The sequence below is a fragment of the Phycisphaerae bacterium genome, from assembly GCA_017999985.1.
GTDB lineage: Bacteria > Planctomycetota > Phycisphaerae > UBA1845 > Fen-1342 > JAGNKU01.
The window spans coordinates 57,672-109,949 of the sequence record JAGNKU010000016.1 but is presented as its reverse complement, the minus strand read 5'-3'; the positions used below and the strand labels follow the sequence as shown (position 1 = coordinate 109,949).

Annotated in this window: 49 protein-coding genes and 1 tRNA gene; 26 read left to right on the top strand and 24 right to left on the bottom strand. The window is 68.1% G+C overall.

The annotated features are described in order from the left end of the window. The 3 genes from KA383_17855 to KA383_17845 all read left to right on the top strand — a co-directional run. Nucleotides 1-758, top strand: a 758-nt coding sequence (locus tag KA383_17855; protein ID MBP7747984.1) for a hypothetical protein, incomplete at its 5' end; no start/stop codon positions are given. Between the two features lie 75 nt (nucleotides 759-833). Beyond that, entirely contained in the window at nucleotides 834-974 is a 141-nt protein-coding gene (locus tag KA383_17850) for a hypothetical protein (protein ID MBP7747983.1), read from the top strand. A 150-nt stretch (nucleotides 975-1,124) separates the two neighbouring features. Continuing rightward, complete coding sequence (locus KA383_17845) at nucleotides 1,125-1,769, top strand: hypothetical protein (protein ID MBP7747982.1); 645 nt, start codon at nucleotides 1,125-1,127, stop codon at nucleotides 1,767-1,769. 94 nt (nucleotides 1,770-1,863) lie between these two features. Here KA383_17845 and KA383_17840 read toward each other — a convergent pair whose 3' ends face one another. Further along, nucleotides 1,864-2,649, bottom strand: coding sequence for a phosphoribosylformylglycinamidine synthase subunit PurQ (locus KA383_17840; GenBank protein MBP7747981.1), 786 nt, complete (start codon nucleotides 2,647-2,649; stop codon nucleotides 1,864-1,866). 184 nt (nucleotides 2,650-2,833) lie between these two features. Here KA383_17840 and KA383_17835 point away from each other — a divergent pair. Next, a tRNA-Lys gene (locus tag KA383_17835) sits at nucleotides 2,834-2,906 on the top strand. 94 nt (nucleotides 2,907-3,000) lie between these two features. On the opposite strand, the gene KA383_17830 is transcribed toward KA383_17835, so the two are convergent. Both KA383_17830 and KA383_17825 read right to left on the bottom strand, forming a co-directional pair. After that, the gene (locus KA383_17830; protein MBP7747980.1) at nucleotides 3,001-6,324 is read right to left on the bottom strand and encodes a hypothetical protein; all 3,324 of its coding nucleotides are present in this window, start codon (nucleotides 6,322-6,324) and stop codon (nucleotides 3,001-3,003) included. 210 nt (nucleotides 6,325-6,534) lie between these two features. Then, entirely contained in the window at nucleotides 6,535-8,241 is a 1,707-nt protein-coding gene (locus KA383_17825; protein ID MBP7747979.1) for a hypothetical protein, read from the bottom strand. A gap of 184 nt (nucleotides 8,242-8,425) precedes the next feature. Here KA383_17825 and KA383_17820 point away from each other — a divergent pair, with 184 nt between their 5' ends. The 8 genes from KA383_17820 (at nucleotide 8,426) to KA383_17785 (ending at nucleotide 15,970) form a co-directional block, all read left to right on the top strand. After that, nucleotides 8,426-8,881: an Rrf2 family transcriptional regulator gene (locus tag KA383_17820; GenBank protein MBP7747978.1), complete on the top strand. Its 456-nt coding sequence runs from the start codon at nucleotides 8,426-8,428 to the stop codon at nucleotides 8,879-8,881. Then, complete coding sequence (locus KA383_17815) at nucleotides 8,878-10,086, top strand: IscS subfamily cysteine desulfurase (protein MBP7747977.1); 1,209 nt, start codon at nucleotides 8,878-8,880, stop codon at nucleotides 10,084-10,086. Before KA383_17820 ends, KA383_17815 begins: the two co-directional genes overlap by 4 nt. Before the next feature lie 59 nt (nucleotides 10,087-10,145). Beyond that, nucleotides 10,146-10,553: a Fe-S cluster assembly scaffold IscU gene (gene iscU / locus KA383_17810; GenBank protein ID MBP7747976.1), complete on the top strand. Its 408-nt coding sequence runs from the start codon at nucleotides 10,146-10,148 to the stop codon at nucleotides 10,551-10,553. Between the two features lie 106 nt (nucleotides 10,554-10,659). Continuing rightward, nucleotides 10,660-11,100, top strand: a complete 441-nt coding sequence (locus KA383_17805; protein ID MBP7747975.1) for an iron-sulfur cluster assembly accessory protein — start codon at nucleotides 10,660-10,662, stop codon at nucleotides 11,098-11,100. A 56-nt stretch (nucleotides 11,101-11,156) separates the two neighbouring features. Continuing rightward, complete coding sequence (gene hscB / locus KA383_17800; GenBank protein MBP7747974.1) at nucleotides 11,157-11,768, top strand: Fe-S protein assembly co-chaperone HscB; 612 nt, start codon at nucleotides 11,157-11,159, stop codon at nucleotides 11,766-11,768. Nucleotides 11,769-11,773: 5 nt separating this feature from the next. Continuing rightward, entirely contained in the window at nucleotides 11,774-13,708 is a 1,935-nt protein-coding gene (locus KA383_17795; GenBank protein ID MBP7747973.1) for an Hsp70 family protein, read from the top strand. 158 nt (nucleotides 13,709-13,866) lie between these two features. Then, nucleotides 13,867-14,286 (top strand): 2Fe-2S iron-sulfur cluster binding domain-containing protein, encoded by a 420-nt coding sequence (locus tag KA383_17790; protein MBP7747972.1) that lies wholly within the window; start codon nucleotides 13,867-13,869, stop codon nucleotides 14,284-14,286. Between the two features lie 145 nt (nucleotides 14,287-14,431). Continuing rightward, nucleotides 14,432-15,970, top strand: coding sequence for a hypothetical protein (locus KA383_17785; GenBank protein ID MBP7747971.1), 1,539 nt, complete (start codon nucleotides 14,432-14,434; stop codon nucleotides 15,968-15,970). Here the strand turns inward: KA383_17785 and KA383_17780 are convergent. The 3 genes from KA383_17780 to KA383_17770 all read right to left on the bottom strand — a co-directional run bounded on the left by KA383_17780 (nucleotide 15,887) and on the right by KA383_17770 (nucleotide 19,116). Further along, nucleotides 15,887-16,753, bottom strand: coding sequence for a hypothetical protein (locus KA383_17780; protein MBP7747970.1), 867 nt, complete (start codon nucleotides 16,751-16,753; stop codon nucleotides 15,887-15,889). The two genes, KA383_17785 and KA383_17780, sit on opposite strands and share 84 nt — an antisense overlap. A 722-nt stretch (nucleotides 16,754-17,475) precedes the next feature. Continuing rightward, entirely contained in the window at nucleotides 17,476-18,249 is a 774-nt protein-coding gene (locus KA383_17775) for a hypothetical protein (GenBank protein ID MBP7747969.1), read from the bottom strand. Nucleotides 18,250-18,285: 36 nt separating this feature from the next. Then, complete coding sequence (locus KA383_17770; GenBank protein MBP7747968.1) at nucleotides 18,286-19,116, bottom strand: hypothetical protein; 831 nt, start codon at nucleotides 19,114-19,116, stop codon at nucleotides 18,286-18,288. Between the two features lie 94 nt (nucleotides 19,117-19,210). On the opposite strand from KA383_17770, the gene KA383_17765 reads away from it, so the two are divergent. Both KA383_17765 and KA383_17760 read left to right on the top strand, forming a co-directional pair. Continuing rightward, nucleotides 19,211-20,014 carry a class I SAM-dependent methyltransferase gene (locus KA383_17765; protein ID MBP7747967.1) on the top strand — a complete coding sequence of 268 codons (804 nt, stop codon included), beginning with the start codon at nucleotides 19,211-19,213 and terminating at the stop codon, nucleotides 20,012-20,014. Continuing rightward, nucleotides 20,005-21,000, top strand: a complete 996-nt coding sequence (locus KA383_17760; protein MBP7747966.1) for an NUDIX hydrolase — start codon at nucleotides 20,005-20,007, stop codon at nucleotides 20,998-21,000. The genes KA383_17765 and KA383_17760 overlap by 10 nt, the downstream gene beginning before the upstream one ends. Before the next feature lie 63 nt (nucleotides 21,001-21,063). Here KA383_17760 and KA383_17755 read toward each other — a convergent pair whose 3' ends face one another. Genes KA383_17755 through KA383_17740 form a run of 4 tightly spaced genes read right to left on the bottom strand, consistent with a single transcriptional unit; the run spans nucleotide 21,064 to nucleotide 24,747 of the window. Beyond that, complete coding sequence (locus tag KA383_17755) at nucleotides 21,064-22,041, bottom strand: carbohydrate binding domain-containing protein (protein ID MBP7747965.1); 978 nt, start codon at nucleotides 22,039-22,041, stop codon at nucleotides 21,064-21,066. After that, nucleotides 22,038-22,580 carry a prepilin-type N-terminal cleavage/methylation domain-containing protein gene (locus KA383_17750; protein ID MBP7747964.1) on the bottom strand — a complete coding sequence of 181 codons (543 nt, stop codon included), beginning with the start codon at nucleotides 22,578-22,580 and terminating at the stop codon, nucleotides 22,038-22,040. The genes KA383_17755 and KA383_17750 overlap by 4 nt, the downstream gene beginning before the upstream one ends. Further along, on the bottom strand, nucleotides 22,580-24,271 hold the full coding sequence (locus KA383_17745) for a prepilin-type N-terminal cleavage/methylation domain-containing protein (GenBank protein ID MBP7747963.1): 1,692 nt from the start codon (nucleotides 24,269-24,271) through the stop codon (nucleotides 22,580-22,582). Before KA383_17745 ends, KA383_17750 begins: the two co-directional genes overlap by 1 nt. Beyond that, entirely contained in the window at nucleotides 24,268-24,747 is a 480-nt protein-coding gene (locus tag KA383_17740) for a GspH/FimT family protein (GenBank protein MBP7747962.1), read from the bottom strand. Before KA383_17740 ends, KA383_17745 begins: the two co-directional genes overlap by 4 nt. A 384-nt stretch (nucleotides 24,748-25,131) precedes the next feature. Between KA383_17740 and KA383_17735 the strand changes: the two genes are divergently transcribed. The 3 genes from KA383_17735 to KA383_17725 all read left to right on the top strand — a co-directional run bounded on the left by KA383_17735 (nucleotide 25,132) and on the right by KA383_17725 (nucleotide 29,654). Beyond that, on the top strand, nucleotides 25,132-27,006 hold the full coding sequence (locus KA383_17735) for a secretin and TonB N-terminal domain-containing protein (GenBank protein ID MBP7747961.1): 1,875 nt from the start codon (nucleotides 25,132-25,134) through the stop codon (nucleotides 27,004-27,006). After that, entirely contained in the window at nucleotides 27,003-28,082 is a 1,080-nt protein-coding gene (locus tag KA383_17730; GenBank protein MBP7747960.1) for a tetratricopeptide repeat protein, read from the top strand. The genes KA383_17735 and KA383_17730 overlap by 4 nt, the downstream gene beginning before the upstream one ends. A 351-nt stretch (nucleotides 28,083-28,433) precedes the next feature. Then, on the top strand, nucleotides 28,434-29,654 hold the full coding sequence (locus KA383_17725; protein ID MBP7747959.1) for a DUF1343 domain-containing protein: 1,221 nt from the start codon (nucleotides 28,434-28,436) through the stop codon (nucleotides 29,652-29,654). A gap of 204 nt (nucleotides 29,655-29,858) precedes the next feature. Here the strand turns inward: KA383_17725 and KA383_17720 are convergent, their stop codons facing one another. The 12 genes from KA383_17720 to KA383_17665 all read right to left on the bottom strand — a co-directional run bounded on the left by KA383_17720 (nucleotide 29,859) and on the right by KA383_17665 (nucleotide 42,123). Continuing rightward, nucleotides 29,859-30,371: a prepilin-type N-terminal cleavage/methylation domain-containing protein gene (locus tag KA383_17720; GenBank protein ID MBP7747958.1), complete on the bottom strand. Its 513-nt coding sequence runs from the start codon at nucleotides 30,369-30,371 to the stop codon at nucleotides 29,859-29,861. A gap of 187 nt (nucleotides 30,372-30,558) precedes the next feature. Next, a complete protein-coding gene (locus KA383_17715) occupies nucleotides 30,559-31,104 on the bottom strand; it encodes a hypothetical protein (GenBank protein MBP7747957.1) in 546 nt (181 codons plus the stop codon). Next, the gene (gene pilO, locus KA383_17710; protein MBP7747956.1) at nucleotides 31,101-31,685 is read right to left on the bottom strand and encodes a type 4a pilus biogenesis protein PilO; all 585 of its coding nucleotides are present in this window, start codon (nucleotides 31,683-31,685) and stop codon (nucleotides 31,101-31,103) included. The genes KA383_17715 and pilO overlap by 4 nt, the downstream gene beginning before the upstream one ends. Further along, on the bottom strand, nucleotides 31,682-32,323 hold the full coding sequence (locus tag KA383_17705) for a PilN domain-containing protein (protein MBP7747955.1): 642 nt from the start codon (nucleotides 32,321-32,323) through the stop codon (nucleotides 31,682-31,684). The genes pilO and KA383_17705 overlap by 4 nt, the downstream gene beginning before the upstream one ends. Next, the gene (locus KA383_17700; GenBank protein ID MBP7747954.1) at nucleotides 32,320-33,480 is read right to left on the bottom strand and encodes a hypothetical protein; all 1,161 of its coding nucleotides are present in this window, start codon (nucleotides 33,478-33,480) and stop codon (nucleotides 32,320-32,322) included. Before KA383_17700 ends, KA383_17705 begins: the two co-directional genes overlap by 4 nt. A gap of 31 nt (nucleotides 33,481-33,511) precedes the next feature. After that, the gene (locus tag KA383_17695) at nucleotides 33,512-34,729 is read right to left on the bottom strand and encodes a type II secretion system F family protein (protein MBP7747953.1); all 1,218 of its coding nucleotides are present in this window, start codon (nucleotides 34,727-34,729) and stop codon (nucleotides 33,512-33,514) included. Nucleotides 34,730-34,789: 60 nt separating this feature from the next. Continuing rightward, complete coding sequence (gene tadA / locus KA383_17690; protein MBP7747952.1) at nucleotides 34,790-36,571, bottom strand: Flp pilus assembly complex ATPase component TadA; 1,782 nt, start codon at nucleotides 36,569-36,571, stop codon at nucleotides 34,790-34,792. Nucleotides 36,572-36,601: 30 nt separating this feature from the next. Next, nucleotides 36,602-36,946, bottom strand: coding sequence for an STAS domain-containing protein (locus tag KA383_17685; GenBank protein MBP7747951.1), 345 nt, complete (start codon nucleotides 36,944-36,946; stop codon nucleotides 36,602-36,604). Further along, nucleotides 36,943-38,184, bottom strand: a complete 1,242-nt coding sequence (locus tag KA383_17680) for a GGDEF domain-containing protein (GenBank protein MBP7747950.1) — start codon at nucleotides 38,182-38,184, stop codon at nucleotides 36,943-36,945. Before KA383_17680 ends, KA383_17685 begins: the two co-directional genes overlap by 4 nt. Then, on the bottom strand, nucleotides 38,171-39,721 hold the full coding sequence (locus KA383_17675; GenBank protein ID MBP7747949.1) for an HD-GYP domain-containing protein: 1,551 nt from the start codon (nucleotides 39,719-39,721) through the stop codon (nucleotides 38,171-38,173). Before KA383_17675 ends, KA383_17680 begins: the two co-directional genes overlap by 14 nt. A gap of 6 nt (nucleotides 39,722-39,727) precedes the next feature. Further along, nucleotides 39,728-40,120 carry a response regulator gene (locus tag KA383_17670; GenBank protein ID MBP7747948.1) on the bottom strand — a complete coding sequence of 131 codons (393 nt, stop codon included), beginning with the start codon at nucleotides 40,118-40,120 and terminating at the stop codon, nucleotides 39,728-39,730. After that, nucleotides 40,117-42,123 carry a PAS domain-containing protein gene (locus KA383_17665; GenBank protein ID MBP7747947.1) on the bottom strand — a complete coding sequence of 669 codons (2,007 nt, stop codon included), beginning with the start codon at nucleotides 42,121-42,123 and terminating at the stop codon, nucleotides 40,117-40,119. The genes KA383_17670 and KA383_17665 overlap by 4 nt, the downstream gene beginning before the upstream one ends. 208 nt (nucleotides 42,124-42,331) lie before the next feature. On the opposite strand from KA383_17665, the gene KA383_17660 reads away from it, so the two are divergent. The 6 genes from KA383_17660 (at nucleotide 42,332) to KA383_17635 (ending at nucleotide 47,808) form a co-directional block, all read left to right on the top strand. Then, on the top strand, nucleotides 42,332-42,961 hold the full coding sequence (locus KA383_17660; protein MBP7747946.1) for an OmpH family outer membrane protein: 630 nt from the start codon (nucleotides 42,332-42,334) through the stop codon (nucleotides 42,959-42,961). A gap of 16 nt (nucleotides 42,962-42,977) precedes the next feature. Continuing rightward, entirely contained in the window at nucleotides 42,978-44,036 is a 1,059-nt protein-coding gene (lpxD, locus tag KA383_17655; GenBank protein ID MBP7747945.1) for a UDP-3-O-(3-hydroxymyristoyl)glucosamine N-acyltransferase, read from the top strand. Next, nucleotides 44,002-45,312, top strand: coding sequence for a UDP-3-O-[3-hydroxymyristoyl] N-acetylglucosamine deacetylase (gene lpxC, locus KA383_17650; protein MBP7747944.1), 1,311 nt, complete (start codon nucleotides 44,002-44,004; stop codon nucleotides 45,310-45,312). Before lpxD ends, lpxC begins: the two co-directional genes overlap by 35 nt. Beyond that, nucleotides 45,309-46,187 (top strand): acyl-ACP--UDP-N-acetylglucosamine O-acyltransferase, encoded by an 879-nt coding sequence (lpxA, locus tag KA383_17645; GenBank protein ID MBP7747943.1) that lies wholly within the window; start codon nucleotides 45,309-45,311, stop codon nucleotides 46,185-46,187. Before lpxC ends, lpxA begins: the two co-directional genes overlap by 4 nt. Nucleotides 46,188-46,191: 4 nt before the next feature. Beyond that, nucleotides 46,192-47,259: a Gfo/Idh/MocA family oxidoreductase gene (locus KA383_17640; protein ID MBP7747942.1), complete on the top strand. Its 1,068-nt coding sequence runs from the start codon at nucleotides 46,192-46,194 to the stop codon at nucleotides 47,257-47,259. Between the two features lie 120 nt (nucleotides 47,260-47,379). Further along, a complete protein-coding gene (locus KA383_17635) occupies nucleotides 47,380-47,808 on the top strand; it encodes an ACT domain-containing protein (protein MBP7747941.1) in 429 nt (142 codons plus the stop codon). A gap of 120 nt (nucleotides 47,809-47,928) precedes the next feature. Here KA383_17635 and KA383_17630 read toward each other — a convergent pair whose 3' ends face one another. Next, nucleotides 47,929-48,444 (bottom strand): hypothetical protein, encoded by a 516-nt coding sequence (locus tag KA383_17630; protein MBP7747940.1) that lies wholly within the window; start codon nucleotides 48,442-48,444, stop codon nucleotides 47,929-47,931. A 184-nt stretch (nucleotides 48,445-48,628) separates the two neighbouring features. Between KA383_17630 and KA383_17625 the strand changes: the two genes are divergently transcribed. After that, nucleotides 48,629-48,994 carry a YkgJ family cysteine cluster protein gene (locus KA383_17625; GenBank protein ID MBP7747939.1) on the top strand — a complete coding sequence of 122 codons (366 nt, stop codon included), beginning with the start codon at nucleotides 48,629-48,631 and terminating at the stop codon, nucleotides 48,992-48,994. On the opposite strand, the gene KA383_17620 is transcribed toward KA383_17625, so the two are convergent. Further along, nucleotides 48,937-50,604 carry an MFS transporter gene (locus KA383_17620; protein ID MBP7747938.1) on the bottom strand — a complete coding sequence of 556 codons (1,668 nt, stop codon included), beginning with the start codon at nucleotides 50,602-50,604 and terminating at the stop codon, nucleotides 48,937-48,939. The genes KA383_17625 and KA383_17620 overlap by 58 nt on opposite strands. 241 nt (nucleotides 50,605-50,845) lie before the next feature. Between KA383_17620 and KA383_17615 the strand changes: the two genes are divergently transcribed. Together KA383_17615 and KA383_17610 are read left to right on the top strand one after the other, a co-directional pair. Further along, on the top strand, nucleotides 50,846-51,730 hold the full coding sequence (locus tag KA383_17615) for a bifunctional 5,10-methylenetetrahydrofolate dehydrogenase/5,10-methenyltetrahydrofolate cyclohydrolase (GenBank protein MBP7747937.1): 885 nt from the start codon (nucleotides 50,846-50,848) through the stop codon (nucleotides 51,728-51,730). A 239-nt stretch (nucleotides 51,731-51,969) separates the two neighbouring features. Then, nucleotides 51,970-52,278, top strand: coding sequence for an RNA-binding protein (locus KA383_17610; GenBank protein MBP7747936.1), 309 nt, complete (start codon nucleotides 51,970-51,972; stop codon nucleotides 52,276-52,278).

The window sequence follows — 52,278 nt, the reverse complement described above, 5'->3', positions numbered from 1 at the left end:
GGACGCCGCCGGACGGCGGGGACTCGAACATCGCGACGATGCTGCTGAACGTCTACGGGGTGCCGGAGGTGCTGTACAGCTTCCCGCTGGACACGAACCCGGGCTGGACGACGACGGGTGCGTGGGCATTCGGGCAACCGACGGGCGCGGGCACGCACGACGCGGATCCCAGTAGCGGTCGCACGGGCATCAACGTCTATGGCTTCAATCTCGCCGGCGATTACACGAACGAAATGAGCGCGCGCTACCTGACGACGACCGCGCTGGATTGCAGCGCGGCCGCCGGTGTGCAGTTGCGGTTCTGGCGTTGGCTCGGCGTGGAGCAGTACGACGTTGCGGGTATCGAGGTGTCGACCGACGGGACCGCGTGGACGCCGGTGTGGGTAAACACAGTGACGATCAGTGACTCGGCGTGGTCGCACCAGGTGTACACGGTGCCGGCAGCGGACCACCAGGCGACGGTGCAGTTCCGCTGGAGCATGGGACCGACGGACGTGTCGGTGACCTACCCCGGCTGGAATATCGACGACATCGAGATCTGGGGCGTCATTCCGCACGGTGGGTTGACAGGCGACCTCAACTGCGACGGCGTCGTGAGCTTCGCGGACATCAACCCGTTCGTCCTGGCGCTCACCAATCCGGGCGCGTACGGCAGCGCGTTCCCAGGCTGCAATCGCATGAATGGCGACATCAACAGCGACGGGCAGGTCAGTTTTGGCGACATCAACCCGTTCGTGAACTTGCTGACTACGCCGTAGGGTCGTAAGCACCGAGACGGATCTGTCGGACGTCTCGGGGGCGAGAGTCAACCGACACAGGAAGGAGCCGAACGTATGTCTGGATTACGCGCGCCGATACATCAGCCAGGGTGGCGGGCAGGCGGAACCGTTCTGCTGGCGGTGCTGGCCTGTGGGGTCGGAGCCTATGGCGCCGAGCGCATGGTGCTCGGCGAATATTTCACCATGATTGGCTGAAGCACCTGCGCTTCGGCCGGTCCGGTCGTCAGCAACCTGATCAATCAGTATCCCAACAACTTCGCGGTCGTCGAGTATCACGTCAGCGACGCCTACGCCACGACCTGGGGCAACGCGCGGGGACAGTTCTACAACATCTGGTCGGATGGCGTGCCGTGGTTCGCGTACGACGGTCTCTTTGACGCGTGGCCCATCAACACCTACGCGACCAAACTCGTGCAGCGGCAGGCCGTGCCGACGCCGGTCACAATGCAGGTCGGCGCGTTCCTGGTCAGCGGGACCACGTACCGCCTGCAGATGCGGGTCTGCCTGGAAGAGGCGTCCGCGCCCGTGACCGTGCGGCTGTACGCGGTCGTCGTGGAGGACCATTTCCCCAGCAGCCCGACCTACTCCCGCAACACGTTTCGCGCCGCGACGACCACCAGCGACGTGACGCTGCAGCCGGGCGCTTGCTATTACGAATCCCGGGACCTCACCTTCAGCGCCACCTGGGTCCAGGCCAACCTGGGCGTGATTGCGTGGGCGCAAGTGCCCGCGGCGGCGTTCCCCGCGCAGGTCTACCAGGCCGGCAAAGACCTGTGGCCATTTGAGGCCTTGGGGGTGCCCGGCGACATGAACTGCGATCTGGACGTCACGTTCGCGGACATCAATCCGTTCGTGCTCGCAATCACGAACCCGACGGCCTACGAGACGCTGTTCCCGGACTGCGACATTCACAATGGCGATGTCAACGGCGACGGAGACTTCAACTTCCGCGACATCAACCCGTTCGTGGAGCTGCTGGCCGGTTCATAGCAACCGTTCACCCGCCACACGTGCCCAACCTGGGGAGCGCATGCACGACCGCGTGCGCTCCCCGGCTTGTTATGCGTGAAGCTTCGCCCCGACCCTATGCGAAGTAGGCGACGGCCCGACGGAAAAGCGCGAGCCCGTCGCCGGAGGGACGCGCAGGTTGCGAGGTCCAGCAGGGATGCTGGGTCCACGTGACAAAGCGCTCCGGGTGCGGCATGAGGCCGAGCACCCGCCCCGTGGCGTCACACAGGCCGGCGATGTCCGCCTGACTCCCGTTCGGATTGGCCGGCTCACCATGCAGGTTCGCGTCGCCGGCTCGTGGCGGGCCGTAGGTCAGCGCAACCTGCCCTCCCTGTGTGACGGCCGCGAGGTCCGCTTCGCCGGCGAACGTCACGCGGCCCTCGCCGTGCGCGATGGGCATCTCGTACACCTGTCCTGGATCGAGGAACACACACCGCGATTCGGGGGCCTGCAGGTACACCCAGCGGTCCTGGAAGCCCGCCGGCGCGTTCTCGGCGATCGTGCAGCGGCGCGGCCGGGTCGTGGTCCGACCGAAGGGCAGGATGTTGGTCTGCACCAGCACCTGGAAGCCGTTGCAGATGCCGAGCACGAGCTTACCGGCGCCGATGAAACGCTCCAGGCCGTCGATGAGATGTCGGCGGACCTGGTTGGCCAGGATACGGCCGGCGGCGATGTCGTCGCCATAGCTGAATCCGCCGGGGATCGTGAGGATCTGGAAGTCGTCGAGCTGGCTTGGCTGCTCGATGAGCTGCCGGACATGGATGCGTGTCGGCACGCCCCCGGCCAGTTCCCAGGCATGCTGGGTTTCGAGGTCACAGTTGATGCCGGCCGCCCGCAGGATCAGAACACGGACTTGCGCCACGAGTGTACCAACCTGCCTTTCGTCAGCGAGTCGCGCGCCGCGCTACGCGCTCGGCTGTCGCGCCGGGCGAGAATTTAACGGATGGCGGCGCCTTTGTCTGCCCGCGCCGGTGCACCGCGGGGCCTTGAACGGCGCGGCAGAACTGCTATCATACGCTGCTTCAGGCGGCTGAAAGGCCGAGCATGCCTCGGTAGCTCAGTTGGTAGAGCAGCTGGCTCTTAACCAGCGGGTCCAAGGTTCGAGCCCTTGCCGAGGCAGTCGTAAACGCCGGCGGCGACGAGACACACTGGTTTCGTCGCCGCCGTCGCGTTTCTCCGCCGACCGCTCCGGCACAATACCGGAGCCAGCCGTCTACCGATGCCGCCTACGGCCGCGGGCGCCGCCGCGCGTCCAGAACAGGCCGAAGACGCTCAACCCGAGCAGCGCCGTGCTGGTCGCGGGACACGCGAACGTGGTGCCCGGCCGGGCCTGGCCGGACTGATCGTCAGGTTCCTGGCACACGTCGCCCACGCCGTCGGTATCCGCGTCGGCCTGGTCCGCGTTTGCCGTCTCGGGGCAGTTATCCACGCAGTCCATGACGCCGTCGTCGTCGGAATCCACGTCTGGCGTACCACAGCCGCAGGTGCCCGGCTCGGTCTTATCCGGGTCATCCGGGCACTCATCCGTGATGCCCGGGGCCTCATCGGCCGGCTTGGTGGTGAACGTCCAGACCGGGCCGGGCGTCGCGCCCGCGCTGTTCTTGGCGATGATGCGCCAGCGATACGTCTTCGCCGGCTCCAGACCCACAATCGTATAGCTCGTCGTCAGCAGGCTCGCCTCCATGCGCGCGTCCGACAGCTTCGCGTCCTCGCCGACCAGGACCTTGTAGAACTCCGTGCCGGCGCACTCAGACCAACTCAGCACGACGTCAACGGGCACGCCCGTGGCCCCGTCCGGCGGGTCCGGCTGCGCGGGCGCCACCGGCGGGTCCGGGGGCTTGGGCATGGTGGTAAAGGTCCAGACCGGGCCGGCGGTCGCGAGGTCGCCCGCGCGCGCCACGACGCGCCACCGGTAGGTCGTGCTGTAGGCGAGGCCCGCCAGCGGCCAGGTTGTGGATGCGGACTGCCCGCGGAACGTCAGGCCGCCGCCGCTATCGAGCCAGACGTCGTACGCGGCCGCCGCGACGACCGGGTTCCAGGCGAGCGTCACGTTGATGGGGGTCTTCTCGTCGCCGTCCGCCGGCGTCGGGGCCTCCGGCGCGGCAAGCACAACGGTCAGCGTGGCGGGCGCACTCTGCGCCGACCCGCAACCGCCGATGACAACGTCGTAGACCCCGGCGTGTGCCGGTGTGACGAAGCTGATCGCGTACGTGGCGGAGACGGCCCCATAGATCGGCGTGCCGTCCTTACGCCACTCGTACGTGAAGGCCGTTCCGCCGCTCACGGCCACGGCGAACTCCACCTGCCCGCCCGCCGGCACCGACCGGTCCTGCGGCTGCGCGTCAATGATCGGCCGCCCCACGGCGAGCACGGCGGCGGCGCTGACGACAGTACCGCAGGTGTCGGTCACGGCGACCGTGTACGCGCCGTCGTCCGCCACCGTGACGGCCGCGAAGCTCAGCGTGTCGCTGATCGCGCCGTCGATCGGCACGCCGTCTTTGCGCCACTGGTACGCAAGCGCGCCGAGGCCGGTCGCCACCACGCGGAAAGTCGCGGGCAGATCGACGCACACCGTGACGGCCTTCGGCTGCGACGTGATCTTCGGGCCGAGGTTCGGCTGGCACTCGTCCGGAACGGCGTCGCCGTTGCAGTCCGCGCTGGTCCCCTGGCTGAGGTCGAGATCGTCGGGGATACCATTGCCGTTGCAGTCGGGCTCGCAGTCGTCGGGCAGACCGTTGCCGTTGAGATCATGGCTCGTGCCGGAGCTGATGTCGCACTCGTCGAGGACACCATTGTTGTTGCAGTCCGGCGGCACGCAGCCGGCGCGGATCATGAAAACGCCGCCGGTTTCGGGATCCAGTTCGTCGATTGAGTAGAGGTCGTTCGCCCCCAGGCTATCGAGGTTGTCGCCCTCGGCCAGCCAGGCCCCGCCCGGGTTGACCGACTGGTCGATCGCGGCCGGGTAGCGATCCCAATCGTCGGTCAGCGACGTGTACGCACCAATGAAGAACACGGTGCCGGGCTCACCGACATAGACGTCCGGGATGGCAACGGTCTTGAAAATGTCCGTCGCGGGCTGGCTCACCAGCACCGGCGTCGTCGACTTCCAAAGCAGGACGGCGTCGTGCGGATCGCCATCGCCGTTGGGGTCGCGCCAGACCGCCAAGGCCGTGGGTGTACCCGAGGGAATCCAGCCCCACGCAATCGAGATGCTGTCGAGAGTCTGGCCGCCGGGCTTCACCACGAACCGGTTGAGCCAGATGATGTCTTCAAGCTGGTAGCCACCGCCCCACGCGTTATCAAAGGTGCCGTCATCCAGGTGATAAGCGGCGTTGAACTCGCAGGCGTCGAGCGTGCCGTTGGCGTTGCAGTCCTGACCCGCCCCACTTGCGATGTCGCACTGGTCGAGCACGCCGTTGGCGTCGCAATCCGCGCCGGTGCCAATGTGGATGTCACAGAGGTCGGACACGCCGTTCTGGTTGCAGTCGACGGTGCCGCCGGGTTCGCATTCGTCGGGCACCTCGTTGGCGTTACAGTCGAGGCTCGTGCCGCCGTCGATGTCCTGACTGTCCGGGATGTTGTTGCCGTTGCAGTCCGGGGCGTGGTAGTTCACGTAGGCCGTCGCATAGCCGACACGGCTGCAGCCGTAGGCGATGCGCATGTAGCCCTGCTCACCCCAGCTCGTGCCCCACTGGTTGCGCAGAATCCAGACGCCGCTGGTGCCTTGAGTATCATCCCAGCCGACGAGCATGACCGCGTGGTTCGGCGGGCTCGACTCGCACGCGTTGAAGATGCCGGAACGATAGGCCTGAAACGCGTTGTTGACGTAAATCGCGACTGCGACCGGGCCGTGGTCGTAGATGGCCTGCTTGATCTGGTCCACCGAGGGCACCCCGTACTCGGTGCCGACCATGAACCACGAATTCAGGCAGTACGGGTGCGCGTAAGGGCAATTACAGGTCGCGCCCCAGCCCACGTAGGGGAACGCGGATTCCAGCACAGCACCGGTTCCGCCGCACGGGTCCGTGCTGCCACCGCAGGTCAGGTAGTTCAGCGCCGTGGTGTGCCAGCCGCCGTTGCAGCCCATGCCATCCCGGTTGCAGCTCACCAGCCATTGCTCGGAGAGGTCCCTGGAAAGCCCGGCCTCGCGAGCCAGCGCCCACTCCATGGCACCGACGGCCGCGAACGCCCAGCAACTTCCGCAGTCGAGCTGGTTCCGAATAGCGGGGTAGCCTGTGATGTGCGAGCGCCAATCCCACTTGTTCGGCAGGCTCCGGCCGGCCGCGCGGGCATCAAACTTCGCGTTCTCGCGCCAGCCGGGCGGCTCCACGGCCCCGCACAACTGCTCCAGCGGGATGGCCGTCGCCTCACTTTCGCCGACCGTGAATGTCCAGCCCTCACGCTCACCCCGCGCACGCAAGGCGGCGATGTCGTCGCTGGAGAGCTGACCCAGCGCCGGGCACGCCGCGCTCAGCAGGACCAGGCCGACGCACGTCACGAACACACCCCGCGCCGCTTCGCAGACACACCGATTCACGTCAGTACCCCTTGTGCAGGTTTCGGTCGTTGGCACCCGTGCGAAACGTCTCCCCGCGCGGCCGGCTCAGCCGGACTCCAGGAGGAGGTGGTCCGCCACATTCCTTATAACGCCGAGCGTGCGATCACTCAAGCGGAAAACCCCCGGCGCGGAACCAGGCGCAGCGTGCCAACGCGCGCCGGCGGCGTGCGCAAGCCAGCGGCGGCGGGTTCAGGTTTCCAGACGCTCGAAATGGCGCATGCCCACCCACATGCTTACGGCCGCAACCGCGCCGCCCAGCAGGAGCAGTCCCGGCACGATCCACATGCGGATGCGCACCTCATCGAGTTCCATCAGCGGCGCGCCCAATTGCAGCAGGCCCGCGTACGCCACGCCGACCACCTCCAGCGACACGAACAGCATGCTCGCGATCAGGTTCAACGTACCGCCGAAGCCGGAGGCAATGCGGGCCGGATTTCTTTGCCCCAGCAGTGGGAACCGCGCGCCGAGCCCGACGGACAGTCCTGAGAGGCCAATGCAGATTGCCAGGCATGCCAGCAAGTTGAGTTGCGCCCACTCGGTCGGAAGCTCCAAGGCGCGGATGGCCAATCCCATCACGAGCAACGCCGACAGCCCGGTAATGGTGACCGAGAACGCGAACTTCACCCACAGGACGCTCGACCGCCGGGCCGGCAGCAAGCCCAGGAGCCAGAGTTGCTGGCTCTCCAGCGACAACATCGGGAACACGAAGCGCCCCGTGAACGTCGCCAGGATCAGGCTGACCGTCGCGAGGTTCAGAAAGGCGATGAGCGTACGCATGCCGGGGCTGTCCAGGTCCACGGGCAGACGCTTCAGGTTGAGCGCGTAGATCACCAGCAGCCCCAGCATGATGACCATTTGCGTCCATTGGGCCGGATCGCGCGCGAAGGTCCGCAGGTCCTTCAGCATCATCGACTTCATGCGCGCCGGCAGGTAGGGGAACAGCAGCGCGCACACGGCCGCCGTGAACCAGCCCTCGCGGATCCGGCCGTACGCGCGGCCCTGGTCAGCCCGGCTGAACGCCCGCGCCCAGGTGCGACCGAGAACGTTGACGGTCAGCCAACTGACGAACGCCCCGGTCGACAGCACCGCGCCGAGATACAGCACGCTCACCTCGGCCCGTCGCTCGATCGCCGCGAACACGCCGCGTGCCGTCCAGGTCGTGGGCAACAGCGGCTGCTGCGGAAGCGACACGGTGCGGTACAGCGAGCGGAGCCACTCGTCCGAGACGTCGGGGCGCTGCACGACGCTCCGCACCCACAAAAGCAGGATGGCCGCCACCAGCGCGGCGCCGATCGCAAGCACGACCGCCGGCCGATGCGGAAACCACATCGCCACGGCCCAGGCGACCAGCAGCCCGATGGTCGCGGGGATGATCACGAAACCCAGGAAGTGCCCGACAAACAGCGGGTAGTAGTACCACTGGACCTCGGTGTTCCACGCCACCGCCAGCATGAGCGGCACGCCCAGCAGCAGGAACGACCAGCTCGACAGCAGCATGCCCTCGATCCATTTGGCGAGCACAACTTGTCGGGGCGGAACGGGCATGCTGATGAGGTGCCGGGCCTCCGCCCGCGAGAACAGGCTCCCGAACGCCAGGAGGGCATTCGAGAACGCGAGCATGATCGCCAGCAACGTGAAGAAGTGAATGAAAATCTGCTGCCGCGCCACCAGCGCGACCAGCTCGTACCGGCCCAGTTGCCGCAGCACCTCCCGCATGACCCAATACAGGCCCGCCCAGATGGTCAGCAGGAGCAACACCCCCACCAGCATCCGCAGCGGAGCGTCACGCAGTTGCTGGTCCACGGCATTGAGAAGCTGCCGCAGACGAAAACGCGCCATGATCCAGAGCGGGAAGCGCGGCGGAATCAGCCCCGTGTCGCGGTCCACAGACGACATGGACGCAGTCTATCCGCACCCAGCCGGCGACGGAATCCGCGCCCGGCCCGTTTCGCCGAATGGGCCCCCGGGCCGGTCGCCACGGTTGCGGGCAGCCTGATTATCGGACAAGCTGTGCGCCTTGATTTGAAACTGTACCTCTCCGATGCTATATTCAGGTAAATGGGAGGAGTTGAGGACCGGTATGCTCACGCTGACACGGAAAACCGAGTACGGCCTGATCGCCGTCTGCCACCTGGCGCAGGTCGGCAAACAGGTGGTAAGCGCCCGTGACATCGCCCAGGAACACGATGTGCCGCTGCCGCTGCTGATGAACGTGCTCAAGAAGCTGAATCGCACGGGGCACGTCGCGTCGGTCCGCGGGGCGCACGGGGGGTACGTGCTGAACGTCGCCCCGGAGCAGTTCACCCTGAACGATTTGATCGCGGCCGTCGAAGGGCCTGTGCACCTGGTGCGCTGTACCAACACGAGTCGCGGAGCGCGCAAGTGCAATCGGACGGCGAAATGCTTCATCCGCCAGTCGGTCGTCCGCCTGCACGAGCGGTTGCGCACGTTTCTGGAATCGGTTACCATTGCCGAGATCGCGCACGAACGGCTTCGGCAAACGCCCAGTGATGGAGCAAAGGCAGTCATTCAATGAAGGTCTACCTGGACAACAACGCCACGACGCAGGTTGATCCGCAGGTTTTTGAGGCGATGCGGCCGTACTTCTGCGAGAAGTTCGGCAACGCCGCCTCGCGGAGCCACGCGTTCGGGTGGGAGGCCGAGGAGGCGGTCGCCGCCGCCCGGCAGCAGGTCGCGGACCTGATCGGCGCGGAGTCGAAGGAGATCGTGTTCACGAGCGGCGCGACCGAGGGCAACAACCTCGCGATCAAGGGCGTCGCCGAGAAGTACCGCGACAAGGGCACGCACATCATCACGCAGCCGACCGAGCACAAGGCGGTGATCGACCCGTGCAAGTACCTCGAGCAGCACGGCTATCGCGTGACGTTCCTGCCGGTCGACCGCGAGGGGCGTATCGACGTGCAGGCCCTGGCGGCCGCGATCAAGGACGACACGATCCTGGTGTCGATCATGCACGGCAACAACGAGATCGGGACCGTGCAACCGATCGCCGAAATCGGCCGGCTCTGCAAGGACCGCGGCGTGCTGTTCCACACGGACTGCTGCCAGACGTTCGGCAAGGTGCCGATCAACGTCCAGGACATGGGGATTGACCTGCTGACGTGCAGCGCCCACAAGATTCACGGACCGAAAGGCGTCGGAGCACTGTACGTCCGCCGGAAGCGGCCACGCGTCATCCTCGAGTCCATCCTGCACGGCGGGGGCCACGAGCGGAACATGCGTTCGGGCACGCTGAACGTGCCGGGCATCGTCGGTCTGGGCGCGGCGGCCGAGCTGTGCCGGCGGCACATGGACACCGAGCCGGCGCGGCTGGCCGGCCTGCGTGACCGGCTTTGGAACGGGCTGCGGTCGCAGCTCGATCTGGTGAACCTGAACGGGCATCCGACCGAGCGCACGCCGAGCAACCTGAATGTCTCGTTCGCGTACGTCGAAGGCGAAAGCCTGATGATGGGCATGAGCGAGATCGCGGTCGCGAGCGGGTCCGCCTGCACCAGCGCGTCACTCGAGCCGAGCTACGTGCTGAAGGCGATCGGCGTCGGGGACGACCTGGCGCACAGCAGCATCCGCTTCTCGGTCGGGCGGTTCACGACCGAGGCGGAGATTGACTACACGATCGAGCGCGTCGTGGCGGCGGTCCGCAAGCTGCGCGACATGAGCCCGCTTTACGAGATGGCCCAGGAAGGCATCGACCCGGGCCAAGTCGCGTGGGCCCACCCGTAGGCGCTCGGCGCCGCTGGCCACGGCCGGTGACGCCGGGCGGTTTTTGAGGAGTTGTCCGCATGGCGTATGGCGAGAAGATCCTGGATCACTACGAGCACCCGCGCAACGTCGGGACGCTGGACCGCAACAGCGAGAACGTCGGTACGGGGATCGTCGGCGCGCCCGAGTGCGGCGACGTGATGAAGCTCCAGATCATGGTCGACGAGAACGAGAATATCGTCGACGCGAAGTTCAAGACGTTCGGCTGCGGGTCGGCGATCGCGTCCAGCTCGCTGGCGACGGAATGGGTCAAGGGGCGTACGCTCGACGAGGCGCTCGAGATCAAGAACACCGACATTGTCCGCGAGCTGGCGCTGCCGCCGGTCAAGATCCACTGCAGCGTGCTCGCGGAGGACGCCATCCGCGCCGCGGTGGCCGACCTGAAAGCCAAGCGCGCCGCCAAGCGTCAGACGGCGGAAGCCAAGTAGCGGCCGAAGCCGCGCCGGCCGACGCACGATAGAATCAGACGAAGCGGCGTGCCCCGCACAACGGGGCGCTGCCGGCCACGAAACGTCAATACGGAGATGAAGACGCATGACCTCCAGGCCCGATGCCAACGCAGCGACCACCCCGCCAACCCCGGCCGGACTGACGGCGCGCCGCCGCGCCAAGCCTGCGGCCGATGGCCAGGGTATCGTTCTGACCGAGCTCGCCGCGCAGAACGTCCGCAGCTACATGGAGAAGACGGAGAGCCCGGCGACGCAGTACCTGTACCTGGGCGTAAAGGGCGGCGGCTGCAGCGGTCTGAGCTACGTTTTGGACCTGCGTGACGAGCGCAGCGCGCCGGTGGCTGACACCGACGAAGTCTTCCTGTCACACGACATTGTCATTGTCTGCGACCTCAAGAGCTTCATGGTCGGCGAACTTGGCGGCACGACCATCGACTTCGAGGACGGTATGATGGGCAAAGGGTTCACCTTCAAGAACCCCAACGCCAAGCATACCTGCGGTTGCGGCTCCAGCTACTCCGCCTGACTCCGACCGGCGTGCGACGCCCCGGACGCCGCGCGGTTTCTTGACGGGCAACGGACATGCCGACACGGATGGATAATGGCGAGCGCTGTACGCCGGCTAAGTGCGAGACCTGCCATGGCCCGATGGACTCGCCCGCGTTCTGCGACAACTGCCACAGCCTCTATCCCGCCGACGGTCTGAATCATTTCGAGCTGCTCGGGTTCCTCCCCAGCTTCGACATCGACGCCGCCGCCTTGCGCCAACGCTACCTGCAGGTCTCGCGGGGCGTGCACCCGGACCACCACGGCCGCAGCACCGACTCCTCCGTCAGCCTGCGGCTCAGCGCACAGCTCAACGAGGCCCACCGCATCCTCTCCGACCCCGTGCTGCGGGCCGAGTACCTGCTCGAGCTCGTTGGCGGCACCGCGGCCAGCAGCGACAAGAGCGTCCTCGACGGCGTGCTCGCGACGACCCTGATGCTGCGCGAGGAAACCGCCGAGGCGAAGGCCGCCTCCGACACGGCCGCGCTCGATGCGTGTCGCGCCCGGGCCCGGCAACACTACGACACCACCCTGGCCCAGATCGCCGCGCTCGCCCGCCAACTGCCCGGCGACGAAGGCCTGCGCCGTCGGCTGCGGGCGACGCTCAACTCGATCAAGTACTACCAGAAGCTGCTGTCCGAGCTGTGAGCCAGATGAGCAACGACGAAATCATCGTCGGCATCGACCTCGGCACGACCTTCTCGCTGATCGCGTACGTCGATGCTGCCGGCCCACATATCATCCGCGATGAAAACGGCGACGGTCGGGTGCCATCGGTCATCGGCGTGACGCCGGGCGCCAATGGCGCGCCACCGCAGGTCACGATCGGCTGGACGGCCCGCGCCCACGCGATCGAGAACGCGCGCGCGACCGTCTATTCGGTCAAGCGCCTCATCGGCAAGGGGCTCGAAGACATTCGCCGCGACCTGCCCTACCTGAGCTACGCCGTCAGCGCCGGCCCGCGCGACACCGTGCAGATCGAAATCGACGGTCGAAGGTACACGCCGGAGGAAATCTCCGCGCTCATCCTGCGTGCCCTGAAGGAGCGGGCCGAGCGGCACCTGGGGCGGCCGGTGGAAAAGGCCGTGATCACCGTGCCGGCGTATTTCGACGATGCACAGCGGCAGGCGACGCGCGACGCCGGTCGCGCCGCCGGCCTCGAGGTGGTGCGGATCGTGAACGAGCCGACGGCCGCCGCGCTGGCCTACGGCATCGGCCTGCATCGGCCGCCGCCGCGCGCGCGGGCCGCGGCCTCACCGCCGGGGCACACCCCCCTGCCGATCCCGTCGTGCCCGACCGCGGACGCCGGGGGCGTAGCGGCGCACGCGGGCCAGACCGTGGCCGTCTACGATCTTGGCGGCGGGACGTTCGACATCTCGATCCTGCGGCTCGAAGACGGCGTGTTCCAGGTGCTGAGCACGGCCGGCGACACGCACCTCGGCGGCGACGACTTCGACCGCGCGATCATTAACCTCGTCACCGAGGAAGTACACGCGCAATACGGTGTCTCCATCACCGCACCCGCGACGAAACAGGCATTGCGCACGCTGGCCGAGGCCGTGAAGATCCGCCTGAGCGAGCAAACGCAGGCCGAAATCGAGTTGGATCTGGGACGCGACCGCGTGTATCGGCGGACAATCACGCGCGCCGAATTCGAGCACCGGATTGCGCCGCTGGTCGAACAGACGCTGACGCTCTGCGGCCAGGTGCTGCGCGACGCGCAGCTGACGCCTGCGGACCTGGAGCAGGCCATTCTGGTGGGCGGCTCGACCCGGATGCCGCTGGTGCGCCAGCGCATCGCCGAGTTCTTCGGCCGGCCACCGTACACGGCCCTGAATCCCGACGAGGTCGTCGCGCTGGGCGCGGCGATTCAGGCGTCGATCCTGAGCGGCAAACAGGCGGACATGCTGCTGCTCGATGTAACGCCGCTTTCGCTCGGCATCGAGACGATGGGCGGCGCGATGGGCAAGCTCATCGTGCGCAACACGACGATCCCGTGCCGGACGACGGAGAAGTTCACGACCTTCGTCGACGGCCAGACGGCGATCAAGATCAACGTCCTGCAAGGCGAGCGCGAGTTGGCGGCGGATTGCCGGTCGCTCGGCGAGTTCGTGCTGGACGGTCTGCCGCCGATGGCGGCCGGCATGCCGAAGGTCGAGGTCGAGTTCCTGCTCGACGCGAACGGCATTCTGAACGTGTCGGCGAAGGAGCTGCGCAGCGGGCAGCAGGCCGGCATTCAGATCATCCCGAGCCACGGGCTGACGCGCGCCGAAGTCGATCGCATCGCGCGGGAGAGCATCCAGTTCGCCCAGCGCGACATCGATGCCCATCGCCGGATCGACCTGCGCAACCAGGTCGAGTTCGACACGCACAAGACCGAGCAGATGCTGGCCAGAGTCGGGCATTTGCTGGCGCCGGAAGAGCGGGCGCGGATCGAGCAGGACATCGCCGCGCTACGCAAACTGGCGCAGGAGACCAGCGATCTGGACGAGCTGCATCGCGCGCTGACTGCGTTCGGCCACGGCACGCTGCACCTGGCGGAGATCGGCATCCGCGAGGCGCTGGTGAAAGGTGACAAAGAAGAGTGACAAGGTGATTAGGTGACAACGGGCGGTGACAAGGTGACAAAGTAACAAGGTAACAATGGGTGCCCTCACGGCCAACGGGCGCAGCGGCGCGATCTGCCAGTTGGGCACACCTGGTTACCTTGTCACCTGCAATCCTTGTTACGCTGCGGAGGAAGTTCGTGGGTGGCCAGAACCCCTACCTGAAGGACGCGGCGGTGCCGCCGCCGACGCGCGCGTACACGCTCAAAATCATCGATGCGCATGGGCGTGAGCATGTCATCGCCGTCGATCCTGCCGCCCTGCCACGCCCGACGCTCGGCCGGCCCGGATCGATACTCGACCTGGCGACCGCAAACGGCGTCGAGCTTGATCACGCCTGCGGCGGACTGTGCGCATGCGCGACCTGCCATGTGATCGTCCGCGCGGGGCTCGACACGTGCAATGAGCTCAGCGACGACGAGGAAGACCAGCTCGACGAGGCCTACGGGCTGACGGTGAACTCGCGACTGGCGTGCCAATGCGTCCCTGACGGCACCAGCGATGTCGTCGTCGAGATCCCCGCGTGGAACCGCAACCTGGCGCGTGAGGCGGAGCATTAGCCCTGGGCAGCGTCGACCCCATGCGGCCGACGTGACACGGGCACGGCCTGGCTGCGCCAGACCGTGCCACCCCCGGACGGCCGATTCACCGGCTACAATGCCGTGCATGTCGCAAACATCCGCCAGTCCGGAGGAGTCGCGCCCGGTGCCGCCGCGGTACTGGTGGCTGAAGCGCTTCGCGGCGGCGTTCGTCTTCTTCCTGCTCGCGTTAACGGTCACACGACTGATCTGGGGGCAGGTGGCGGAGCGCCGGCTGCAGGCGCAGCTCGCTCGCTATCGCGCCGCCGGCCAGCCGGTGTACCTGCAGGACTTCATCCCCCCGCCGGTGGCAGCCGCGGACAACGCCGCCGAGTTCCTGCGGAAAGCCGCGGCCGGCCTGCCGTCGCTGGATCCTGACGAGATTTACTACGGTCTGCGCCACGGCACGCTCGGTCCCACCGATGCGCGCGCGTTCCTCGACGCCCACGCCGAGGCGCTGCACCTGCTCCACGAGGCGAGCATCAAGACTGCGGTGGACTGGCACATCCAACTCACGTCGCCGGCCGTCAGCATCATGCTGCCCAACCTGACGCCGCAGCGGTCGCTCGCTAAAGCCGGCTGCATAGCCGTACGGTATCAGCACGTGCTCGGCGACGACGCGGCGGCACTCGCGATCGCGCGCGACATGCTGGCGATCGGGCCCCACGTCGACGCCACGGCACCCGGCCTGATCTCCCCGCTGGTGGCGATCGCGGGGGAGGCACTGCTGCTCCACGCGCTGGAGGAGATCACCCCGGGGCTGCGCGTCGCGGCGGAGGTCCCGGGCGCCGCTGAAGCAGGGCGACCGGCGACCCGCGCGCAAGTGCAAGCGCTCGTGCGCGACCTGCTGCAGGTGGCGCCGCTGAAGCAGCGCTGGGAGCGCGCCATGCATGGCGAACGCGCCTATCAACTTGACACCGTGCTCTGGGTGGTCAACGCGCCCACCGGCATGAGCTTCCTGGCCGGAGCCGGGGCACCATTGCCGGCGATGGCATTCGGTCGGGGCGTGGGCGTGCTGCTCGCTCCCGCGTGGAAACTCGACCTGCTGCGCCAGATGCAGCGCTGCGACGAATATGCCCGCGCGGCCACTTTTGAGACCTGGGTTGCGGCGCGCCGGCACGCGCCGGGTGATCCCGCCGCCAGCACCCCGCCAGAGGGACCCGCGGCCATCGCGCATCTATTCTCCAGTATTCTCTCGCCGTCGCTGGAAGGCACGCTCAAGCAGGTCTACGTGCTGATCACGCTGCGTCGCTGCACCGCCACCGCCCTGAGTATCCGGCTCTATGAGCTCGATCATGGACGCCGTCCACGGACGCTCGCCGAGCTGGTTCCCGACTATCTGCCGGCCGTGCCCGGCGATCCGTTCGATCCGGAGGAAGGCCCGCTGCGGTACCTGCCCGACGCCGTCGTGCCGGTGCTTTACAGCGTCGGCCAGAACGAAAACGACGACGGCGGCGTGTTCGGGCTGCGGGCGGATGGCAGCGTCGACTGGCGCGCGCGGGACATCCCGTTTTTCCTGAACGGCGACCGGCCCTGCGCGCCGCCGTCGCAATCGTCCGGCAGCGCGCCGATGACGCAACCATCATCCGCGGAAGCTCTCGATCAGAACGGCGACGTAGCCGGCGGCGACGGGGATGAGGGCGAGCACCAACCCCAGCCCGAGTGACAGCGCCCACAGCAGGGCCATCCGTACGAATCGGTGCACGGCGGTTTCGCGCCCGAGGTGCTTCGCGAACTCGTACAGTAAAAGGTAGGGCGCCAGGCTCACCAGGCCCATCATTACGAAGCAACCCTGCCACGGGTGGCCGATGGAGTAGCCGCGCGGCAGGCCCCAATTGCCTGCCAAGTCGAGGACGATGCTCGCGATTGAACCCACCGGCATCAGCGCCAGCGGCGCCCACGCGTAGTAGCTCAGCGCGATCGCCCGGTTCTGCTGCTGTACGGATTGCTGCCGCCAGTGAAAGAAGTAGCTTGCCAGGCCCGGCAGCGCAGCCAGCATGAGTAACACCCAGAGCAGCAGTCCTCCCAGCCACCACCAATCGCCGGCGGAAACCGTGTGGCCGCGGCCCGCCTCCGTGGCCAGCCAGACCAGCATGCATGCCAGCAGCGGCACGTACGCGTGCAGCAGTGTCACCCAGCGGAACGACTGTGAATCTGCATAGCTCACCGGCCGGACGACCTCCAGGCAGAAGACCTTTGGCCGCCGGAGGACGTGCGAGACCGTCAGCCAGTAGGCCTTGAACCAACCCAGCGCTCGCCGGTGGCTCCAGGGGATCTGCGGCTCGCGGGCCCGGAACACGTCGAGGGAGCGACCACACTCGGAGCACAGCGCGCTGATCGATCCGCGCAGGTCGTAGCCGCAATCGGGGCAGACCGCGCCGACGGGTAGCGCCTCCGGCGCCGCCGGCGTCACGGATGCGGGCGGGATGGAGGTGGGTGATTCGGCCATGTCGGCATCTTCGCGCGAAGCGATGCGGCCCGCAACCGACGATGCGCATGGCATGCCGTGCCGACCGGTCGCGTATAATGGCCGCGATGCCAGCGCCGTTCGACAACCCGGACGAAGCGCACCCGATCCCGCCGCGCTTCTGGTGGCTCAAGCGGATCAGCATCGGGCTCGGGGCGTATGTGCTGTTCCTGGCCCTCGTTCGCATCGGCTGGGGTTACTACGCCGAGTCGCGGTTGCAGAGCGCGCTCGCGACTTGGCGCGCCGCGGGCCAGCCCGTGACGATCGACGATCTCGCGCCGCGGCCGGTGCCGGACAAGGAAAATGGGGCTTGGTACATCCAACAGGCCATCCTCAAAAAGGCAGTCCCCGCCGGGATGCCGAACGACGTCTACTGGCAAGCGCTCAATGTCGATGCCTACCGTGATGGCCCCGTTGAGATCGAGCAGATCGTCGCCGCAAACACCGAACCACTGGCGTTGCTGCGTGTCGCGCGGGCCTGCACGGAGAGCGACTGGGGGTACACGCTCCGATCGCCGCTCGTGAACTCGATGCGCTGGGACTGGTCGCCCGAACGCCAACTGGCGCGGCTCGTGCGTCTGGCCGCGTTGCGAGCCCAGGTCACGGGCAACGATAGCGAGTGGCTGGAGGGCGCGCGTGACCTGCTGGCCTTCGGCCGGCACCTGGGTCAGAGTGAGCCGTTCCTCATCGGACACATCACCCGCCTAGGTATTGATGGCCTTGTCGCGGGGCGCGTTCAGGCGTTCAGTCATGCGTTGCGCGTCGGCGCGGACGACGAGCGCGACGCGGCCGGACGCGCGGCGAAGCGCGCGCAGGTCGCGGCGCTCATCGCGGACCTCTGCGACGAGCACCCTGTCGCCAGTGCCTGGGCTCGCAGCATGTTTGGTGAGCGTCTGCTGCAGTTGGACGCCTTCCAGAACCCAGGCGTCCGTCCAGTCTATTGGGGCTTCTCTCGACGGCAGGTCGCGGCCAGCAGACTCGCCCTGGAACCGGGATGGAAACTCGGCGCGCTGCGTGTCGCCACACTGCAGTCCGATCTGGCAGACGCGCCGCCGGAGTGGCTGCTGACGTCCGCGCGGGCGGAGGACGACCCAGCGCGAGCCAGCGGCTTGATCCCGTTTCTCGTGCGTGGGCCGTACGCGCTGTCGGGATTTCCGCTGCCCAGCGCCGCGCGTGTTCAACTCGCCCACCTCGCCTTCCGCCGCATGGCGGCCGCCGCGCTGGCCATCCGGCTCTATGAACTCGATCATGGCCGCCGACCAGCGCAATTGGCCGATCTGGTCCCGGATTATCTGCCGGCGGTTCCGGTGGACCCGCTCGCCGCGGACGGCCGCGAAATCGCGTATCACCCCGACGCCGAGCCGCCGGTGCTCTACAGTGTTGGAGAAAACGGCACCGACGACGGCGGCAAGCCCGCTGAAACGCCCGAGCACCTGGGCCGCGATCAGTTGTTCTATCTGAACGGCGATCCGCCCCACCAGCCCACCATCACGCTCCCATCGAGCACGGCGCCGTCAACACAGGCTGTAGACGACGACCGCCAGCCAGAAGAAGGTGGCGACCACGCCGGCGATGAGGCCGGCGAGAATGAGCCCGAGCACATTCAGGATCGCCACCCGCAGCAGGGTCGTCAGCCAGCCGCCGTGCAGCAGGTATTGCACCATTCGCAGCAGTCGCCGCTCGCACAGCAACGCGGCGTAGAGCGCAACTACCGCCGCCGCGCAGTGCCACGCCATGAAGCCCACGTCGCGGGGGGCCCAGGTGTACAGCCCGACCGTCAAGAGCGGCAGGCACAGCGGCAGCACGCTCAGCGGCGCCCAGGCGTAGTAGCTCAGCGCGATCGCCCGATTCTGCTGCTCGAGCCCCAGCCGGCGTGACTGAAAGAAATAGCTCGCCAAGCCCGGCAGCGCGATCAGCCACACCAGCAATGCAAGCTGGCCCCCCACCATCAAGTTTTTCGCCAGCGCGTCGATGCGCGCGCCGTGCTGCTTCAGGAACACCACGATAAGCACATGCGCTACGAGCAGTGGCAGGTAGACGTGCAGCAGCGTCACCCAGCGGAAGCGCTGCGAATCCGGGTAGCTCACCGGCCGGCACATTTCCGCGCACAGGTACTTCGGGTAACGGACCACGAGCCAGACGGTCTGCCAGTACGCACGGAACCAGCCGCGCGTCTGGCGGTGACACCACGGGATCTGGGTTTCGCGCGTGCGCACCAGGTCGAGCGGGCGCCCACACTCCGAGCAGCGCGCACTCGTCGAGCCACGCAGGTCGTACCCGCAGTCCGGGCAGACGGTGCCGCCGGGCAGCGGCTCGGACGCGGCTGGCTTGGGCGCTGCGCTCATGCGCTCATGTTCGCGCCGGTCCGCCCGGCCCGCAACCGCCCGCGCCACGGATTGCCTTTGCGTTTGCGTCGCCGTCGGGCGATAATGGGCATCCATGTCGGAACCGTCCATCACATCCTTCGAGAACCCGGACCGGCACGCGGACGCGTCGGACATCATTCGCCGCCACTCCACGAACCCAATCGACGTGCGCGACGCGGTGCTGGCGGACCTCGACCTCGGCTTCGCCCGCCAGGTGCTCGACCTCGGCTGCGGCTTCGGGTTCATGGCCGAGGCCCTCGCGCGGCGTGTCGCGCCGCAGGCCCAGATCATCGGCATCGACGCCTGCGCCGCCAACGAAGCCCCCTTCCTGGCCCGCGTCGCCGCCACTGGTCGGACCGGGCGTTTCGTCTGCCGGCGGATCAAGGCACAGCTCGACTGGCCGGACCACAGCCTGGACCTGATCGTCGCGAGCTATTCCCTGTACTTCTTCCCCGACGTGCTGCCGGACATCGCCCGCGTGCTCGCGCCGCACGGGCTGTTCCTGGCGGTCACGCACACCGAAAGCTCGTGCCGCGACCTGCTGCGCGCCGCCGGCCTCACGCTGACTGATCCGCGCCTGCTCGGTGACATCCGCAACTTCAGCGTGGAGAGCGCACCGCGCCTGCTCGCGCCCTGGTTCGCGGAAGCGGAGCGCATCGACTACCAGAACGCACTCACGTTCACGCGCGACCAGTACGACGATTTCCTCACGTATCTCCGCTTCAAGTTGCCGCTCCTGCTGCCGGAGTCCGAGCCCGGCGGCGAGATTCCGCGCCCGCTGGCCAAGTCGATCCGCGCCGCGCTGGCCCGCCAGCCGAGCGTCGAGCTCGAGAAGAACGACGCCGTCTTCCGTTGCCGGGGGCCGCGATGCCCGTAGAGCGGAACTACTGCGCGCGCTGCGGCCAGCCGGTCGCGACCCGCGCGGTCCACGGCCGACCGCGCGTGGTCTGCCCCGCCTGCGAGACCGTCTTCTACGAGAACCCCCTGCCGGTCGCGGCCAGCGTCGTGCTCAACGCCCGCCGCGAGGTGCTGCTGGTGAAACGCCGGCGGCCGCCGCACGCCGGCATGTGGTGCCTGCCGATGGGCTTCGCCGAGCTGGGCGAGACGATCGCCGACGCGGCCAGCCGCGAGCTGCGCGAAGAGGCCGGCGTGGTGGGCCGCGTCGTGCGGCTGCTCGACGCCGACTCGCTGCCGAACGAGCACTACGGCGACCTGCTGATCGTGACGTTTGAGATCGAGAAGATCGGCGGCCGCGAGCAGGCCGGTGACGACGCCGAAGACGTGCGCTACTGCCCGATCGGCCAGCATCCGCCGCTGGCGTTCGCCTCGAACGAAAAGGCCCTCCAGGCGTGTGTCGCCGCCCACCAGGAAGGCTGGGAGATCCACGATTCGCTGGTGCGGCTCGAATCTCACGCCGAGAAGGCGCTGCTCTCGGACGACCTGGCCGACCGCGTCGAACAGCAGGCGGAGGAGATCGCGGGCGTGTGGCTGGCCGACGTGCGCGCCAACCCCAGCACGCCTTCCTACCAGGCCCTGGCGGAGACCCTTCTGCTCGCCCGGGCCACGCGCTCGCTCGCCCAGTTTACCCGCTGGCTCCGCGGGGACGTTGCAGACGACGAGGTGCGCGCGTTCTATCGCGACCTCGCGGGGCAATACCGCCCGCAGGGCTTCGGCCTGCCCGAGGTGCTCAGCGCGCTCACGTTGCTGAAGAAGCACATCTGGACGGCGCTGTGGACCCATGGCGTCGGCGAGCGGCCGATCGACTCCTACCGCGTGCTCGAGTTCAATCGCCGGATGGCCCTCTTCTTCGACAAGGCGATGTATCACCTCGCGCGGGGCTACGAGTTGGCAGCGGCGGAATAGCGCGCCCGACCAAAGCCCGCGATCTGATACGGGAACGGGTCACAGGCGCCGCGCCGGCGCCCATCAGCGGGCGACCAGCGCGCCGGCCGGAATCGGCTCGCCAGCCTCGGCCAGCCCGGTGCGGATCTCGCGCCGCCAGGTGCCTGGCACGGGCGCCAGCCGGCGATCCGGGTTCGACTCCACCACCACGACGTCATCGATGCGGAAGTTGCCCGTGGACCCGGATGCGTACGTGTCGATCGCCAGCCACGCCTCCGTCAATGAGCCGGTCCACGTTGGCGTGATCGTCGTGCTGATCTGCGTCCAGGAAGTTCCCACCCACGTCGTCGCCCCGCCGAACCACGTGAAACTGCTGCCCGAGCCGTCCACGCCCAGCCAGATTTGCATGTTGGTGCCGCCCGATTCCATGCGGGCCCAGACTTCGATGTTGTAGGTCGCGCCATTGCGGAGCGCGGTGGTAAGATCCTGGTACGGGCCGGAATACGAGTACGTCCGGCTGCGCACCTGCAGGTTCTGGTTACCACTGTGCGAACTGCTGCTCTGAGCCGTGAGCGTGCAGTAGCGCGCGGTCCAGCCGGTGGTGCCGCTTTCGATGCCGCCGTTGGTGACCAGGTTACCGCTCCCGCTGCGCGCAACGCGTGCGCTGTAGATACGTATGGCGCCCGCCAGGGCGCTGCGGGCATACAGGCGCACGGGCTGATTGGGGTCACCCGCCAACACCCCGTCGGCCTCATCGACCAGCTTGAACGCCAGCGCCGCGTCACCGACGACGCCGAGCGCGGCCCAGGTGTTGTTGGTGTACGTCGTCCGCCAGCTCGTGTTTTCCATCAGGGTCCGCAGCGCCAGGTCGAACGCGGACTGGGCCAGGAAATCGGCCTGCACCGCGTTCTCCGTCAGCCGCAGCGCGGCCTGCTCATTGCGGATGCCCACCAGCGCCGACACGCCGATGACCGACACAACCAGCGCGATACTCAGCACCGCCAGGTAAACGCTGCCGCGACGTGCGCCGCCCGTTGGCCGATGGTGCACGACGACGTTCATGGGTGCGCTCCCAAAACGTCGAGCGGGTCGCGCCAGGCCTCCGTCCGGAAGGCGGTCAGCGACACGAGGGTCCGTCCGCCGCGCGTGACCGTAACGACGATGCGCTTGATGCCCGTCTCGCTGCTGGACGTCTGGCTGAGGTTGCCTGCGGTGACCCACGCCACATCGACGGCATGCCCGAAATCGCCGGCCCACGCGATGGGCGTGCCGTCCTTGTTCTGCGGCGGGCTCGCCTGCCAGTCGTCGTAATCATCGACGTCGTCGAACTCGCTGCGGGTGCCGGTCACCTCGGCTGACCCCAGGCCCCAGGTACCATAGGCGCCTGCCGCGTCGATATAGGCCTGCTGCAGGATTTCCGCCATGAGCGCCTGCGCCAGCAGCAGCGCCTGCTCGCGTTCGGCGAGGCGGTATTCGCCGCCCCGCGCGGCCCCGACGGTGTTCAGGGCGGCGACGAACATCACACCCATGATCAGGACGGAGACGACGACCTCGACCAGCGAGAATGACCGGCGTGCCGGGATGGGGGGAGTGCCGCGCATCAACTGCCTCCCACGCGGATGCGCGCGTAGTCCACGTCCAGGCCCGTGGTGTTGGCCAGCAAGCTGGCGAAGTGGTTGTAGCTCGCCGCGGTAAACGTGTAGTAGGCGAACGTGCCGACCTCGGTCCCGTTCACGCGGACGTTGACACTGTTGCGGCCCGGATCGATCAGCAGCCGCAGCGTCACGAAGTCTTGGAGCCCCGCGGCCTGGGCCAATTCCACGTCGGTGGCGGCGTCCGTCTGGCCATACACCCGCAGCGCTTGCGTGCCATCCGCCTTCCGCTGGAGCCTGATCAGCAGGGGTGCGACGTTGCTGCCCACCCAATCCGCGTTGAAGGCGAACACCACCGGGTTGCCAATCGTCGTTGTGTTGCGCAGGCGCAGATCGATCGTGGTCAGCGCGGTGAAGTCGCAATTCGGCTGCGAGTCGAGCGTACTATCCACATCCCAGACACCTCCACTCAAGGTGGCCTCACTGAACGCCTGCCCGTCCCGCCGCACCCAGTCACCCACCCCGTCCGCATTCACGTCCAGCACGGTGGGATTGGCGCTGAAGTCCGCCTCCCAGTACCCGGCGAGCACTTCGGGCGTGTTCAACGCCCGCGCCGACGCGGTGACCTGGGACGTGGCATCCGCGCCGGCCTGCAGCGCGACGCGTACCGCCGTCACGTACTGCCGCGTGATCGTCTGGTCCGGGCCCGGCGTGGACACCGCGCCGTAGGCGCGATAGTTGAGCGACCGGCTGGTATCACGCGTCCAAGACGACCCGGCGTTGCTGGTGATCAGACGGTCCGTGCCGCCGGAACTGTCGAACTGGACCTTCGCGGCGTTGCCGCTGCCGGGGCCGTACGCCAGGACCAGGCAGACTCCCTCGCCCGGAACCAGGCCGCATAACCTCTGGAAGCTCACCTCCTTCCAGGCGTAGGTCGTCCCCAGGCTCGACTCCAGCAGAGTCTGTTGTTCCAGTATGTTGCTCGAGGGTGTGTAGTCGGCGGTCGGTTTGCGAATCTGCACGAGGATGATTCCGTCGGCGGCCCCGTCGCGTTTGGCCTGAAACTGGACGCGCGTCAGCCGCCAACTGGCCTGCCCGACCGGAAACGCCACGGCGGTGGGTTGAAAGTACTGTCCGATCCACTTGCTGCTCTGAATCGTGTAGTCGTTCAGGGACAGGTAGCCCACGTAGCTGTTAACCAGCTCTTCCGCGCCCTCGACCCACAAGCCGGCGTAGGATTCCGTCGCACTTTTCAAGTCATAGCCCAGATTAAACTGGTGGACGTTCTCCAGCACATTGACGACGGTCCCGCCATTGTACTGGCGCGTCAGCGGATCACCGGCTGTGCCCGACCAGGCGTAACGGATGCGCTCGGGCGAGCCATCGCCGTTGCGATCCGCCACGGTGAACGTGATCGCCTGCGTGCTGCGCTCGGCAAAGAACAGGGCATACTGCAGCTCCCCCACCAGTTGATCGAGCACGCGGGCCTGTTGAAGCAGCTTGTCCGCCAGCCGCTCCGTGCCCGGCAGCGCCTGCGCCGCCAGCATCACGGCCGACGCCAATCCGGCCAGCAGGATCGTCGCCACCGCCATGCCGATCACCAGCTCGACCAGGGTGAAGCCGCAATAGGAATGTCGCCGTCTGCGTCGCATGGTCGTCCGGTCGATGTCGCCGCCGGTCGTGGGCGTGCGCGGCCTCATGGCAAAGGCGTTGCCACGGCCTCTTCCACCGTGGTCACGTGTTCTTCACTCACCGTCACCTGCGCGGTTTCCGCGCTTACCGTCAGTGTCTGCTGGCTCGTGCCCAGCCGCAGGACCAGCGTGCCGCCGCTGTCCGGTTGGCCGTGGCCGTCAAGAACCAGTTCCGCGTCGCCGCCGAAGTCGGCGCTCACCAGGTTGACCTCGTACGGGGCCCGGTCGAGCCGGACCAGATACGTGCCGTTCGGATGGTCCGGATCCGGCATGGTCGCAACGCCGTACGTGTCGGCCACCGCGTCGAAGACGATCGTCTGCGCCAGGCTGGCCTGCTGGGCGCGCTGCCGGACCAGGCGCAGGTCGGCGGTGACCCGCTGCGCCGCCGCCTCCAGCCGGTACCGCGCAACACTCGCGCCGAAGCGCGGCACGACCACCGCGGAAACAACGCCGATAATCACGAGGACCAGCACGAGTTCGAGCATGCTGAAGCCGCGCAAATTCGGCCCGCCGGCCGTTGCAACGGCGGCGCCGCAGCGTCCGCAACCCCTGCCAGATCGAGCGCGCATCATCCGTATTCATCGACCGACCGCGCGGCCGGCTTTGCTGAGGCACACCGCGCCGCCCGCCGCCCGCCCGGGGATTCCTGAACCCACCGATAACCGCGCTCCGATGAATGGGATAACAGCCGCGCCCGGGGCATGGATGCCCGCGGCGGCGTGCGGCGGGCAGCGCCGGCGTGCCAACCCGGCCATGGAAGGTAAGTCAAGCACGCGATGAGTACGGATCACCCGCAGCGGCGTCGTACGCCAGACAACACCGGACGCAGACGGCCCGGAGGCCGCGCCCGCCGTCGGGCCTGGACCGGCGTGCTGGCCCTGGCATTGTTCCCACCGTGGGTCGCGGGCCAGGCGAGCCCAGCGGGGCCGGACGCGGCGCCGCCCGTCCAGCCCAGCCCCGGCGCCGCCGCCGACCTCATGCGCTTCGTCGCGAAAATCGCGACGGGGGGCGCCCCTCTTGAGCCCGGCACCCCCAGCGCCGTCGCCGCCGGCGTCGAGCCGGGCGCCGCCCAGGTGACGCCGACCGAGCACGGCCTGCTCGACGTCCACGCCCGCGACCTCGACATCGCGGCCCTGCTGGAGATGCTCAGCTACGAGGCGCGCACGAACATTGTCACCAGCAACCGCGTCACGGGACGGGTGTCCGCCAACCTGTATGGCGTCACGCTCGAGCAGGCCCTGGACGCAATCCTCACACCCAACCAGCTCGCGTTCCGACGGTCGGGCGGCACGATTTTCGTGGGGCTGCCCGAGGAGATCGCGGCGCTCCAGCCGCCGCCAGAGACGCGTGTGTTCCGGCTGCGCTACATCCGGCCGAAGGAAGCCGCGGCGGCGCTCAAGTCGGTGCTAGGTGACCGGGCGACGATCATGGAAGGTGGTGGGGAATCCGAAACCGCAAGTTCCAGTGGCTCCAGTACGCTGGCCGCCGAGATGCGCTCGGTCGCCACCGATTACCTGATCGTCACGGCGCACCCGGCCCAGCTCGAGATGGCGGAGCGCCTGCTGGCCGAGCTGGACCAGCGGCCCCGACAAGTCCTGATCGAGTCCACCGTCCTGCGCGCGACGCTCAACGAGAGCAACCAGCTAGGAATCGACTTCACGCTGCTCGGCGGCATCGACTTCCAGAACGTCGCGAGCACCAGCAACGCGTCGGCCGACCTGACCACCGGGCCACTGCCGGCCCGCGAGTTCCAGGACGCGACGTTCAACATGAACACCGACTTTGCCGGCAACGTCACCGGCGGCGGGTTCACATTCGGCGTGATCTCGAACAACATCGCGGCATTTGTGCGGGCCCTCGAAGAGGTCACCGACGTGGCCGTGGTGGCCAATCCCAAGGTGGTCGCGCTGAACAAGCAGCAAGCCGAGGTCATTGTCGGGCGGCGCGATGGCTATCTCACCACCACGGTGACCGAGACGGCGGCCGTGCAGACGGTGGAGTTCCTGGAGACCGGCACGCAGATCAAATTCTGCCCGTTCATCAACGAGGACGGTAGCGTGCGGCTCTCTGTGCACCCCAAGGACAGCAACGGCGGACTCACCGCCGCGAACCTGCCGTTCGAGGAGACGACGGAGGCCCACGCGGACATCCTGGTGAACGACGGCGATACGGTGCTGATCGGCGGCCTCTTCCGCGAGCGCACGGTGAACACGCGCAGCCAGTTGCCGGTCCTTGGCAACATCCCGATCGCCGGGCTCGCCTTCGGCAGCCGCAACGACCAAACCATCCGCGAGGAAGTCATCATCCTACTCACGGTGCACGTCCTGAAGGAGACGGACGCGGAACGCGCCCGCAACGAGGCGCTGCTCGACGACGTCGAGCGCATCCGGGTCGGCAGCCGCATGGGGCTGATGGGCACCGGGCGCGAGCGGCTGGCCCAGGCGTTCTATCATGCGGCGCTTGCGGACCTCGAGCGCGGACACCGCGATCTCGCCCTGCTCAACACCCGCATGACACTGCACAACCAGCCGAAGCACATGGCCGCGATCAAGCTCAAGGAGCGGCTGCTCGACGAACGCATCTGGGACGAGGAAGGCACACGCATGCGCAGCTTCGTCTGGGACCTGATCCGAAATGAGCGGACCGTGCCACCGGAGGAGGCACCGCCGCCGTACGGGCGTCCGGCGACCGATGGCGCTCCGCCCCCACCGCTGCCCACCGCTGAGGAAGGAGTGTCGCCATGACGCGTCGCTGGCTGCCGGTCCTGCCCGCGGTGACACTGCTGCTCGCCGCCGGCTGCCAAGGCACGATGCCCAAGGCACGCGAGGAAGGCACGCGGCGCTGGAACACGGCGCGGGCCCAGGTGAAGGCCCGACTGGCCGCGGAACAGATTGCCACGGGCAACGTCGCCGGTGCCGCGGCCGAGCTGGCCGAGGCCGATCGGCTGGATCCCAATGATGAAAGCCGGATTCCGCTGCGTGCGCGCGTCTGGCTGGCACAGGGGCAGACGGATCGCGCGCTCGCGGCGCTCCGCAAGGCTCACCTTGATGGTCCCGCGCAGGCCGAGGTGGACTACCTGCTGGGCGTCGCGCTGCAACAGCAGCAGCGCTGGGACGACGCCCTGGCCGCGTATCGCCGGGCCGCCGAATGCGATCAGCAGCACGTGGCCTACCCGGTCGCCGTCGCGCAGACACTGTTGCAGCTCGGGAAGCCGGCCGAAGCGCGGGCGGCACTGACCGCACGCGCGCAGCAGTTCGAATGGACCGATGCCTACCAGGCCACGCTCGCCGAGTGCTGCGAGCAGTCGAACGATTGGGTCGGGGCCGCCACCGCCTGGCAGCGGATCGCCGCGTCGCCCCAGGCGGGCGCCGAACAGCGCGAGCGCCTGGCGACAGCGTTGTTTCGGGCGGGTCGCACCGCCGAGGCTACCCCTCTGCTGGTCGACATCGTTGGTAGCGCCGACGGCACGCCGGCAAGCGGCCTCCGCCTGATGCTGGCCGAGTGTTACCTGGAGCAGGGGAACAGCGCCGCGGCCCGCACGCAGGCTCAACTCGTGTTGCAGGCCAATTCCGAGCACTTGCTGGCCCAGCGCACGCTGGCGCGGGCTTTGGCACAGTCTGGGGACCTGGCGGGGGCCCTGCGCGTCGCGCAGCAGGCGCTGCAGCAGGATCGCAAGGACGCGCGGAGCTTGGAGCTGGTCAGTGCCCTGGCGGCGCGCACTGGCGACGCGAAGCTGGCAACATCGGCGGCGCAGGCCCTACTGGCCCGCGACGCAGAGAACCCCGTGGCCCTGGCCGTGCTCCAGCAGCCGACGCCGTGACGGCCAAAGCCACGGAGCCACGAAAGGGGCGGCACACAGCCAGTCCGGGCACCACTACTCGCTGGGTCTGCCCGGAAGTACATTGACCTGCTGAAGTCGACCACGCCGCTTGAGCAGGCGCGGAGGCCTGTTCTACTGTGCGCGCGGCGCGACGCCGGCGCTGCTCAAGAGCAGTGGCATGAGGTCATCCGGCACTGCTCGGGAGCTGTGGCACGCGAGCGTTGGGGTGGCTCATGGGCGCGGATTAGGCTATGAATGGCACCTGAGCGCGGACGGCCGACGGGGCTGCTGTGCGCCGCGCGGTTTGTCTGTCGGAGACATGACATGCTCATGCGTGAAACCCTCATCAATATGTCGCGCGCTGCGAGTGCGCTTGTTTTGCTGGCGATCGTCGGCGTTGCTCCGGTGCTGGGCCAGACCCCTGCCAAACCAGAGACGCCGGCTGGCGGCGTTTTGACCGGCATCGATGTCCTGGTGCGCGACAACTTCAGCGTACTGCAGGGCCGCAAGGTCGGGCTGATCACGAACCAGACCGGCATCGATCGGCTGGGCCGCTCGACGATCGAGCTGCTGCGAGCGGCGCCCGGCGTCGAGCTGGTCGTACTGTTCAGCCCCGAGCACGGTCTGAAGGGCGAGCTGGACGAACGCGTCGGCGACAGCCAGGACCCGCTGAGCGGACTGAAGGTCTACAGTCTCTACGGCGAGACGCGGCGGCCGACGGACGAGATGCTCGCCGGCGTCGATACGCTGGTCTACGACATCCAGGACATCGGCACGCGGTTCTACACGTATCCCGCGACGATGGGCTACGCCCTCGAAGAGGCCGCCAAACGCAAGCTCAAGTTCGTCGTGCTCGACCGGCCGAACCCGATCACCGGCACGCGCGTCTTCGGACCGCTCAACGATCGCGACGGCGAATTCACCGCGTACCACAAGGTGCCGCTCGTGCACGGCATGACGATGGGCGAGCTGGCGCGGATGGTGAACGAGGAACGGAACATCCACGCGGACCTGGAGGTGGTCAAGGTCGAGGGCTGGCGGCGCGGGGCGTGGTTCGACGCGACACTGCTGCCCTGGGTGAACCCATCGCCGAACATGCGTTCATTGACGCAGGCCGCGCTGTACCCGGCGATCGGCCTCATCGAGGCGTGCGATGTGTCGGTCGGGCGCGGCACGGATACGCCGTTCGAGCGTCTGGGGGCGCCGTGGATTGACGGGCTGAAGCTGGCGGCGCGGCTGAATGCTTTGCCGCTGAAGGGCGTGCGCTTCGTGCCGTTTCAGTTCACGCCGAACGCGAGCAAGTTCAAGGACCAAGTCTGCGGCGGCGTGCAGGTGCTGCTGACGGATCGCGACGCGTTTGACCCGCTGGAAACCGGGCTGGCGATCGTGTGGGAGCTGAAGGACCTGTTCGGCGAGAACTTCGACATCGACCGGGTCGACCGGCTACTGTTCGGCAAGGCGGTCGTCGAGGCGGTGAAGACGGGGGATGCGCCGCTGGGCTACGCGCGGCTGTGGCAGAAGGACCTGGAAGAGTTCGTGCAGCGGCGGACGAAGTATCTGCTATACGAGTAAGTCAGAGGTAAGAAGTCAGAAGTACTAAGTCGGTGCTGCGCGGCAATTTGCGCCGGGCAGCTCTCCATCGCTCTCGCATCAGATGAACAAGGTCGGCGGCCCTGGGGGCGCCGACCTTGCTCGTCTTGGCCCGCACGCACTACGGGGCGCTGCACCAGGGCGAGTCCAACGCGAGAAGCGAACTCGCCGCGGCGGCCGCTCCGGCTAGTACGTGTTGTACGCGATACCTGCGTCGTCTGTCTGCGTCGTGTTCGGCAGGAACTCACCGGTGTTCGGGTTGTAAACCCAGCCTTCGCCGCCGGTCGTGACCGGCACCGGCGGGCTGTTGGTGCTGTCAATCAGCACGTTGGCGGCCGTGGTCTTGCCGGCATTCTCACCAACCGGGCAAGGTGGAACTGTCAGCAGGTAGGGTCCGAACTTGCAGGTCGTCGTCTTCGTGGCCGACGTCGTGCCGTTGACGTCGGTGTACATGGTCAGCTTGTTCTTGAAGCCGGTGGCGTCCGGACCGGGAAAGGCGTTCTTATGCTCGGTCGCATACATCGAGATCGCGGAGCGCACCGTCGCCAGGTTCGCCTGCACGGCCGATTGGCTGGCGCCCGAGGATCCGCGGCTCAAACGCGGAATCGCGATCGCGGCGAGGATGCCAATGATCACGATTACGACCACCAGCTCGACCAGCGAGAAACCGTACTGTCTGCGTTGCGTGTAGACCGCCATCTCAACGACTCCTTCTCGCGCTCTGCGGCCCCTGGGACCGTAGCTCGACTGTGCGTCTCGGGAAGCCGCCGCTGCTGCGTGCGCTGTGACGCTTCCCTGTCTGGACCATCGACCCGGCGGCGGGGGGTCTTTAACAGCGCGCCGCCCGCGGTAACGGCCTTCAGACCGCTCCCGCGCCGGCCCCGGCCTACGGGGCGCCGCGGGCCGAATTTCTCGGACGCGGCTGCAGCTCCAGCCGCACTTGCGCGCCGGTGTCGGCCCGCCGGAGCACCACAAAATCGCGCGCGACCTGCACGAGCCGAAAACCATCCACCTCCGCATGGAGCGGCATGACGCGCTCGTCGATGACCGCCAGCGGACGCTGTCCCAGCATCACCCCCACCAGCCGGTGCGCGGCCTGAAATTCCGCGACGGGATCAATCTCCGGGACGGCCACCACGTCTTCGACCGCCGCGTCCAGCTCGGGCGCGCTGGCCGGCACCTCGGCCTCCGCGAAGAGGTCGCGCAGCGTGGCCAGCTCCGGCTCGACCGGCACGTATGTGTCGGTCGTCAGCCGCAGAATGAGCGCCGTAGTCTCCTCCCAGTCCGTCGCCGGCATGGACGACGCAACGGGGGCCGTCGCGCCGGCCGCCGTCTGCGGCCCGCCCGCGGTGAAGCGATCGACCACCCAGAACAATCCGGCAGCCGTCGCCAGGCCCCCCAGCACGCGCAAGCGGATCGGGATGCGTTTCATGAGCCCCCCCCCGCGCCCACGGTCTCGGTCGGCGGCAGGACGTAGAGCCGCACGGTCCACGCCAACTCGCACGCCAGCCCGCCGGCCCGCGCCGGCCGGCCAATCGTGCAAGCCTGCAGCGACTGGTACGGGTTCGCGCGCGCCAGCCGGTCGAGGAAACGTATGAAATCCTGGCTGCGCCCGCGGCCGTCCACGCGAATGTCATTTGCCAGATATGACCCGACCATGCCCACCGGCTGCGGCGTGACGTTCAGTACTTCGAGGTCGGCGCCAGCGGCCAGGTCCGTCATGTCCCGCAGCAGTCCAGCCAGCGCATCGGTCCGCGGGATGTCCGCCGACTCGGCGGCGAGAATCAGGTCGAGTTGCGCGAGCGCCTGCTCGGACGTCCGCAATTCGGCGACCGCGGCGCGCAAGTCGGACTCGCCGGCCGTGCGGGCCGCCGCAAAGCGCTGATAGTCCGACCACATTTGCCCCCACGGCGCGAAGACGATCCACCAGGTCGCCACGCCGAGCACCAGCAGGCCCGCCGCACCACAGACATCCACGTCATAGATGGTCCAGGGCCGCTTGCAGACGATCACGGCTGGTCCTCCCGCGTGCAACAGTCGAGCTCGAACGCGACGGCGGTGCCGTCGGCGCGGGACTCCTGTTTGGCGCGCACCAATTCAACGCGTTCCCAGCCGGGCAGACCCTGCAACTGGTGCAGGAACTGAATCAGCGCGCCATGGTCGGCAGCGAGCCCCTCGAGACGCACGGAGCGCTTTTCGACGATCGTGCCTCCGGCAGCAGCCGGGCTCGCGACCCCAGGTGCCGCGACGGGAGGCGGGGCCGCGCGACGGGCGTTGTCCGGCGCGGAGGGTTCCACATTCAGGCTGGTCAGCCGGATTCCCTCGGGGGCGGCCTGCAGCAGCTTCAACATCCGCCGGGGCCAGGGCTGCGGCCGCGTGGCGGCACCGATCGTTTCGAGCTGCGCGAGCAATTGCGCGCACTGGGCGCTCGCCAGCACAAGCCGGCGCTGCACCTCGGCCTGCTGCGCCTCCAGGCCCTTGACCGACTCCGACAGGCGCGTGACCGACTCCGAGGCCGTGCGCTCGACGCCCCAGCCGGTGGCCAGCAGCACCACGGCCAGGCCGCACGTGACCAGCCACAGCCGGCGACGCCGGCCGCGGATCCGCGCGTGGACGCGCGCGCCGGGAATCAGGTTCACCGAGCAGGTCATGGCACCTCCAGGTCGAGCAGCGCGGCACCCAGCGCGGCGGCACCACGCGGTTCCGCGCGCACGCCCGACAGTGGGCGCTCCCACTGCGGTGCGCCGGGGGTGTCGCCCGCTGCCAGCGTATTCACGGAGATGCCAAGCTCGTTCTCGAGGACGGCGGTCAGCCCGCCCAGTCCGGCCCCCCCGCCCGCCAGGAAGAGCCGCTTGGCACCTGCGTCGGGGAAACTCTGCAGAACGTATGACAGGCAGCGCCCGACTTCGAGCGCGAGCGTGCGGAGCGAATCGCGCAGCACGCCGGAGAACGCGCCCGCCAGGTCCGCCACGTCGACGAGGTTGCGTCCGGCCGGCGTGCCGCGAACGCCGCGGTCGGACAGCTCTACGACCTGCTGGCGTTTGAGTTGCTCGGCGGTCGCGAACGAGACCTCGAAGGCATCAACGAGTTTCTGTGTCCATTGGCACGGCGACACTGACAACGAGCGGACGTACGTCGGCACGGTGCCGACGACCACGGTCAGCGTGGCGTGCCGCAGGCCGAGGTCGAGCACCCCCCAGACGTCGCCGGCGGCCGGCGTCCAGACACACCGCGCCAGGCGCACCAGCGCACACGGCGAGACGTCGATCCGGCGCAGCGTGAGCCCCTGCTCATGCAACTGGTCGTACCAGCGCAAGGCCAGCTCGGTCGGCATGACCACGGCCATGACGTTGGCCTGCTGGCCGCGCGCGTGTGGCAGCTTCCAGTAGCGTACTTCCAGGTTGTCGGCCGAATGGCGGCTGTCCTGCGCGACCTCCCAGCGGAGGGCCTGCTCCACGCGGTCCGGCGCCTGGGACAAAGCCTGCTCGGGCAGCCGCATCGGAAAGAACTGCACGTCGGGCGGCGATAGCACGAGGCAGATTTCGCGGCCCTCGAAGTGCGCCTGGCCGATCAGCCGGCCGAGCTGCGCAGGGTCGGTCTCGACCGCAGGCGGCGCGGCCGACGTGTTGGCGGCCGGCGCCGTCTCGGGCGGCGTGGCAGCCGCCACCAGCGCGGCATCGCGCTCAAGCTGGAGGGCGTCGCACAGCGTGGCCCGCTGGCCGCGCAGGCGTAACTGGTAGGCCCGCACGCCGGCAGCGCCGACGTCGAAGCTGATGGCCGAGCGGCGGGGTCGCAGCCAGGTCACCACGGCCGTGCTCCTTGAGGGTCGGTAGCGGGCATCAGGCGGCTCCTGCCAGGTCAAACAACGGAATGAACAGCGACATCGCCACGCAGCCGACCACGACGCCCATGACGGCGAGCATGGCCGGCTCGGCGAGACGCGTCACGTGCTGGACCGTGGTGCTGTTGTCCTCGTCCATCCAGCTCGAGACGAATTCCGTGGCCTCGGCCAGGCGGCCGTTGTCCTCGCCGGTGCGGATCGCGGAGACGATGATGGGGTCAGCCAGTTGCGTGGCGGCGAGCGCCTGCCCCATGCGGCCGCCGGACGACACCGCTTCCTCGACCTCGGCGATGAGCCGCAGAAAGGCGACGTTGGTGATGGCCGCGCGTGACTGGCGGATGGCCTCCAGCAACGGCACATGGCAGCGCAGCATCGAGGCCCAGATGCGCACGACGCGCGCGAAGATCAGGCGCGCAGCGAGCGGACCGACAACCGGCAGGCGCAGCAGGACCTCATCGAGCCAGACGCGCGTGCTGCGCAGGCGGAAACCGAGCACCGCCGCCACGACGACGGCCACGAACGCGCCGACCACGTAGGGCCAGTGCAGCGTGACGAACTCGGAAACCTGGAACAACACCTGGGTGAGCGGTGGGAGCGGTGAGCGCAGGCTCATGAAGAGCACTTTGAAGCGCGGGACGACGAAGAACATCAGGATCGAAACGACGCCGACCAGCAGCAGGCACAGGATGGCCGGGTACAGCAGCGCCCCCAGTACGAGCTTGCGCGTCTGCATCTGCTGCTGGGCGAGGTCGCACAGCCGCCCGAAGACCTGGGGCAGCGACGCGGTGGCCTCGCCGGCCGCGACCATGCTGCGGAAGACCGGGTCGAACAGCTCACCCTCGGCCGCGAGTGCCTCGGACAGCGTGTCGCCTTCCTCGACGCGCTCGCACAGGCGCCGGAGCATGGCCCGCACCGCCGGCTTGGCGGTCTGTTCCTGCGCCGCCTCGAGCGCGGGAACGAGCGGGGCCCCCGACTCCAGCAGCATCTTGAGTTGCCGCGTCAGGAGCATCAGGTCGCGCGCGCCCAGGCGGGCTGCGGGCCAGGGCAGGGCCGGCGCGCGCGGTTCCGATGCGGCCACGGCGGCGTGTTCGTGCAGGCGCATGACGAGCAGGCCCTTCTCGCGGAGGGTCGTGACGGCGGCCGTCTGATCGGCCGCGTCCACCCGGTCGCTGACCGTGCGACCGTCGGGCGCCATGGCTTCGTACACGAACTGCATCGTAAGCCTCTCGGCCGACACGCGTCGGCCACCGGACGTCTCAACTCCGCCGGCCGCGCATTATTCGCCGGCGCTGCTCGCCGCGGTCGCCAGTGCGGGCCGCGGCTGCGGCGCGTGCTCCGCGCGGGTCTGTGCCTCGGTCTCCGCGTGCGTGACGCGGAGCACTTCTTCCAATGTCGAACGACCTTCTTCCACCAGCCGCAGCCCCTCCTCGCGCAGCGGCCGCCAGCCGTGCTGGCGGGCCACCGCCTTGATCTCCTCTTCCTCCTCGGCGCGATGGAGGTGCTGGCGCACCTCGTCGGTCACCTCGAGCAGTTCGTAGATGCCCGCCCGGCCGCGGAAGCCGCTGTCATGGCACTGCTTGCAGCCCTCGCCCTTGAAGAAGACCCGCTGCGTGTCGCCGAGCCAGCCGGCGTCGGCCAGGGCGGACTCGGGCGGGTAGTACGAGGTGCGGCAGAACGGGCAGATCGTGCGGGCCAGGCGCTGGGCCACGACGCCGTTGAACGCGGACGCCAGCAGGTAGCGTTCGATGCCCATGTCGGCGAGGCGGATGAAAGCGCCCGGCGCGTTGTTGGTGTGCAGCGTGGAGAGCACCAGGTGGCCGGTGAGCGCCGCCTGGATCGCCACGCGGGCGGTGTCCGTGTCGCGGATTTCGCCGACCATGATGACATCGGGGTCCTGGCGTAACAGGGAGCGCAGGGCGCGTGCAAACGTCATCTGGACGGCCTCGTTGACCTGCACCTGGTTAATGCCGTCGAGCTGGTATTCGACCGGGTCCTCGATGGTCACGATGTTGCGCTCGGGCGACGAGAGCAGGTCGATGACCGAATAGAGCGTGGTGGTCTTGCCGCTGCCCGTCGGGCCAGTGACGAGCACGATGCCGTGCGGCTTGGAGAAGATGCGGCGGAAGCGCGGCAACTGGTCGGCGGACACCCCGAGCTTGTCCAGCGCGACATTGAGGTTCGACTTGTCGAGGATGCGCAGCACGATCTTCTCGCCCAGCAGCGTCGGCATGGAGGAGACGCGCAGGTCGATCTCGCGGCCCTCGGCGACGACATGCACGCGGCCTTCCTGTGGCAGGCGCCGCTCGGCGATGTCCATCCTGCCGATGACCTTGATGCGCGAAACGATCGCCGCGTGCATGCTGTTCGGGGCCGACATCAGCTCGCGGAGGTTGCCGTCGATGCGATAGCGCAGGCGCGTGGCCTGCTTGGTGGGCTCGACGTGAATGTCGCTAGCGCCGTCGCGGACCGCTGTCATGATCGCCAGGTTGACGAGGTTGATGATCGGGCTGCCGTCGACCATCCGGCTGATTTCGTGCGACGTGTCCTCGTCGATCGTCTCGCGCTCGACGACCTTGACCTCGGACTCAGTCAGGGTGACCAGGAACGAATCGATGTCGACCTGCTCGCCCAGATACTTCTCCTGGAACTCGGCGATGTTGGATTCAAGGGCCAGCACCGGGTTGATCCGGCAGCCGGTCAGGGCCCCCAGGCGGTCGATCGTCGGCAGCGCCTGGGGCTCGGCCATCGCGACGGTCAGGGTGTCGCCGACCTTGAAAAGCGGGAGGGCCTTGAGCCGCGCGGCCTCCTCGCGGTCAAGCAGGCGCGCGACGGCCGGGTCGATCAGGCCGTGCCGCAGTTGGACGGCCTTGACGTTGAGCTGCTTGGCCAGCGCGCTGAGCATGGCCTTCGGCGAAAGGATGCCCATGTCCATGAGCACTTCGCCGAGGCGCTTGTTGTCCTTGTCCTGCGACTCGAGCGCCCGCCGGAGATCGGTCTCGGTCACGAGACCCTCGTCCAGGAGTACCTGCCCGAGCTTGTTGACGCGTTTGAGTGGCATATGTCGGTTACGACCGTCCGATCAGGGGTTTCAGGTTCCGCGCTGGCAACTGCGCAGCGCGTTGTCCACGGTGTCGAAGACGTCGATCCGCGGCAGCACGTCGGTGAGCTCCAGCGCCTCCAGGCAGGTCTCGCTCAGGGAGGCCAGCTTGGGGCGCTGCGGCGTCGCCAGGTGCACTCCGCAGAGATTGAGCAGCAACTCGATGCCGGCGCTGTCGAGATACGGCACGTCGGCCAGATCGATGACCACGCGCTTGTTGCCGGCGGCCAGGGCGGTCTCGACGGCGCGGCGCAGGTCGTCGAGCTCGTCGGCGACCAGCGGGCCGTGCGCGACCAGTACCGTGAGATTGCCGTGGGGTTGCGTCTGGATCTTCACGCTGGGCCTCCCGTGCGGGGCTCCGCCGGGTCCGCGCGACGTGCCGGCGGACCCGGTGCCACGAGGTCGGTGCCGATCGGCAGGTCGGCTTGGCGGGCGCGGTCGACGGCATCGAACGCCGCGGCCAGGAGGTCCGTGAGCGTCGGCTGGGCGAAGCCGCTACCGGCCAGGCCCATGCGCAGGCGGACGCGGCCCTGCAGGGACGCGAGCTGCTGCACGCAGTCGTTGGCGGCCCGGAGCATCTTCTCGGCGATCAGGCGGCCCAGCCCGCTGTCGAGCCGGCGGAGCAGCACGATGAAGCGGTCATCGGCGAAACGGCCCACCAGGTCGTCGCTGCGCGTGCGCTGCATCACGACCTCGCCCAGTCGCTCGATGAGCTCGTCGCGTTCGGACCAGCAGTGCGCGTCGTCGAGCCGGCGCAACCCCTCCAGCGCCAGCACGGCCACGACCACGGGCTCGTTGGTCGCGTAGGAATCGCGCAGGAGGCGCTCGCCCAGGGCGAAGAAATCCAGCCGCGTCAGAACGCCCGAGGCCTGGTCGGTGCGCCGGACGACCTGCAGCCGCTCGAGGCTGGCCACGTGCTGCCAGCAGAGGGCCAGCAACTGGCCGATGGTCTGGCGCATTTCGCTCGTCAGGACCGTGCGGTCACGCAGGTTGCCCACCGCGATCAGGCCGATGGTGGCGTTGTGCTCGCGGACGGGCCAGACCCACTCCCAGCCGTCCTCGCACTGCGCCGCGAGCCGGTCCACGAGGGGGCCGTGCGCTGCGTCGCCCGCGAGGAACTCCCGCCCCGTCGTGGCGACGTGCCCGAGCAGGCCGCCGCGGACGCTCGGGCCAACGGCGGCCGACCCGCGCCCGCCGTTGGAAATCGTCAGGAGCGTCTCGCAGTCGGGCTGCACGCGGTAGCAGCGCACGCGCGTCGCGCCGACGTGTTCGACCAGGACCTCGCGCACCAGCTGGTCAAAAGCAGCCCAGGCCTCCGGGTTGTCGCCGTTCTCGGCCAACCAGCGGTGAAACGCCGCGCAGACGCGGTGCGCGGGGCCCGGCGCGGTCGCCGGCGGAGTCGGCAGTGGCTCGGTCGGCGGCGGCGCCACCGGTGGCAGCGTCAGGACGGGCGTGCTGGTGGGCGTTGCGCGGCGGCGCGTGAGCAGCAGCGCGCCGACGCCCAGGGCCGCGATCAGGGCCACGGCGCCGATGAGGAACGGCAGGTTGGCAGCCCAGGCGTCAGGATTTGGCATGGTCAGGCTCCGGTCCGTGCGCCGTAGGAAAGCGGGCGGCGAAATCCACGGGATCGCTGTGCCGATACGCCGTGAACGCCCGCACGAAGGCCTCCCCCACCTCCGCGTCGATCCGCGTCCCTTCCTCGGCCCGAATGATCTCGATGGCCTTGTCGATGCTGAAGGCCTGGCGGTAGGAGCGCGTCGAGGTCAGGGCGTCGAACGTGTCGACGACGTGCACGATGCGCGCCACCAGCGGGATGTGCTCGCCGACGAGGCCCTCCGGGTAACCGCTGCCATCGGGGTATTCATGGTGGTAGAGCACGCCCTCCAGGATCACGTTGAAGCTCGCGATGGGCTGTAGGATCTCGTAGCCCATGCGCGGATGCTGCTTGATGATGTCAAACTCCGCGGGCGTCAGCTTGCCCGGCTTGCAGAGGATCTCCTCGGGGATGCCGATCTTGCCGACGTCATGGAGCAGCCCGGCCCATTCCATGGCCTGCTGCTGCTCCGGGGGCACACCGAGCTCCTGGGCCGTCAGCCGCGTGAGGAACCCGCCGCGCTCGGAGTGTCCGCTCGTGTAATGGTCCTTCTTGTCGATCGCCGCCACGAGCGCCCGCGTGACCTCGAGCACCATGCGCCGCATGCGCTCGTGCAGCTCCGTGTTGCTCAGGATCTGCCCGCCGAACGCGAGCACCGATTCGACGAGCATCATGTCCCCGGACTGAAAGGCCCCGCGCGCGGCGCTGCGGTCGGCCAGCAAGACGTCCACCTGGTCATCGAGTCGCACCAGCGGCCCGGCGATGAGCTGTCGGCCGTTGACGTCCGCGACGCGCACCAGCCGGCTGTGCCGCACCGCGTCCACAATCTCCGCGACCGCGGCGGGCGCGACATCCAGCGCTGTCGCCGCGCGCGGCCCCGGCGGGACAGCGCCCACGGGTCGGTAGGCCCCGTCCGGTGAACAGAGCCACAACGTTTCGGTGGCCAGCAGGCGCGCGACGCGCTGCAGCAGCAGCTTCTCGATCGCTTGCGCGTCGGTGACGCTGGCGATCTGCTGCGTGAGGTCGAAGATCAGGTTGAGCTGCTCGTAGTTCTGCAGGACCTCGTTGGCGAAGCCGTTGTTCTCCTCGAGCATCTGCCCGACGCGCTGCACCAGGCGCGACGCGGTCTCGAGGTGCCCCAGCAGATTCGGTTCGGTGGTTGGAAGCGGCGCGTCCGGCAGCGGCCCCTCGACCGTCAGGAGCGTCGCGGCCGCCCCGCCGATGGTCGTGGTTTGGGCCGCCACGCGAAACCCGCGCGCGCAGCGGTCCGCCTGCAGGGTCGCGGGCTCGATCTGGTTCGCGGCCGCCGCCTGCAGAAACGCGCAGCCGCGCGTCGCCAGCGCGCCGACGTCCCCCTGCAGGCAGGCGCGCATACAGTGAGCCGGCGGCTGCGGCGCGTGTCGGGCGCAGCCCACGATCCCGACCGCCAGCGACGCGTCGCGCCCCGGGCGCGACAGACCGTCCACCAAGTCATGCAACAGGCCTTCGTCGATCGCGGGCGTTCCGGAGGTACTCATGTCACTTCATCCTTGCCGGGTCGGCGGCGCCGCGGTCCCCGAACTCAACATCGCTTCGACCACCTCCGACAGGCGACTCGGGCTGAACGGCTTGGGCAGGACCTGGACGCCCCACTGCGCCAGCCGATCGCGGATCTCGCTGTGATCCCAGCGGTTGGTCAGCACGATGACGCCCCGCCGCACGCGGCCGGCCTGCACCACCGCTTCGATCAGTGCCACGCCATCCAGGCCCGGCATGTTCACGTCCGTGACCAGTACGTCGACGGGCTCAACCTCGATCAGCGCGCGGGCCGCCACGCCATTGCGGGCTTCCAGCACGGTGTAGCCCTGGCGCTGCAACCACATGCTGATCAATCGCAGGATGTGCGGGTCGTCTTCGGCGACGACAATGCGGATCATCGCGTCGACACCTCCGCCGTGTCCGTGGTGGCCAGCGGCAGCTCGATGGTGAACGTCGAGCCCTTGCCGCGCTCGCTTTCCAGCACAATGTCGCCCCCGTGCAGGCGGGCGACCTCGCGGGCCAGGGCCAGCCCCAGCCCCGTGCCCGGCACGGCCTGCACGGCGTCGTCCGTAGCCCGGTAGAACTTCTCGAACACGTGCGCCTGGTCCTCGGGCGCGATGCCGATCCCCGTGTCCTGCACGGCGATCCGCACCTGCCGTTCCTGCACCTCGACCGCCACGTGCACCTTGCCGTTCCCTGGCGTGTACTTGATCGCGTTGCCGATCAGGTTGTTGAGCAGCACCGAGAGGCGCTGCTTGTCCCCGTTCAGCTTGGGCACCTTCGGCGGCAGCGCCAGCGTGAGGTCGATGCGCTTCTCGTCGGCCGTCCCGAGATTGTCCTGCACCATCTGCCGCACCAGCCGCGCCAGGTCCACCTCGCCCACGTCCAGCCGCGCCGTACCCACCTCGAGCTGCGAGATGCTCAGGATGTCCTCGACCAGTCGCGACAAACGCCGCGTCTCGCTGATGAGCACGTTGTAGCATTCCTTCCGCGTCTGCTCGTCGTCGAACTCCGGCTGCGTCAGCGTCTCCGCGTACGCGTGGATGTTCGTGAGCGGCGTGCGCAGCTCGTGCGTCACGTGGTAGAGGAAGTTATCGCGAGCCCGCTGCCCCTCGCGCAACTGGCTGACGTCCTCCACCGTGATCAACGCGTCGCCGCCCGCCGGCGGCGACGGCAGACCCAGGATCCGGAAGCGCAGCGTCGTCTCGTGCTCGCCACTGCCGCAGGTATGCTCGATCGACTGACTGCCACCCGAGCGCGCCCGCGCCCCAATCAGAGCCTGCACCACCGCCGGATTGTCGATCGCCTCACCCACCTGCCGGCCCACCAGCGGGTCCGACTTAGGGCCCAGCAGGCCGCCGGCCGCGGCGTTCGCGTAGCCGATCCGTTGGTCCTCGCCGACACAGATCACGCCGAACGGCAACCGGTCGACGACCCGCCGGAATACCGCGTTCTCGAACCGGGCGAGCACCTCGTTGGCGGCCCCCGCGCCCGCCGCGCCCTGCACCTGGCGCTGCAGCCCGGCCAGCTCTTCGATCAGCCGGTTCCAGCCGCGCGCCGCGGTGCCCAGCGAGTCGCTGAGCGTCAGCGTCAGGAGTTGCCGCTCCACCCCGTCCGCATAGGTCTGTAGATTCCGCTCGATGGCAGCCACCGGCCGCAAGTGGCGCCGCAGGCGGTGATAGAAGACCGCGAACGCAACCAGGCTCACGCCGGCCGCGAAGCCCCAGTTAAGCAACAGGAAGGTGTCATGCCCGGCCGCCACGTGCGCGTCGCGCTCCACGTACAGCGTGCCCGCGGCACGTCCGTCCGGCGACTGCACGGGGATTCTTGCGACCAGCAGCGCGCGGGACTTGGATGCCCAGACCGTGGCCGCGTCGCCGGGCGCGCGCACGGATGCAGACCACTCGTACCGTGCCTGTCCCTCGGGTGTAGTCCACCGCACGCACTGCACGCGCGGCATGCCGCTCAGACCCAGTTCCAGCGTGCGCAGCGCGGTGTCGTCGGCCTCGGCGAAAGCGCCCAGGATGTTCGCCCAGGCCTGCGCAAAGGCATGGAGCTCGGCGCGATGTGCGTCCAAGTTCTGCTGCCGCCAACTGCAATTGGCAATGACATACCCCGCGCCGAACCCCACAAAGATGATCACGACGAAACAGAGCCCCAGCGCCTCTGGAATGACGCCGTCCCACCAGAAGCGGTGGCGTGGTCCATGGCCGGTCGGGGGCGCGGGTTTGGTCTGAGCGATGGCCATGGCGTTCGACGCCTCCACGAGAAGCTGGTCTTCCATGGACGCATCGGTGGTCCTAGTAGAGCACTTGAAGAACGTCGCCGCGGCCGCGGGCGCCGGCGGACGGTCGGCGACCCGGAAGGGCGCGCCGGCCAATAATCGAGCTTTCTGCTCCACGGCGTGGCATCCGTACATCCCGGCATGATGTGGGCGTCGCCGCACGGCCCGGGACGGCCGCGACCGGGCAACGTCTGGAATACAGCGCGGTCCCGCGCCGCCCCCCGGCCCCTTGTGAACGCCCGGTAACCGAAGACAATGTGACGTGGACGGGACGCCCGCGCCGCGGCCGCCCGGACGCTGAGCACCTGCGAGCAAGGAGTCGCACATGAAACGATCTTGGTTGACTGGGTTGGGCACCGGGCTGGCGATCGGCGTGGCGGTCTTGGCCTTCAGCCGCACCATGCAGGCACAGGGCGGCGGCAGCGCGCCGACCGGGCGTCTGGCGTGCATCAACGTCGTACAGGTCCTGAACGACTATCAGCGGCAGAAAGACCTGGTTGACGAGGTCGGGGCGCTGCAGGAGAAGCTGAGCGCGGAAAACAAGCAGCGCCGGGACCGCATCGACACGCTGCAGGCCGAGCTGGACCGGATGGACCCCGCCGACCCGACGCTCGTGCAGCGCATGCGCGAGATGCTGGCGCTCCAGATCGATTACAAGAACTGGGCGGACCTGAAGCAGGCGGACGTGGCCCGGGAGTTCGCGCTGTGGTCCGTGCGCATTTACAAGGAGATGCTCCAGGCCACGGAGGCAATCGCCAAACGCGACGGATACGACCTGGTGCTGTACAAGGGCGAGTTCCAGGCGGTCTCGATGGACCCCGACGTGATCAAGGACCAGATCCGGAACCTGCACCTGCTCTACAACAACGCCAGCATTGACATCAGCCAGGTCGTGCTCGACAAGCTCAATGCGGAATACCGTGCCCAGCCGCGCGTCCAGATGTTGCAGCAGTAGCCGTCCGAGCGCCCCCATGAGCAGCACGCCCACAATCACCGCCGCCGAACTGGCCCGCCGCCTGAACGGCACGCTGCACGGGGACGGCAGTCAGGTCATCCGGCGTGTGGCAACGCTGGAAAACGCCGGCCCGGACGCGCTGTCCTGGATCGGCGCGCCCAGCGTGTTGCCGCGCCTGGCCGGGTCGCAGGCCGGCGCGGTGCTGATCTCGACCGCGTGCCCGGTGCCGTCCGGGCGCACGGTCATCGTCGTGTCGGACCCAGACATCGCGCTGTGTGCCGCGCTCGCGGTCCTGGCGCCGCCGACCCCGACCGTGCCGGCGGGCGTCGACCCCGCGGCGCGCGTGGCGGACAGCGCGGTGGTCGCGGGCGCGTGCATCGGGCCGCACGTCTGGGTGGGTCCGGACGCGGTGGTCGGCCCCGGCACGCAGCTCCATCCGGGCGTGTACATCGGGACCGGGGCGCAGCTCGGCCGCGAGTGCGTGCTCTGGCCGAACGTCGTCGTGCGCGAGTACTGCCGGCTGGGCGACCGCGTGATCATCCACGCGAATTCGACAATCGGCACCGACGGTTTCGGCTACCACCAGCGCGGCGGCAGGCACGTGAAGATCCCGCAGATCGGGATCGTCGTCATTGAGGATGACGTCGAGGTGGGCTCCAACACCTGCATCGACCGGGCGCGCAGCGGCGAAACGCGCATCGGCCGCGGCACGAAGATCGACAATCTTGTCCAGGTCGGCCATAATGTGCAGATTGGCGAGGATACGGTCATGGCCGGCCAGTGCGGGCTCTCGGGCTCGGTGACCATCGGAAAGCAAGTCATGCTCGGCGGCAAAGTGGGCGTGACGGACCACGTGCACATCGGTGACCGGGCGATCGTCGCGGCGGCGAGCGTTATCTCAGGTGATCTCGCGGGCTCGGCCTCGTACCGCGGAATTCCCGCTGTGAACGCGACCCAGTATGCACGAGAGCTGATCAGCATCCGCCGCCTGCCTAAAATGATGGCACAAATGCGGGACTTGCTCGCGCGAGTGGAGCGACTTGAGTCAGCAGCAGACGATAGAACGCGAGACTGAACTGTCCGGGCGCGGACTGTTCACCGGCTTCCCGGTGCGGGTGCGCTTCAAGCCCGCGCCGCCGAACAGCGGTATTGCGTTCGTGCGCACCGACCAGCCCGAGCCCGTGCGCATCCCGGCGCGCTTCGAGAACCTGAGCAAACGCGCCCGGCGCACGTCGCTGCGCAACGGGACCGCCGCGATCGAGACCGTCGAGCATTGCCTGGCCGCGGCCCGCGGGCTGGAAATCGACAACCTGATCATCGAGCTCGACAACGCCGAGCTGCCCGCGACGGACGGGAGCTGCCTGCCGTTCCTGGATTCGCTCGCTGAGGCCGGCGTCGTCGCCCAGGACGCGGAGCGCAACCTGCTCGAAGTCACGGAACCCCTGCGGGTGAGCGACGGCGATGCCGAGCTGGTCGCGTGGCCGGGCGAGCCGGGCCGACTCGAGATCATCTACGAGCTCGACTACGGCCAGCAGAGCGCCATCGGCCACCAGATTCACCGCTTCGTGCTCACGCCGGAAAGCTTCCGCCGCGAGATCGCCCCGTCGCGCACGTTCGTACTGGAGGAGGAGGCGCAGCAGTTGCGGACGGCGGGGCTGGGGCTGCACCTGACGTACGCCGACGTGCTGGTCATCGGCCGCGACGGCCCGATCGACAACCGGTATCGCTACGAAAACGAGTGCGTGCGGCACAAGATTCTCGACCTGGTCGGCGACCTGATGCTGGCGGGCTGCTTCATCTGCGGCAAGATTTACGCGCGCAAGTCCGGGCACCACCTGAACCACGAGCTGACGCGGCGGCTCTGCGAGCAGCGGGCCCGCGCGCAGTTCGAGCAGCGGCTCACGCATGCGCCCGAACTCGACATCCGCCAGGTGCAGCGCATCCTGCCGCACCGCTTTCCGATGCTGCTGGTCGACCGCGTCGTGCAGATCGAGGGTGACCGGCGCGCCGTCGGCATCAAGAACGTCACGATCAACGAGCCGTTTTTCCAGGGACATTACCCGCGGCAGCCGATCATGCCGGGCGTGCTCATCATCGAGGCGCTGGCGCAGCTCAGTGGCGTGCTGCTCTCGCAGAAGCTCGAGCACACCGGCAAGGTCGCGGTGCTGCTCAGCCTGGACAAGGTCAAGTTCCGCCGGCCGGTCATGCCCGGCGATCAACTGGTCATGGAGGCCGAGGCCGTGCGCGTCAAGGCGCGCACCGGGCAGACGCTGTGCCGCGCCACCGTGGGCGGCGAACTCGTGGCCGAAGCGATGATCCGCTTCATGCTCGTGGATGCCGACCCCGTATGAGCCGCATACATCCCAGCGCGTACGTTGATCCGAAGGCCGAGCTCGGCGTGGATATCGAAGTCGGCGCCTTCAGCTATATCGGCCCGCACGTGCGCGTCGGCGACGGCTGCACGCTGCACCCGCGGGTCACGCTGCAGGGGCCGGCGGAGTTCGGGCCGGGCAACGTGTTCTATCCCGGCTGCGTGCTGGGCGCGGCCCCGCAGGACCTCAAGTACAAGGGCGGACCCACGCGCCTGGTCGTCGGCGCGGAGAACATCTTCCGCGAGCACGTCACCATCCACCGCGGGACCGAGGCCGATCAGCGCAGCGGGGGCGTCACGCGCATCGGCAATCACAACCTGCTCATGGTCGGCGTGCACGTGGCCCACGACGCCGAACTCGGCAACCACATCGTCATCGCCAACATCGTGCAGCTCGCCGGCCACATCAAGCTCGAAGACTGCGTGGTCATCGGCGGCGCCAGCGCCATGCACCACTTCGTCACGGTCGGCCGCAACGCTTACATCGCTGGCATGACGCGCATCACGCACGATGTGCCGCCGTTCATGAAGGTGCTCGGCTATGACCAGTCGGTGCGCGGCGTGAACACCGAGGGCCTGCGCCGCTGGCGCTTTCCCGAGCAGTCCATCGTCCGCATCCGCGCGGCCGCGCGGCTGCTGTATGCCCGGCGCGGCGAGCGCGCCCCGCTGCGCACCAGCGAGGCCCTGCGCGAGATCGAGACCAACGGGCTCATCGACGACGACCACGTGCGCTACCTGGTCGACTTCCTGAAACGCAAGCTCGAAATCGGCATCTTCGGCCGCGTCCGCGAGCACTATCGCACGGACAGCGTGCAGGACCTGGCCGGCTTCTACGACCACCGGAAAGAGGATTAGCCCGTTGAATACCCCCCTGCCCGTTGCCGTGATCGGCGCCGGCCACATGGGCCGCCACCACGTGCGCACCTATGCCCAGATGCCCGGCGTGCAGCTCGTCGCCGTGATCGACTCAAACGTGGAGCGCGCGCGGCAGCTCGCCGAACCGCTGAAGGTGCGCTACGCCGACCGCCTGACGCCGGAGCTGGGCGACGTCGCCGCGGTGAACATCGCCGTCCCGACCGTGCACCACCTGGCCGTCAGCCGGCCCCTCATCGAGCGTGGCATTCATGTGCTGATCGAGAAGCCGCTGGCGCCAACGGCGACGGATGCCGAGCAGATCGCCGCGCTTGCCCGCGAGCATGACGTCATCGTGCAGGTCGGGCACACGGAGCGCTTCAATCCGGCGGTGCGGGCGGTGGACCGGCTGGGGCTGCGGCCGAAATTCGTCGAAACGCACCGGATCAGCCCGTTCACGTTCCGCTCGGCGGATGTCGGCGTCGTGTTCGACCTGATGATCCACGACATCGACATCCTGCTGCACCTGGTCCGCGATGAGGTGCAGCGCGTCGATGCGGTCGGCGTCAACGTGCTCGGGAAGTACGAGGACATCGCGAACGCGCGCGTGACCTGCAGGGGCGGCGCCGTGGCGAACCTCACCGCGTCGCGCCTGGCGCTGAAGACCGAGCGCAAGCTGCGGGTCTTCGCCGAGAAGGCGTACGTCTCGCTGGACTATCAGAAGAAGGTCGGCGTCGCGATCACGCTGGACCGCAACCTCGACGTGCTGAAGCTGGCGCGCGAGAAGAACATCGAGGACCTGTCGCAGATGGCGGGCCTCGACTTCGGCAAAATGGTCCACGTCGAGCCGCTGCAGATCGACGACCAGGACCCGCTGCGCACCGAGCTGGAGACATTCGTCGAATGCGTGCGGACGCACAAGCGCCCGCCGGTCAGCGTGGAGGATGGCGTCGCCGCGGTCCGGCTGGCCGAACAGATCGTGCAGAGCATCGCGACGCATGCCTGGGACGGCGACGCCGGCGGACGCGTGGGGCTGGCGGCGGACATTGTTGGCCAGTCCGTACGTCGGACGTAGCACGACCGACCGACACGGACGTGCGGACTTCAACTTCGCACTACCACTTCGCCTTGGCGGACGGTACATTCTGGGCGTGTTCAAAGCGGATCGCTGCGGCTCGTTGCCTCGGGAGGCGACATGAAAGACTATCGCATCACGAAAGAGCACGTCTGGGGTGGCACGCTGGCGGATCACAAGGGGGCGCTCGGCGAGAAGCTGCGGGCGCTCAGCGCCGGCGGCCTCAATCTCGAGCTGATCATCGCCCGCCGCGAGACTTCCGGCCAGGCCACGCTGTTCATCTCCCCACTGCGCAGCGTGCAGGAGCTGGAGACCGCGGAAAGGGCCGGGTTGTCCAAGGCGGGCCATTTGCGGACGCTGCGGATCGAGGCGCCGGACGCGCCCGGGCTCGGCGCGAAGATCGCCAACGCGCTGTCGGACGCCAACATCAACATTCTCAGCTACGCTGCCCTGTCGCTCGGCGGGCGCTGCGTCACGAGCATCGCCTTCTACGCCGACGCGGACGCGGACCGGGCCAAGGACGTCCTGCAGAAGCTGTTCGGGACGTAGCCGCCAACGCAGTTCTTCACAATTACTCCAACATGGGTGGTACGGGCATATTGCCCGTTGCCGCGGCGGGCGGGACGCCCCACCACCCATGACCGGAGCCACCTGCAACGAGCTTGTACACTACGGCGCCGACCGTGGCGGGGCAGTGCGGATGGTCTCGAAGATCAGGCGCTGAAACGGCTGCTCGGCCGCCGTCGCCGTGAAGGTATGGCGGTGGCGCTTGTTCTCGCCCACATAGGGGATGTAGTCGAGGCTGTACGTGGTGCCCGGCGTGAGTCGTGCGACCAGGTAGAACTCGGGGTTGAACGCCTTCCGCTCGTTGATCACGACGCTGGTGCCCGCGCGGTTCAGACGCACGGACTGCCCCGCCGCGTCGCGCAATTCGAAATGCTGCGGAACCCATTCGTTCCAGAGCAATACACCGTTGGGGGTGATGGTCGGCGGGTCCGCCTTCACCATGTCGTGCGTCACCGCGACGTGCAGCTCGATGCTGTTCGAGCCTGCGTTGCCCAGCGCGAAGCCGACCGGGAACCCCTCCGCACCGCTGAACTGCGCGCGCAAGTGCCGCACGCCGTACGCGACCAGCCCCCCGACCAACAACACCAGCACCGCCCCACCGACGAACATCTGTTTCACGACCGTGCCTCCCGTGGTCCGTCCAGAGCCACCGGCGCAAGCCGTGACCGCCACCCGGCCGATCGCTGCCGACGTGCCACCGGGCCCCGGAGCGCCTAAGATTACCCGTGGAAGGGCCGGATGTGCCAGTGCGGGCCGGCGCGAACGGCGCCGAAGGCCGGTGGCCACCACGTGGACGTCGATCATGTCGTTTGACTGTCAAACCTGCGGTGCGTGCTGTCATGGCCTGGATGTGCTGCTGACCGACGCGGAGGCGGACCAGTTCGAGGGCGACCCGCGGCTGGTGGCGCTAACCACGTTGTATCGCCGCCCGGGGGCGCCGGCCCTGCGTTTCATGAAGCGGCACCGGGACACCGACCGCTGCGTGGCACTGGACGGGCCGCTGCACGCCAACGCGTGCCGGATCTACACCCAGCGACCGACGCTCTGCCGCGAGTTCGCCGCCGGCTCGCCGGATTGCGTCGCGGCGCGGGCACGATTCGGATACGAAATTCAGGCGGCCGAAGCGGATTCCGCCGGTCCCGAGCCGCCGCCCCGTGTGACGAAGTAAAACCCGATCATGCCGAGCGTGCCGATCAAGCCCACGGCACCCAGCCCGAACCACACCACCTGCGGGTGATACGCGTTCCACAGCAGCTGCGTGACGTGCTGCACAGCCGCCGGGTCGACCTGCGCGACGATGCGCTCGAAGGCGGCGGTGATCTGCTCGGGCGCGGCGGGGCTCTTGGCGGTGTACTGCGTCAGTGACGAGACCGCGTCGCAGACTGCCGCGCCGTCGCCGGTCTTCACGATGTAAGCCAGGCTGTTGACCACTTGCTCGCCCGGCAGCGCGGTCGTATTCGCGACCAGGTCATTCGGCAGGCCGAGCGTATGCACGAGGTAGTGTCGGGCCAGATTGACCTTGCTGCTGAAGTGCTCGTAGGCGTAGCCGGACAGCAGGTTACCGACGGCCCAGCCGATCGCGAGCGGGATATTGGAATAGCCCATGTAGAGGGCCTTCTTGTCCGGCGGCGCGATGAGGCCGATGTACGCGCTGAACGTCGGGCTGCAGATCATCTCGCCGATCGCGAAGACGAAGATCATGACGCAGCACAGCCAGCCGATCGTCGTCAGCCCGCAACCGATGAAGCCGAAGGTCGCGATCAGCATCCCGATGATCATGGCTGCCACCTTGTGCATGCGGCTGATGAGCCAGGAGATCGGAATGACCAGCAGGATGATCGTTACGGCGTCGATGTTCACGATGATCTCGGGCTTGGTCTGTCCGGTCGCCGTGACCCAGTCGTGCCGAATGGTACCGAAGAAGCCGGCAACGTCGCTGGTATTCACCCATTCGTCGATGAAGTTCGGCAGCAGGTCAAAGAGCTGCATGAACATCAGCCAGAAGCACGAGAAGATCAGCAGAAACGCGACCAGCCGCGGGTCCCTGAAAACGTTGGCGATCGACGCGCAGAACACTCCGAAAGGCCCTTTCTGCTCCTCGTCGCCCGCGGCAGCCGGCACGTGCGCGGGTTCGCGATAGAGCAAAAACGCCGGCAGGAAGTTCAATGCGGTGACCCCCGCGGCAAAATAGAACACGTAGCGCCAGTCAACCTCACCCCGCAGCGAGCCTGCCATCGCCGGAGCCAGCGCTCCGCCAATGTTGACGACCCAGTAGAACAGCCCCCAGCCCAGCGACGAAGTCTCCGCCGTTGTGACGCGGGCGATCGTGCCCTGGACCGGCGGCTTGAAGATCGCGGTGCCGCTGGCCACCATGCACGCCGCGAACAGGAAGACCCAGAATCCGGCGTCCGGCAGCCCGCGCCCGCCGAGCACATCGGCGAGGCCCTTCGAATGGGCCATCAGCAGATAGCCCAGGGTGTTGATCGTGAAGGCCACCGCCAAGCTCTTTCGGTAGCCGTAGCGGTCCGTATAGCCGCCGGAGACCATCGGGATCAGGCACTGCAGCGCCGCCCAGATGCTGAGAATCGTACCTTTCTGCGTATAGCTGAGCCCAAGCCCGTTTGAACTGGTCGCCGCAACCAGGAACAACGCGCGGATGGCGCTGACACTGAAGAACGCCAGGCGCTCGAACATCTCCATGACATTGGCGTACCAGAAATTTGCCGGCAGGCTGCGCACCTGCACCCAAAACGGGGTCTTGGCGGGCACACTCTCCATGCTGGGCTCCTCGCGCTGGGTCGCGACGCAAGTAGAATCTGGCACTTCATAGCCGGCGGGCGCGCTCCCCGCAACCGGCTGACGCTGCTTTCGCGCCGGCGCCCCCGGTTCGACAGCCAGCGCAAGTTCGTCTAATCTCTCTTTCGCATGCCGGCCGGCGACGTTCGGTCTGTGTCGCACTGTGGAGCCGGCGGTGGTGGCACGCGTTCATTCGCCGCCCGAGCGCCGAGGTGGAGACGCCATGCCCGCGCGCATTCTTGACGGAGCGGCGTATGCCGCCGAGATTCGCACCGAGGTCACCCGCCAGGTCGCGTGGTACAACGCCCACCACGGCCCGATCAAGCTCTGCGCTGTTCTAGTCGGCACGGACGAGGCCGGACGGCTGTATGCCGGTTCGCAACGCCACCTCGCCGTCAAGGTCGGCGTGCAGTACGACCTCGTCGAGCTGCCCGAGTCCACCACGCAGGCCGAACTGCTGGCGACACTCGACCGGCTGAATGCGGATCCGACGGTGACCGGGATCCTGCTGCAATTGCCCCTGCCGCCACACATCGAGCCCGCCGTCGCCCAGTATCACATCGATCCGTACAAGGACGTCGAAGGCGTCAACCCGGCCAACATCGGCCTGCTCTTCTACGGCGAGCCGCTCATCGCCCCCTGCACCGCCCTCGCGGTCACCGAGCTGATTCGCCGCAGCGGCGTCGTCGAGCGCGGCGCCCATGCCGTCGTCGTCGGCCAGAGCCGCATTGTCGGCCGGCCGGTGACGATGTTCCTGCTGACGCACGAAGCGACGGTGACTGGCTGCCATATTGCGACGCGCAACCTGTCGAGCCACACGCGGGCGGCGGACATTCTCGTGGTCGCGATGGGCCAGCCCCGCGCGATCGGCGTCGCACATGTGAAACCTGGGGCCGTGGTGATCGACGTCGGCATTCACCGCATCAAGGAACGCGACGCGGACGGCCGCGAGGTTCGCCGCACGGTCGGCGACGTCGATTTTGCCGCGGTACGCGAGGTGGCCAGCGCGCTCACGCCGGTGCCGGGCGGCGTCGGACCGCTCACGGTGGCGATGCTGCTGCGCAACACGGTAGAAGCCGCGCAGAAGCAACTGCGGCGCGGGGTCTGAGGGGGCGTTCGCGGCGTGCGCGCCGCGGGGGTGCCTGGCTTTGGACAGTCGTCGACCCGGCGTTATAATGAACACGGTTGGTTCGTCGAATCAGGCGTGTGCGTGAAGATTGTGCAACCAATCCAGACTGCATGGCCTGGATCGCTTTCCTACCTCCCAGGCCGAAACGTCGGCCGCTTTCACACGCGACCCTGAAAGAGAAACATTGGGTCCGGCCTGCCATCGTATGGAGTGATCCGATGGGCAAGAGGTTGTATGTCGGGAACTTGAGCTACACCGTCAGCAGCGCGGATCTCGAGCAGTTGTTCGCGCAGCATGGAACCGTCCGCAGCGCCGAGGTCGTTGCCGATCGAGAGACCGGGCGCAGCAAGGGATTCGCGTTTGTGGAGATGAGCAGCGACGACGAGGCCCAGTCAGCGATCACCGCCCTCAACGGGTCCGAGCACGACGGCCGCACCCTCACGGTCAACGAAGCCCGGCCACGCGAGAGCCGCGGCGGATTCGGTGGCGGAGGCCATGGCGGCCGTGGCGGCGGTCGGCGGTACTAG

Excerpts from the sequence above, each read along its gene's own strand:
- KA383_17695 (MBP7747953.1), bottom strand. The coding sequence starts at position 34,729 with ATGCAGTTCGTGTACGAAGCCATGGCGCCCGACGGTCGCACGGTCAGC.
- KA383_17675 (MBP7747949.1), bottom strand. The coding sequence starts at position 39,721 with ATGAGTACCTCCGGAACGCCCGCGATCGACGAAGGCCTGTTGCATGAC.
- KA383_17825 (MBP7747979.1), bottom strand. The coding sequence starts at position 8,241 with ATGTCGTCTGTGGACCGCGACACGGGGCTGATTCCGCCGCGCTTCCCG.
- hscB (MBP7747974.1), top strand. The coding sequence starts at position 11,157 with ATGCCGACACGGATGGATAATGGCGAGCGCTGTACGCCGGCTAAGTGC.
- KA383_17765 (MBP7747967.1), top strand. The coding sequence starts at position 19,211 with ATGTCGGAACCGTCCATCACATCCTTCGAGAACCCGGACCGGCACGCG.
- KA383_17625 (MBP7747939.1), top strand. The coding sequence starts at position 48,629 with ATGTCGTTTGACTGTCAAACCTGCGGTGCGTGCTGTCATGGCCTGGAT.
- KA383_17820 (MBP7747978.1), top strand. The coding sequence starts at position 8,426 with ATGCTCACGCTGACACGGAAAACCGAGTACGGCCTGATCGCCGTCTGC.
- KA383_17715 (MBP7747957.1), bottom strand. The coding sequence starts at position 31,104 with ATGAAACGCATCCCGATCCGCTTGCGCGTGCTGGGGGGCCTGGCGACG.
- KA383_17770 (MBP7747968.1), bottom strand. The coding sequence starts at position 19,116 with ATGAGCGCAGCGCCCAAGCCAGCCGCGTCCGAGCCGCTGCCCGGCGGC.
- KA383_17635 (MBP7747941.1), top strand. The coding sequence starts at position 47,380 with ATGAAAGACTATCGCATCACGAAAGAGCACGTCTGGGGTGGCACGCTG.
- KA383_17660 (MBP7747946.1), top strand. The coding sequence starts at position 42,332 with ATGAAACGATCTTGGTTGACTGGGTTGGGCACCGGGCTGGCGATCGGC.
- KA383_17725 (MBP7747959.1), top strand. The coding sequence starts at position 28,434 with ATGTCGCGCGCTGCGAGTGCGCTTGTTTTGCTGGCGATCGTCGGCGTT.
- KA383_17780 (MBP7747970.1), bottom strand. The coding sequence starts at position 16,753 with ATGGCCGAATCACCCACCTCCATCCCGCCCGCATCCGTGACGCCGGCG.
- tadA (MBP7747952.1), bottom strand. The coding sequence starts at position 36,571 with ATGCCACTCAAACGCGTCAACAAGCTCGGGCAGGTACTCCTGGACGAG.
- iscU (MBP7747976.1), top strand. The coding sequence starts at position 10,146 with ATGGCGTATGGCGAGAAGATCCTGGATCACTACGAGCACCCGCGCAAC.
- KA383_17755 (MBP7747965.1), bottom strand. The coding sequence starts at position 22,041 with ATGAACGTCGTCGTGCACCATCGGCCAACGGGCGGCGCACGTCGCGGC.
- KA383_17795 (MBP7747973.1), top strand. The coding sequence starts at position 11,774 with ATGAGCAACGACGAAATCATCGTCGGCATCGACCTCGGCACGACCTTC.
- KA383_17815 (MBP7747977.1), top strand. The coding sequence starts at position 8,878 with ATGAAGGTCTACCTGGACAACAACGCCACGACGCAGGTTGATCCGCAG.
- KA383_17805 (MBP7747975.1), top strand. The coding sequence starts at position 10,660 with ATGACCTCCAGGCCCGATGCCAACGCAGCGACCACCCCGCCAACCCCG.
- KA383_17760 (MBP7747966.1), top strand. The coding sequence starts at position 20,005 with ATGCCCGTAGAGCGGAACTACTGCGCGCGCTGCGGCCAGCCGGTCGCG.
- KA383_17670 (MBP7747948.1), bottom strand. The coding sequence starts at position 40,120 with ATGATCCGCATTGTCGTCGCCGAAGACGACCCGCACATCCTGCGATTG.
- KA383_17850 (MBP7747983.1), top strand. The coding sequence starts at position 834 with ATGTCTGGATTACGCGCGCCGATACATCAGCCAGGGTGGCGGGCAGGC.
- KA383_17610 (MBP7747936.1), top strand. The coding sequence starts at position 51,970 with ATGGGCAAGAGGTTGTATGTCGGGAACTTGAGCTACACCGTCAGCAGC.
- KA383_17750 (MBP7747964.1), bottom strand. The coding sequence starts at position 22,580 with ATGCGCGGCACTCCCCCCATCCCGGCACGCCGGTCATTCTCGCTGGTC.
- KA383_17740 (MBP7747962.1), bottom strand. The coding sequence starts at position 24,747 with ATGCTCGAACTCGTGCTGGTCCTCGTGATTATCGGCGTTGTTTCCGCG.
- KA383_17705 (MBP7747955.1), bottom strand. The coding sequence starts at position 32,323 with ATGACCTGCTCGGTGAACCTGATTCCCGGCGCGCGCGTCCACGCGCGG.
- KA383_17720 (MBP7747958.1), bottom strand. The coding sequence starts at position 30,371 with ATGGCGGTCTACACGCAACGCAGACAGTACGGTTTCTCGCTGGTCGAG.
- KA383_17620 (MBP7747938.1), bottom strand. The coding sequence starts at position 50,604 with ATGGAGAGTGTGCCCGCCAAGACCCCGTTTTGGGTGCAGGTGCGCAGC.
- lpxD (MBP7747945.1), top strand. The coding sequence starts at position 42,978 with ATGAGCAGCACGCCCACAATCACCGCCGCCGAACTGGCCCGCCGCCTG.
- KA383_17730 (MBP7747960.1), top strand. The coding sequence starts at position 27,003 with ATGACGCGTCGCTGGCTGCCGGTCCTGCCCGCGGTGACACTGCTGCTC.
- KA383_17615 (MBP7747937.1), top strand. The coding sequence starts at position 50,846 with ATGCCCGCGCGCATTCTTGACGGAGCGGCGTATGCCGCCGAGATTCGC.
- lpxA (MBP7747943.1), top strand. The coding sequence starts at position 45,309 with ATGAGCCGCATACATCCCAGCGCGTACGTTGATCCGAAGGCCGAGCTC.
- KA383_17680 (MBP7747950.1), bottom strand. The coding sequence starts at position 38,184 with ATGCCAAATCCTGACGCCTGGGCTGCCAACCTGCCGTTCCTCATCGGC.
- KA383_17745 (MBP7747963.1), bottom strand. The coding sequence starts at position 24,271 with ATGAGGCCGCGCACGCCCACGACCGGCGGCGACATCGACCGGACGACC.